We start from the raw sequence: 57,671 nt of genomic DNA, 5'->3' as shown, positions 1-57,671 counted from the left end.
TGGAGGTGGTGATCGAGGCGGGCGCCCCACGGCACGTCCTCGACTGGATGGAGCGCACCCGGGCCGCCGCGCTCCTCGCCGTCGAGCCGGCCGGAAGCCGCGACATCGACGACGATCTCGCGGCGCTTCGGGCGGCGTACGCCGAGGTCGAGGCGATGACCCTGCAGACGAACCGGGGTCCGACGGCCGAGACGCTGCTGACCCGCCAGGCCACGATCGAGTCGCGGATCCGCCGGGCCACCTGGCAACGCCACACCAGCGCCGGACCCGCCGCCACGCCGATCGGCGTCAGCCGCCTGCGTGAACTGCTCGCCGGCCGGATCCTGGTCGAGTACGGAATCCTGCACGACCGGCTCATGGCCATCGTGGTCGAGCCCCGACGCTCCCGGGTGGTCCCGCTGGGAACCGCGGGCACCCCCGCGGTCCACCTACGGGCGTTGCTCTTCGCGCTGCGGCGCCTCACGGAGAGCCGACCGCCCGCGTCGTTGGCGGCCGCCCGGCTGAGCGCCGACCACCACATCGGGACGCTGCGTGAGCTCCTCCTCGATCCGCTCGCCGTGGCCCCCGACGCCGAACTGGTCGTCGTGCCGGTGGGCCAGTTGCACGGCGTCCCCTGGCCGGCGATGCACGACGGTCCGCTGTCGCTCGCGCCGTCGGCGCGTTTCTGGGCCCGGACGAGGACGTCCGCCGTGGATCGACGGCGCGCCCGCCGGGTGGTGCTCGTCGAGGGGCCGCACCTGCCCGGTGCGACGGCGGAGATCCGCCGGTTGCACCGCCTGTATCCGGACGCCACGGTGATCACGCCGCCGCACAGCACCACCGCCGCGGTCGTCGACCTGGCCGACGGGGCGGGACTCGTCCACCTCGCGTGCCACGGCCTGCTCCGATCGGACAATCCGCTGTTCTCGTCGCTGATACTGAGCGACGGGCCGCTGACGGTGCAGGAGTTCCAGGCGCGGGGCGCGGCGCCGAACCGGTTGGTGCTCGCGTCGTGCCAGTCGGGGATCGACGTCAGCTACGCCGGCGACGAGGTGCTCGGCTTCGTCAGCGCGCTGTTGGCGCGCGGCACGGCCGGCATCGTCGCCAGCACCGCGGCCGTTCCCGACGTCGCCGCCGTCGACCTGATGTGCGCCCTGCACGAGGGCCTGATCAGCGGTCGCACCCTGGCCCACGCGCTCCACGCCGCGCGGGCCACGCTGGACCGGTCGGATCCGGCCGCGTTCGTGAACTGGTGCACGTTCACCGCACACGGCGCCGCGTGACGGGTCGGACAGCGGGCGGGTGTATTACCCGGCACCCGGAACTCCTCCTGTTCCTCCGAGAGAGGAGGTGATGACCCGTGGCCGAACGTCGATCAACAACCCAGCGCCACGAAGGACATCGCCGTCGCGACCGCCACCGGATCGTCGGTCTCGCCCCCGCGCGCCGCGAGCAGGGCGGACGCGAACGACGTCCCGTCGCCCAGCTCCCGGTGGATCCGCAACATGAGCCGGCTGGTCGCCGCGTCGTTCACCGGAACCACACTCGCGAGGAGGCTGACGGTGCCCAGCGACACCAACGCACCCACCATGCCGAGCAGTTCGTCGCCGCCCACGTGGGCCGCGAGGGCGGAGTCGCAGCTGGACAGGATCAGCCGGAACGGGGCCCGGCGCAGCCGGGCGAGGTCGTACACGGTGAGCGGGCCGTCGTCGAGGTGCAGGGCCGAGAACAGGGGATTCTCCCGGCGGAACGTGCCGTGCGCGGCGACATGCGCGGTCCACGCGCCGTTCAGGGCGGCGAGGGTGCGGTCGGCGGTTGCCAGGCCGTCGCCGAGAACGACCGTGCCCGGAACGAGCCGCCCGATCTCGCGGGCCTCGGAAGCCGCGCTGTCCAGTCCCGGGCCGATCACCACGACCGTGCGTCGGGACCGCGGCGGGTGGGCGCGTCTGGCCCGCAGCCAGACCACGGCCGACGGCACCACCCGCACCGGCGTGCGGCGCAACGACGGGATCAACGCCCACGGAACGGCGTGCAGGCGACCCGGCGGGATCAGCACGAGTGGACCCTCGTCCGTGTCGGCCGCCGCCGGACCGAGCAGGGCCCGCTCCAGCCGCTCCCCCGCTTCGGCCAGACCGTCCAGGCCCGCTGCGTACGGCCGCTCGTAGGCCAGCCGGCGCAGCATGGACCGGGCCAGTTCGACCTCCCGGACCGCCGCCGCGAGCGGTCCCACCTCGTGCAGGCGCACCCGCCGGCCGGTCAGGGTGACGGCGTACAGCACGTCGTCCACCGCGACCAGTTCGATCATCCGATGGCCGTCGAGCTCGTCCAGGAGGTCGGCCACCGACGTCAACCCGGCGGCGCCACGGCGCGGGCCGCCGGCGGTCCGCCGGGTGCGGGTCCGGACGGAGCCCTCCAGCCGGTGCCGCTCGGCCTGGAGCGCGGCGGTGCCGGCGCCGGCCGCCCGGGCCAGTTGCAGTTCCCGCATCACGTGCCGCAGCGCGGCCAGGTCGGCGGCCAGATGGGGATCGTCGGGCGGCCGGGCCGGCGGGGCGGCGAGCGCCACCGCCCGCCACTGTTCGCTCCAGATCAGCAGCGTCCGGGCATCGCCGCGACGCAGCGCGTGCTGCTGGGCGATCGTCGCGAGGTGCGCGCCCCGGGCGGCGGCGTGCGCCCGCAACTCCGTCGCGCCCAGCGTGTAGAGGTGTTCGGCGGTCGCGGCGAGGCCCTGGCGGCACGCGGCCAGCGTTCGACGACCGTCGCCGGTCGCCTCGGCCCGCAGCGCGTGGGCGAGCCAACCGACCGGACGTCCGGAGATCGGGCCCTGCTTCCGGAACTCCGCCGCCCGCGCCAGGTGCCGGTCCCGGACCGCCGGCCCGGCCAGCTCGGCGGCCAGCAGGTGGGCGGCCGGAGCCTCCTCGGCGCCGAGCGCGTCGAGGCGGGCGGCGATCCGGGCCGTCCGGCGGGCCAACGACGGCCCGCGTTCGTCGCCCCGGTACCGGGCCTGGAGCAGGAGGAACGAGGTGCGGGCCTGCCACCACGGGCGGCGCTGCGCGCGGAAGAGATCACGGGCGACGGTGGCCCGGGCCACGGCCAGCGTCACCTCGCCGACCTCCGTCGCGGCCCGCGCGGCGGCGAACAGCAGTTCCGCGCGGCGCAGTGCCGGTGCGGTGGCATGGCGCTGGACGGCGTCCTCGGCCACCGCCAGCGCCTCGTGGGCGAGCCCGGCGGCGAGCAGCATCGTCGACCGGGTCGCCGACAGGTCGGGGGCGGGTACCGACAGTGCCGCGAACCGGGCGGCCGCCTCGTCGAGCAGGCCGAGAGCGCGGGGCAGATCGTCGACGTGGAAGGCGATGTGCGCCCGGTTCTGGGTCGCGATCGCCGCCTCGTACTCCTGGCCGGCCGCGGCGAGCCGGCGGCCCGCCTCGGTGATGTCCCGGTCGGCCCGCCGGGCCTGGCCCAGCGCGAGGTACACCTGGGCCCGGTGGCTGCGGGCCCGGGCCTCCCAGACGAGGTCGCCGCCGCGACGCATCGACGCGATCGCCCGGTGCAGGTCGGCCAGCGCCTCCCGGTAACGGCCGACCTCGCGCAACATGCCACCCCGTCGCATCAGGACCCGCCCGGTGAGCAGCCCGGAGCTGGCCGTGGCGGCCTCGTCGAGCAGGTCGAGAGCGGCCGACGTGCGACCCGCCAGCCCGAGCGTCACGCCCAGCGACGCCTGCACCTCGGCCACCCGTGCCACTCGCCCGGTACGGCGGGCCAGCGCCAGCGCGTCGCGCAGTTCCGGTATGGCGGCGGCGATCTGGCCCCGGTCGCGCAGGACGATCGCACGCACCTGACGGGCGATCGACGCCGCCTCCGCACCCGGGGCACCGGTCAGGACGGCGTCGGCCGCGGCGATCGCCTCGGACGGGCGCGCCAACGCAAGCCGCAGAAGCCGATCGGAGTCCGCCTCCATCACCCCGGATTCTATGGACGCCATGTCGACCCGGAACACAAGGAGATCTGATGGTCACCAAGCACGAAGTACAGCGAGGCCTGATCGAGGACGGATTCCGTGCCGCCGGTACCCCTGTCGGTGCCGGTTGGTCGTGGACCGCCGGACCGGTCGGGACGGACGGGCGACCGCAGCCGGCCGAGTTCCTGTACCGGGAGCGCCACATCGTCGTCCGGGAGGAGTTCGTCGACGCCGTCACGGAGCTGCTGACGGCGGAGGTGCGGACCCGGGGGAAGGCGAAAGCGCGCGTCGTCGCCCGGCCGGTGACGCACGGCGTCCGGCTGCTCCGGCTCCCCGGCAGCCTCCCGGTCGTCGACGCCCTGCAGCTCGTCGCCGCGAAATTCGGGCGCGGCGTCGCGACCTACGACTACGTGATCGCGTTGTCCCAGGTGATCACCGGTTGGTGCGCCGCGAGGGAACCGTGGCCACGGCTGCGCGGAACGGCACCGGTGCCCGGACCCGTCGACGATGCGGACGCCGGCGAGAACGTGCGGGTGGTGATCCTCGACAACGGCATCGACCAGGCGACCGTCAACGCGAACGACTGGCTGGCGGGCGTCGTCGGCGACCCCGACGAGGAGGTGGTCACGGACGACTCCGGCAACGTGCGGATCCATTACGCCGGTGGGCACGGCACGGTCACGGCCGGACTGGTGCGCATGATGGCCCCGCGCGCCGACGTGCGGGTGGTCCGGGCGTTCCCGGTCGCCGGTGCCGCGTTCGAGACCGATCTCGTCCAGCAGATGGAGGGGATACTGCAGAGCTCACACCCGGACGTCATCTGCCTTCCCGCCGGCACGCGGGCCGCCGACGCCACCGGCCTGCTCGCGTTCGCCACCTTCCTGCAGAACCGCCTCAGCCTGCACGCGGGGGTCGTCGTGGTCGCGGCGGCCGGCAACGACGGAGCCAACGAGTCCTTCTGGCCCGCCACCGGACCGGGAACGGTGACGGTCGGCGCCCTGACCCGGGACGGTTCGGCCCGCGCGGAGTTCACGAATTTCGGCGGCTGGGTCGACGTCTACACGGTGGGCGACGAAGTGGTCAACGCGTTCCCGACGGGGAGGTACACGTACTCCGAGCCGCCGCGCGAAGGGCAGGAGGCGGACTTCGAGGGCGTCGCGGAGTGGAGCGGCACCTCGTTCTCGGCGGCGATCGTCGCCGGAATGATCGCCGCCAGGATGTGGCGGGACGGGCTCAGCGGCACCGACGCCGCGGCGGCCCTTGTCGACGAGGCCCAGGACGCGCCGGTGGCCGGGGTCGGTGCGTGTCTGCTGCCGCCGTCGTAGCACAGGGTGGTGCGGCCGGTGTCGCCGGCCGCACCACGCGGATCACGCCGTGACAGCCGGTCAGCGCCCGTGGTCCAGGCCGAGGACGAAGAACGTGTGCCAGTAGTTCGCCTTGTCGGGCAGCCGCGCGCTCTTGCCGTCGAAGATGGTCAGGTCGGCGGGGCCGGCCAGGCCGCATGCGCGGGCGGTTCGGACCAGGACGCCGGCCAGCGCCGGACCGTCGACCGCGCCCATCGGGCCGCCGAGCAGTCGCCACTCGGGTCCGCCCTGGCCGTAGGGGTCGTCGGGGACGGCATCGGGTGGCAGCCAGCCGAGCGCCCGCGCGTCGACCGCGTCGTCGAGGAACCCGCCGATCACCAGCCGGTCGCGGCCGGGAAGCACGTCGAACCCGAACGTGGAGTTGCCGATGACAGGCCCGAGGGTGAGGCTCAGCGCCTCCTGCTCGGCCGACACGGTGGTGAGCCAGCCACCGAGCGCGCGTTCGAACCCGTCCCAGTTCCCGTGCGGTGTCACGCCCGGGATCTCGTGACCGTCGAACGAGTGGCCGTGCGCCGCCTCCGCCTCGGTGTACGCCGGCTCGGTCCAGGCCAGCTCGCACAGGACGCCGTCGCCCGGCCAGCGGCGGAGGAGCCAGGCCTCGGCCGGGCCGGTCGGGTGCAGCACCAGGACCGGGCCGTCCGGGCCGGCCATCAGCTCGACCGTGTCGCCCGGCTCCGGACGCCGCCACCGCACGTACGGGCTCCCCCACGACGGGCGCGCGGAGTGCGGTGGCCCGAGCACGCCGTAGGTCCCGCGGACCGTCGCCGGGCCGAGCACCGCCGACACCGCGGCGGCCGCCCGCCGGAAGTGCCCGACCTGCGCGGTCACGTCCGCGCCACCGCCGCCCAGGCCGGCCGTGAGGTACGGGTACTCCCCGTGGGTCAGCCGGGTCCCGGTGGGCGGGGCGTCGGACCAGTCGGGTCGCGCGTCCCGGAACTGCCGGGCGAGGGCACCGATCCGCTCGTCGGAGAATTCCGCCGTCTCGTCAGCCATCCGGGTGAGTATTCCGGGTCGGCTTGTTGTCACTACGGCCGGGATGAAGATCGCCGAGTGCACACTCACAGTGACCGAGGGTGATCAACGCCGAAGGAGTGATCATGAGCCTGACACCGGCGAGCGGGTTTCTCGTCCAGACCCAGGCGGGCGACGCCAAGCACGGCAACTTCGAGGTCGTGGTGCCCGACCTCATCCGCGGCGGGCTCTCGCACTACTGGCGGAACAACGGCGGCGACGGGCAGTGGGTGCTCCCGAAGGCACCGGTCGGCACCGCGCGGTACACCTCGACCTCCATCGCCGAGAGTGACCACAAGTTCGTCCCGGGCAACGAGCAGGGCAACCTCGAAGTGCTCGCCCGGCAGGAGGAGCCGGCGGGTGACCGGCTCGACTTCGCGTGGCGCGACAACGGCGGCGGCTGGGCCTGGAACGGGCCGTTCGAGGTGAAGCTGCCGCACGGGGTGGCGGCGCCGGCGCTCGTCGCCGAACGGGCCGACAATCCTCCCGGCCCGCTGCGGGCGGTGGTGCCCATGGAGAGCGGCGGCTTCGCCGAGTTCGAGCGCGTCAGCGGGAACTGGATCGAGGTGGCCCGGGTCGACGGGGACGTGCTGCAGGGCGTGAGCTTCCTGCTGTCGTTCGTCGGGTCGGAGGCCTGGCCGAGCGAACGCGACGAGTACGGCGACCGCGTCGTGGCCGCGGTGGCGGCCAACGGGACGCTGCAACTGTATGCGCGGCAGGGCTATCCGTCGCCGAACCCGCGCACGTGGAAGGGGCCGTACCGGTTCGGCGAGGAGATCCTGCCGACGCAGTTCGGCGGCCCTTTCCGCGGGCGTCCGAGCATCATCATGAGCAGCTTCAACCAGAACGTCTCGGCGGACCCGCCGGTCATCAGCGTCGACCAGGTGCGGTACGGCAACTACGAACTCGTCGTCCCGATGCAGCCCACCGGCATCGCGCACATGTACAAGGACAACGACGTCCTGCAGGGCCCGGGCAACGACCCGTGGGCGAACTGGAGCTCGTACACCACGTTCGGCCGTGGCCAGTACGACGAGGTGTCGCTCATCCAGAGCAACTACGGCGACGAGCACGGTCACCTGGAGGTCGCGGCCCGGCGGCGGGACATGGCCGGATTCGACTTCTACTGGCGCGACGACGACCTGACGACCTGGCACGGCCCGAACTACATCCGGTGAACCGCTTGACCCGGCCGTACCGGATGACCCACACTCCTAATCATGTTAGGCAGTCCGAACCGCGATAGGAAAACCGAACGCCGTTCGGCGACGCGGCGGGAGATCATCGACGCCGGCTGGCGCCTCGCGCGCGACAAGGGTCTCGCCCAGGTGACCCTGCGCGAGGTGGCCGAGCTGGTCGGCATGCGGGCGCCGTCGCTCTACACCCATTTCGCGTCCAAGAACGCCATCTACGACGCGATGTTCGGCGACGCCTGGACCCAGTACCGCGACTACGCAACGGCCGCGGAGTCCGGCGAACCACCGACCAGCCGGGCCGCCCTGCGGTACTACGCCCGGGTCTACTTCGACTTCGCCGTCGCGTTCCCGGCCCGCAATCAGCTGATGAGCCTGCGGACGATTCCGGACTTCACCCCGACCGCGAAGGCGTACGCCCCGTCGATCGCGGTGATGACGGACCTCACCGCCCGCATGGCCCGCCACGGGGTGACCGGGCAGGAGGACATCGACCTGTTCGTCGCGATCGTCGCCGGCATGGTCGACACCCAGCTCGCCAACGACCCCGGCGGTGACCGGTGGTCCCGCCTGCTCGACCGCGCCATCGACATGTTCTCCGACAACCTCGGCATCACCGATGAAGGGAGTCGACCGTGACCACCACCCGAACGACCGCGCCCAGCCGGTCCACACGGCGGGTCGCGCCGATCGACCACGACCCCGCCATGCGGCTCGCCGCCACGGAATACGAACGGGGCGGCGAGCTCCTGGCCGGGCTCGCGCCGGAGCAGTGGGCGGCACCGACCGTCAACACCGGATGGGACGTCCGCGCGACCGTGGGTCACATGGTCGGCATGATGGACATGGTCAGCGGCGTTCCCCGGCTCATCCGCCAGCAGGTCGCCGCCATGCGGGCGGCCCGCCGCGCCGGCGCGCCGACGTCGATCGACGAGCTGACCGCGCTGCAGGTGCGCCTCAACGCCGGGCTGACGGCGGCGGACCTGGTCGCCCGGTACCGTGCGCTGGCCCCGAAAGCGGTGCGCGGGCGCCGGCGGGTACCGGGCCTCGTCCGCCGCCGGACCCTCCCCGAACGCCAACTGGTCGACGGGCAGCTGGAGTGGTGGACGATCGGATACCTCGTCGACATCATCCTGACCCGCGACCCGTTCATGCACCGCCTGGACATCCACGCGGCAACCGGCCTTCCGCCCCGGATCACCGCGGAGCACGAGGGACGCATCGTCGACCAGGTCGTGCGGGAATGGGCCGACCGGCACGGCCGGCCGTACACGCTCGACCTCACCGGCCCCGCGGGCGGCCACTGGTCCAGCGGCGACGCCGAGCCGATCAGCCTCGACGCTCTGGACTTCTGCCGCATCGTGTCCGGCCGACCCGCCGCGACGACGGCGGTCGAGCCCACCGGGCTCCTCACCACCGCGGTGCCGTTCTGACCGGCGCCGGGCGGGCGCTCGTGGCACCCGCCCGGCGTCGTGGTGCTACGGGCTGGTGCAGGTGAGCGTCGGGGTCGAGTTGGTTCCGCTCCACGTCCCGTTGAAGCCGAACGAGGTCGACGCGCCGGCACCCAGCGTGCCGTTGTGCGGTGCGTTGCGGACGGCGTGCGCGGCGCCGCTGGGCGTGTCCACCCCGTTCCAGAGCTGGCTGATGGTCTGGCCGTTGGCGAACGTCCACCGCACGATCCAGCTGCCGATGGCCGAGGTGCCGGCCCGCACGGTGACCGTCGCGCCGAAACCGTTGTTCCACTGGCTGTCGATCCGGTAGGTCGCCGAGCAGGCACCGGGCGGGGTGTTGGGCGACGAACTGCTGCTCGAGGGCGGGGTCGACGGTGACGACGAACTCGGCGGCGGGCTGTTCGGCGGCGGGCTCGACGGCGGGGTCACCGGCGGCGCGACGCCGTTGGCCAGGCTGAACGCCAACTGGGGCTGGAAGCTGCCGGCCTGGAACGCGCACCCGTCGGCCTCACCCGGGAGCTTGACCCACAGGTACCCGTCGATGTTGGCGTCCCCGGTGTCCAGCGTCGGGTACCGGCCGAGGCGCCGGTCGGTGTTGTCGTCGCCGCACCAGTCGCCGGCGGCGCCGCCGTTGCGGCTGGTGTCGATGATCTGCCGCTTACCGGAGACCCCGGCACCGTTGAGCGCGGAGATGATCTGCCGGCCGTAGTTGACCTCGCTGCTCGTGGAGTTGAAGTTCGACACGTTGGTGTAGAACCCGTCGGCGAACTGGATGCCGGCCGCACGCAGCCGGTTGGCCTGCTCCGACGCGGAGTTCCAGGTGGAATGGCCACCGTCGAGGTACACCTTGGCGTTCGGGTTGGCGGACTTGATGGTCTGCGTGGCCTGGCTCAGCGCGGCGTTGCGGGCGGCCAACGTCTGCTGGTTGAGGCAGGTCTGCAGCGCGATCGAGTCGGTCTCCAGGATGATCACGACGAGCCGGTTGCCGAGGCCGCGGGAGAAGTTGCCCACCCACGTCTGGTACTGGTTGAGATCCGGCGCGCCACCGGCGCTCGCGCCGCCGCAGTCGCGGTTGGTGATCTCGTACACCGAGATCACCGGTACCTGGTTGGCCGCGTTGGCGGCGCCGACGAAGGCGGCCGCCTCCTGCTGCGCCGTCGAGATGTTGAAGTTGGCGAACCAGCGTGCCTGGGGTTGGCTGGCGATGTTGGTGCGGATGACCGCGGCGCGCGAGTCACCGCCGTTGGCGGCGACCCACCGCACGACGTTGGAGTCGGGGTCGCGGTAGAGCGTGCCGGACAGCGAGCCGGCCGACGCCGACCCGCTGCCGAGCCAGACGCCGGCCGCGGCGACCGCGACGACGCCGGCGACGAGCACCGGCGCCATGCGGCGCATTGATCGAGGGACATGAGTGAACAATGTCCTGCCTCCTGGGGGTGAAGAGACGGGCGGGGGTCCAGCGACCGTCGCACGTTCTTCCGCCGGATGCCACGCGAGGCGTTACTGAAAACGGTACATATTCGGCAACATATGGGAGTGCGACTCAACCACAGGACGGTCGGCGAGATCGACTCGCCGATCGGCACGACGTACGCGCTCGTCGACGGCCGGGACCCGGGCGGGCTGCTCGACCTCGCCCAGGCGGCGCCGCGGTACCCACCGCCGCCCGAGATCGTCGACCACATCGCCGCCACCGCGCGCCGACCGGACGGCTCGGGCTACGTGGAGATCGCCGGGCTTCCGCGCCTGCGGGAGGCCGTCGCCGCCGAGGTGCGGGCCGCCTACGGCGGGCGGGTGGACGCCGACCAGGTCGTCGTGACGGCCGGCTGCAACCAGGCGTTCTGTCTGGTGGCGTCGGCGCTCGCGGGTCCCGGCGACGAGGTGGTCCTGGTCCTGCCGTACTACTTCAACCACGACATGTGGCTGCGGATGAACGGCATCGTGCCGGTGTACCTGGAGACTCCCACGGCCGCGGAGGCGGAGCGCGTGATCACCCCGCGGACGCGGGCGATCGTCCTGGTGTCGCCCGGCAACCCGAGCGGGGTGACGGCCGATCCAGCCGCGATCGTGGACCTGTTCCGGGTGGCCGCGCGCCACGACATCGCGTTGATCCTGGACGAGACCTACCGGGTCTTCCGCGACACCGAGGAGCCGGCCCATCCGCTGTTCGCCGACCCGGACTGGCCGCGGACGCTGGTGAGCCTGCACAGCTTCTCGAAGGAGTTCGCCATCCCGGGCCACCGGGTGGGCGCGGTGATCGGCTCGACCGACCTCGGCCGCGAGGTGGCGAAGCTGCTCGACTGCGTGGCGATCTGCGCTCCCCGGATCGGGCAGGAGGCGGCCTGGGCCGGCCTGACGATGGCCACGGACTGGCGGCGCGCCCGCGCGCTGGAGGTCGCCGCGAAACGGCGGTGGTTCACCGAGGCGATGGAGCGCCGGCCCGGGGGCTTCGAGCTGGTGTCGGTCGGCGGGTTCTTCGGCTGGATCCGGCACCCGTTCGCCGGGCGCCCCACCGGGGACGTGGTGCGCGACCTCGTCACCCGGTGCGACGTACTGGTGATCCCCGGCACCGCGTTCATGCCCGACGACCGCCGGATGCTACGGGTCAGCGTCGGCAACGCCGACCGGGCCGCGCTCGTCGACTTCGCCGACCGCCTCGCGCGGTTCGCGCGGTAGCCGATCCGGGAGCGGTGCAGGTCTCAGTGACGGCACAGGGTCCGAGGAAGATCATTGGGGCATGACCCAGGTGCTCGATCGACCCGCTGCGGTGCTCGTCGCGGTCTCCCGGCCCTGGTTCTGGCCGGTGTCGTGGGTGCCCGCCTACGCCGGCACCGTCCTCGCCGGCCGGGCCTGGCTGCCCGATCGGGCCGACCTGCCGCGCGCCGCGGTGGCGCTGCTGGTCCTCGGCCCGCTCATCTGGGGCGCCGTTCTCGCCCAGAACGACCTGTACGACCTGCCCAGCGACCGTGTCAACCCGCGTAAGGGAACCGCCCCGCTGGTCACCGGCGCGGTCTCCGCGTCCCGCCTCCGCGTCTGGTACCGCGTCATCGCCGTCGCGGCGCTGGTCGCGGCCGTGTTCGTCGGGCCGCTGTTCGTGCCCGGCGTCCTCGGCGTGCTGCTGCTCGGCTGGGCGTACAGCGTGCCGCCGCTGCGGCTCAAGACCCGTCCCGGCTGGGACGTCGCAGTCAACTCCCTCGTCGTCGGTGTCGTGTCGCCGGCGGCCGGCTGGTCGATCACCCGCCCGCCGTGGGAGTTCCCGTGGGAGTTCGGGCTGATCGGTTTCCTGTTCACTGCGGCGCTGTACGTTCCCACGACCGTGACCGACCTGGCCGCCGACACGAGCGCCGGCGACACCACGTTCGCCGTGCGTTTCGGCCGCCGGTTCGCGTACCGGCTCGGGCTCGTCCTGTGGGCCGCGGCGCTGCTGATCTCCCTCGCCTGCGCCTGGCTCGACGTCGTCGTTCCGCGCGCGACACTCGTGCCGCAACTGCTCATGGCACCGGTCCTGTTCGCCGTCTACGCCGCGCTGACCCGCCGCCCGTCCATCACCAGACTGGCGATGATCTCGATGCTGTTCGGCATCCCCACCATCGGCTTCGCCGTCGCCTACATCGGCGGGCTGCCCGGCATCCTCCGGTAGCGCAAGGTCGCGGCCTGAGACAGCGGCAACGGCTATCATGCGGGCCTGTGAAGCCCGGGAGTCTGATCATGCATGCCGCGGTCGTGCACACGAGGATCGCTCGGCTGCCATGTTGAAAGTGCTTGTGAGCGGCTGCCTTGGCGGCGCCCCGATCCGTTTCAACGAGACCGGTGTGCCGGTCAGCTCCCCGATCTGGCGACGGTGGGCGTCCGAGGGACGTCTCGTGTCACTGTGTCCAGAACTGGCCGTCGGCTTCCCGGTGCCGCGCCCGCCGGCCGAGATCGTCGCCGGCAGCGCGGCCGACGTCCTCGACGGTCGGGCGCGGGTGCACGAGGTCTCGGGCCGCGACGTCACGGAACTGTTCCGGGCGGCGGCCCGCCGAGCCCTCGACCGGGCGATCCAGTCCGGTGTCGCACTCGCCGTCCTGGTCGACGGCAGCCCGACCTGCGGCAGCACCTACATTCACGACGGGACCTTCACCGGCGTCACCGTCGCCGGGCGCGGCGTCGCGGCCGAGGCATTGCGCCGCCACGGCATCCCCGTGTTCGCTCACCATGAACTGGACCGGGCAGCCGCCACGCTCGCGGACCTGGAACGCCGCACCGACCGCGACTGACCCGGCGGCGCATCGCCGGGTCTGCTGCTCGATGCCGCGATGACCTCCTCAGGCACTACAGCCGCGAGGTTGACGCCCAGGCCGGGAACGATTGGACGCCGCGGCCGGACGCTGGTAGCCTCCACGGCGCCGTGACACTCCTCGAGGAGGTGAGACCCGTGAACGTTGTTTCGATGTGGGTGCTCCCCCTCGTCGTCACGGATCGGCCACTGACGTAGGTGTCGCCGAGGGCGCCCGACAAGGCGACCCGAAAGGCACCCATCTATGAATCCTGTGGAATTCAGCCATGTGCTGATCTCGCGCGTGGCGGCCGACCAGTGGCACGCGCTGGAAGACGACCTCGTGATCGGCCGCGGTGCGATGTCGCACCGGCCCGACGGGCTGATGTTCGTCAGCATCGACGCCTGGCACGACGCGGCCTTCGCCCGGCTGGCCGAGGTCATGCTCGCGGCCCTGCCGAGGCCGCTGCACACGGTGGTCGACGAGGCCGATCTCGACCTGACCGCCCAGTGGCAGCGTGCCGGCTTCACGACCCGCCGGCGCGAGTGGGAGTACGCCGTACCCACCGACCCGCACGCCACCGGCCTCGGCCCGCCGCCGCCGGATGTGACGGTGCTGGGCCTCGGCCGGGCGGAGGAGGCACCGCTACGCGACCTGGACCGCACCATCCGCGCCGAGATCGAGGCCGGTCCCGGCTGGCAGGACATGCCGGCCGAGGTCATCGCGGTCCCCGGGCTCGACCCGTCGAAGTACATCGTGGCGACGCGGTCCGGCCGGTACGCGGGTCTGCTGCGGGTCGCGATGATGACCCGCCGGCCCCGGATCGGGCTGATCGCCGTCCGGGCCGACCACCGACGCGGCGGCATCGCCCGGGCGCTGCTGGCCCACGCGCTGGGCGCGCTGCACCGCGTCGGCAAGGACGCCGCCTCGGCCGAAATCACCGAGTCCAACGTGGCCGCCACGGCGCTGTTCGAGGGCATCGGAGCCCGGCGCACCGGCAGCAACCTCGAACTCGTCATCCGCTGACCGCACGAACCGAACGGAGGGACCGACGATGGCTAGAACATCGACCGGCATCGAAATAGAAGGCACCGTCCTCGAATGCCTGCGCAACGCCATCTTCCGGGTGGAACTCACGAACGGCCACAAGATAATGGCCCACATCAGCGGGAAGATCCGGAAGAACTACATCAAGATCCTTCCCTACGACCGGGTGCTCGTGGAGCTGAGCCCCTACGACCTCACGAAGGGCCGGATCATCTTCCGTTACCGCAACTAGGCCGGTTGGGCGCCGGCGTTCATGGCGTGCAGGAGGGCGTGCTCGGTCAGGTCCTCCCGGGTCAGCGAACCCGACACCGCCCCGCGCCGGAAGATGACCACCCGGTCGCAGACCTCGGCCAGTTCGGCCGGGTCGGTCGAGCACATCAGCACGATCTTCCCGGCCGCGGCGAGCCCGCGGATGATCTGGTGCATGTCGGCCTTCACCCCGACGTCGACGCCGCGGGTCGGGTCGTCGAGCAGGACCACCTCGGGGTCGGCCTGCAGCCACTTCGCGAACACGACCTTCTGCTGGTTCCCGCCGGACAGCGACCCGACCGGGTCGCCGGGTTCGGCCCGGATCCGCAGGTCGGCGATGTGGCGCCGGGCGATCGCCGCGGCCCGCGACCGGCGCAGCAGGAAACCGCCGTCGCGGCGGGCCAGCCAGCCGACGCTGGTGATGTTGGCCGCGACGGTGGCGTCGAGCATCAGGCCGAGGCCGGTCCGGTCGCCGGGAACGAACGCGATCCGGCGCCGGACCGCCTCCGTGGTGGTGCGCGGCCGGCCCCGGCCGTCGGGCAGGTGGACGCTGCCGGCGGTCGGCACCGCCCGGCCCCAGAGCAGATCGAGGACGGCCGAGTGGCCGGCGCCCTGCAACCCGGCCAGCCCCACCACCTCACCGGCGGCGGCGGTGAGGTGGACGCCGGACAGGCGGCCGGCCACGGTGACGTCCTCGATGACGACTCGGCGGCCCGACTCAGGCCCGGCAGCCATCGGGGCCGCGCCGGCGGGTGACGCGGCCGCGGCCTCGCCGAGCATCGCGGTCACCATCTCGGTGACGCTCAGCCGGCCGATCGGCACCTCGCTGCGCACGTTGGAGCCGTCGCGCAGGATCGTCACGCGGTCGGCGAGCGCCGTCACCTCCTCCAGGAAGTGCGACACGTACAGCACCGCCACACCCCGGCCGGTGATGGTGCGGATCACCGCGTGCAGCCGCTCGACGGCCGGTGCCGGCAGCGCCGAGGTCGGCTCGTCGAGGATCACGATGTGCGGGTCGGCCAGCAGTGCCCGGCAGATCTCCAGCAGCTGCCGGCGGGCCAGGTCCAGCTCGCCGACCCGGGTCCGCAACGGGATGTCGCCCAGGCCCAGTTCGTCGAGCAGCGGACCGGCGCGGCGGGTCATCTCGGCCCGGTCGAGCCGGCCGAACCGCACCGGCTCGGTGGTGACGAACAGGTTGCCCAGCACGTCCAGGTCGCCGAAGAGGCTCAGCTCCTGGAACACCACCGCGATCCCGTGGCGGCGGGCGTCGGCCGGACCGCCGAGCCGGATCTCGGCGCCGTCGACCGTGAGCCGGCCGGTGTCCGGCGCGGTGACGCCGGCCATGATTTTCACCAGCGTGGACTTGCCCGCGCCGTTCTCGCCGAGCAGCGCGTGCACCTCCCCCGGTGCCAGCCGCAGGCCGGCACCGGACAGCGCGGTCACGCCGCCGTACCGCTTGGAGATGTCGGTGGCGTGGAGCATCGGTCAGCGGGCGTCTTTGAGCGGCCGGAGATACGAATCGGGGTCCGCGAAGATCTTCTTCGCGTCCTCGGCGATGCCGGCGCGGCGCGACGCGTCGTCCTTCTGCCGGGCCAGGATCTTGTCGATGTTGCTGCTGTCGACGATCAGGCCCGGTGTGTAGAACCAGCCCTTCGGCAGGTCCTTGCCGGCCTTCACGGCCTCGGCCAGCAGCCGCATCGCGACGTAGCCCTTGAGGTAGTGCTCCGGGGAGATGGTGACGAAGTTGGTGCCGTCCTTGACCGCCTCCAGCGTCTTCGCGTCGAGGTCGAAGCCGCCGGACAGCCACTTGCCGCCGGTCTCCTTCTTCAGGCGCGCCAGCGAATAGCTGTCGGCGTCACCCACCCCGAGGAACGCCAGCGCGCCGGCGTTCGCCCGGACCTGCGACGACCACGCGTTGTAGCTCTGGCCGGGATCGCTGAACGTCTGGAACGGACCCTTGACCGTGATGCCCGGCAGCTTCTTGGCGAACGTGTCCTGGATGCCCTTGGCCCGCATGTCCAGCACCGGGACACCGGGGTTGGGCACGCCCAGCACCACCGTGCCGGACGCGTTCGGCGGCAGCCGCTTGATGGCCTCGTCGGCGAGTTGGGTGCCCAGTTCGTAGTTGTCGTTGCCGACGTACAGCTCGACCTTGCTGCCTTCCAACGGCACCGTGTCCAGCGCGACGATCGGGATGCCCTTGTCGACCGCCTGCGCGTAGGGGCGGGTGAACAGGTCCGGCGCCAGGTTCTCGACCACCGAGCCGTCCTTGTGGGTGGTGGTCGCGTTCTGGAACATCTGGACCTCCTGCGGCCCGTCGGTGGTCGGCGGGCCGACCACCAGCAGGTCGATGCCGCCGGTCTCCTCCGCGGCGAACTTGCCGCCGTTGGCCATTTCCAGCGCGAAGTTCAGGCTGATGTTCGCGACGACGAACGACATCTTCTTGTCGCCACCGCCGCTTCCACCATCGGAATCGGAGTCGCAGGCCGTCGCACCGAAAGCGCCGAGGGCGGCAATGAGAACGAGGACGGCGGGCAAGCGGGTCATCGAGAATCCCTTCAACGTGAGCGGCGGGCGGCCCTCGCCTGGCGCAGCCCGCTGTCGAGCGCGACGGCCAGCAGGATGACGGCGCCGGTGGCGAAGGTCGTCCAGTTGATGGGGACGCTGAAGAAGACGAGGCTGGCGGCGACCACGCTCAGGATGAGCGAGCCGATCGCCGCGCCCGGCACCGAACCGGTGCCGCCCCGCAACGGCGTGCCACCGATGATCGCGGCGGCGATCGCCATCAGCTCGTAGCCCTGGCCGACGGTCGGGTCGCCGGCCGCGAAGAACGACAGCGCCAGCACGCCGGACAGGCTGGCGAACAGTCCGGTGACGGCCAGGGCGGTGATCCTGACCCGGTTGACGGGGATGCCGGTGAACGCGGCCGCCTCCGGGTTGGAGCCGACCGCCCGGACCTGTGCGCCGAACCGGGTCTGGGTGAAGACGACGGTCATCACGGCCACGGACAGGATCAGCGCCCACACCGCGCCCGGCAGCCCGAGCACCTTGCCGCCGACCACCTGGAACAGCGGGTGGTCCAGGCTCAGGCCGCCGACCTGGTGGCCGCCGCTCAGCGCGAGCGCGAGCCCCTTGTAGAGCGACAGCGTGCCGAGCGTGGCGATGAACGACGGCACCCGGATGTAGGTGGTGAACAGCCCGTTGGCGACGCCGAGGACGGCACCCGACACCAGCGCGAGCGCGGCGGCGAGCCACGGGTCGAGCCCGCCGCGGATCAGCAGCGCGCCGATCACGATGCTCAGCGCGTACGTGCCGCCGACCGACAGGTCGACCTCGCGCATCGCCAACGCGAACACCATGCCGACCGCGATGATGCCGATGTAGGACGACTGCCGGGCGATCTCCAGCAGGTTGCCGGAGTCCCAGAAGTCGTTGCGGAACCCGCCGACCACGACGACGAGCACGATCAGGACGCCGAGCACGCCGGCCTCGTCCACGATCCGGAAACGGCGTCGCCCCCGCGTGGACGGCGGCGGAGCCGGCTCGCCGGGCAGCTCGGTCTTCGGGCCGGACATCGACATCCACCGCCTCCTTCCGCACTCCGGCAGGTGTGCAGCAGGGTGGTCGCGGAACGTCGGGCTCACAAGGGATGCGTTCCGCCCAATGAAATGCGGGCCTTGTCGGCGGGCAAGGCCCGGGTGGACGCTGCGGCAATGCGCGTCGCCCTCGTCACCGGATCGGCCCGCGGCCTCGGGCAGGAGTTCGCCGTCGCGCTGGCCGGCGCGGGCCATGCCGTGGTCGGGCTGGACATCGCCGACCAGGTGGAGACGCGGGACCTGCTACGGGCGGCGGGCGGCCGGTTCCTGGGCCTGACGGTCGACGTCACCGACGAGGCGGCCGTGGCGGAGGCGGTGCGCACTGCGGTCGACCGGTTCGGTGCCCTGCACATCGTGGTGAACAACGCGGGCGTCTACCCGCCGATCGAGTTCGAGAAGACGACGCTGGCCGACTGGCACCGCGTCATGCGGCTGAACCTGGACGGCCCGTTCCTGGTGACCCGGGCCGCGCTGCCGCACCTGCGGGCCGCCGGGTGGGGGCGGATCGTCAACATCGTCTCGGCGGTGGTGTTCCTCGGGCCGCCGGAACTGGTCGCCTACACCACCTCGAAGGCCGGGCTCGTCGGGTTCACCCGGTCGCTCGCCACCGCGGTCGGCGGCGACGGCATCACCGTCAACGCGATCGCGCCGGGCCTGCTGGACACCGCGACCGCCGCGGCGACCACCGGCGCCGACGGCGGTTTCGAACGGGTCCGGGCGCTGCAGGCGGTCCCCCGCACCGGACGCGCGGACGACCTGGTGTCCACGCTGCTGTACGTGTGCGCCGAGGGCAGCGGGTTCCTCACCGGTCAGACGATCAACGTCGACGGCGGGTCGGCAAGGCATTGATGAGACCCGTAGACGCGCTGCTCGCGATCCTCCGCGACGAGGGTGTGCGGCACGTGTTCGGCAACCCCGGCACGACCGAACTGCCGCTGCTCGACGCGCTCGCCGACGCCCCCGACCTGCGCTACGTGCTCGGCCTGCAGGAGGCGTCGGTGGTCGCGATGGCCGACGGGTACGCCCGCGCCACCGGCCGGACCGCGTTCGTCAACCTGCACGTGGCCGCCGGCCTGGCCAACGGGCTGATCGGCCTGATCAACGCGGCCCGGTCGCGGACCCCGCTGGTGGTGCTCGCCGGCCAGCAGGACCGTCGTCACCTCCTCCAGGACCCGATGCTCTCCGGCGACCTGGTCGGCCTCGCCCGCCCGGTGGCCAAGTCGGCCGTCGAGGTGCAGCACGCCCACGACCTGCCGACGGTGCTGCGTCGGGCGTTCGCGGAGGCGGTGCGGGCGCCGGCCGGCCCGGTGTTCGTCTCGGTGCCGATGGACCTGCTCGCCGAGTCCTCGACGGTCGCGGTGCCGGAAAGATCCGTCGTCGCCGGTCCCGGACCCGCGGTCGACCTCGACCGCGCGCTCACGCTGTTGGGCGACGCGACCGCGCCGGTGATCGTCGCCGGCGACGGGGTGGGCCGCGACGGCGCCGTCGCCGACCTGGTGTGCGTGGCCGAGCGGCTGGGCGCGCCGGTCTACCACCAGCCGATGCACGACGGCGTCGACTTTCCCGGCAACCACCCGCTGCACCTGGGCATGCTGCCGCCGCGCAACGCCGCGATCCGGGCGGCGCTGGAGCCGCACGACGTCGTCCTGATCGTCGGCTGCCACGCGTTCATGCCGCACCACTACACGCCCGGTCCGGCGATCCCCGACGGCGCCGCCGTGGTGCAGGTGGACGTCGACCCGGCCGAGCTCGGACGGAACTTCCCGGTCGCCGCGGGCCTGCAGGGCGCGCTCGGCCCGACGCTGCGGGCGCTGGCCGCGGCGCTGCCGGACCGGTCGGCGCGGCAGGCCGCGGTGACGGTCCGCTCCGCGTCGGCCCGCGCCGAGCGGGACGCCGAGGCCCGCGACCGGTACGGGCCGGCGCCGCTGGACCCGCTCGCCGCGATGCACGCGGTGGCGGCGGGGCTGCCGGCCGACGCGGTCGTGGTCGAGGAGGCCATCACCGCCGGCATCGCGCTGCGGTCGGTGCTGCGGCTGGACCGGCCCCGGTCGTACGTGCACACCGTCGGCGGCGGGCTGGGCTGGGGAATCGGCGCGGCCGTCGGCACCCGGATGGGCGACCCGACCCGACCGGTCGTCGCGGTGCTCGGCGACGGGTGCGCCATGTTCGGCCTGCAGGGACTGTGGAGCGCGGTGCGCTACCGGCAGCCGGTGACGTTCGTCGTGGTGAACAACGGCGAGTACCGGACGCTCAAGGACACCCTCGACGCGATGGCCGGCCGGTCGGCGCAGCTGGGTTCCTACGTGGGCCTCGACCTGCCCGGGATCGACTGGCGGGCCGCCGCGGCGACGTTCGGCCTCGAATACACGCGGGTCGCCGGCGCCGACGCGCTGCGGGCGGTCGTGGCGGAACGGCGATCGGAGCCGCTGCTGGTCGACGTGCCGGTCACGGGTCATCACTGACTCTTGCTCTTGCTCTTGCCCGTCCGGCGCCCAGGCACCACGATCTGGGCATGCCCCCACCGGAGCACCGACCCGAGGCGCCCAAGTCCGTGCTGGCGCGGGGACTTCGCCTGCTCGACGCGTTCGGGGCGACCGACGGGGAGCTGAGCCTGAGCGTCCTCGCCGAGCGCACCGGCCTGCCCAAGCCCACCGCGCACCGGCTCCTCAACGAGCTCGTCGCCTGGGGCGGGCTGGAACGCACCAGCGGCGGCTACCGGCTGGGCATCGGCCTGTTCGTGCTCGGCCAGCGGGTGCCGCGGCACCGCGCGCTGCGCGAGGCCGCGCTGCCGTACATGGAGGACCTGTACGAGGCGACGCACGAGAACATCCACCTCGCCGTTCCCTCGGACACCGACACGCTGTTCCTGGAGAAGGTGAACGGGCGCCGGTCGACCCCGATCGTCTCGCGGGTCGGCGGTCGCCTGCCGGCCCACTGCACCGCGACGGGCAAGGTCTTCCTCGCCTACGGCACCCCCGACCGGATGCGGCAGGTGTGCGAGGCCGGGCTGGCCCGGCTGACCCCGCGGACCGTCATCATGCCCGGCCTGCTGCGCCAGGAGGTGGCCCGGGCCCGCGAGCGGGGCTACGGGCTCAACCGGGAGGAGGCCGAGGTCGGCGTCTCGGCGGTGGCCGCCCCCGTCTTCGACCGCCGCCGCACCGTGATCGCCGCGATCTCCGTCACCGGATGGGCCCGGGACCTGGAACTGGAACGGCTCGCGCCGGCCGTCCGCACGGCGGCGATGGCGCTGTCGCGGGAACTGGCCCGCGACGGCACCTGACGGTCAGCGCAGGGCCAGGACCACCGCGTAGTTGGAGTCGGTTTCCGGCCCCGGCTCGACGGTGTCGATCCGCCATGGTGACCCGGCCAGCACGTCGGTCAACTCCGCGACGGTGAGAAGCCAGTACTCGAACCAGTCCGTCGCCACGTTCGCGTGCCGGACCCGCAGCCGCAACTGGCCGCCGGACCGCCCGCGCTCGCGGTTGCGCGCGTGGTAGGCCGCGTGCACCGGGTCGACGGTGCGGTACGGGTCGGTGCCCGAGCCCAGGATCCGCGCGCCCGGTGCCGCCACCGCGCCGAGCGCCGCCAGCCGACCGGGCGCCAATTCGGGCGACCCGAGCAGGCCCAGGTTGTTCCCGAACAGCAGCAGCGTGTCGAACGGCCCCGCCGGCAACCGGTCGATGTCCCCGAGGGAGACGTCCAGGCCGCGGTCGCGGCACACCGCCACCGCCCCGGCCGACGGGTCGACGCCGTGCACCTCGAGACCCCGGTCGCGCAGTGCGATCATGTGCCGCCCGGCGCCGCAGCCGACGTCCAGCACCCGCCCCCGTGCGTGCGGCAGGACCGCCGCCTCCTGCGGCGACCAGGAGTCGACCCCGCTGATGTAGCGGGAGGCATCGGTGGCGCCGACGAACCCGTCGTCCCGCTCGACGACCTCGATGGCCCGGCCCGGCACGCCGCCGGCGGCCCAGCACCGGCGCAGCAGGTTTCCGAACGCGTCCCCGAGCACCGGTCCCGTCACCGTCGAAGACTCTCACTCCGTCCGCAGGGCGTCCACGACCTTGACCCGGCCGCCCGTGCGGAGGACGGCGTTGCGGTAGATGCGCCCCGCCAACCACACCAGCCCGACGATGAGCAGCAGCGTGAGACCGATCGACACGGCCACCTGCCATACCGGTGCGACGCCGAGCGCCGACCGCATCGGCATGAGGATCGGCGCGAAGAACGGAACGAGCGACAGCACCGCCACGAACCCGTTGTCGGGGTCGGACGGAAGGACGAAGACACCGGCCAGGTACGGCAGGGCGATGAGCAGCACGGCCGGCGCGGTGACGCCGCCGACGTCCTCCTGCCGGGACACGAGCGCGCCGAGGGCGGCGAACACGAGTGCGTAGACGACGTAGCCGAGCAGGAACCACACCACCGCCCAGAGTGCCGTGCCGCCGGCGAGGCCGGACGGGAACGTGACCGAGTCGGTCGCGTAGCCGGTCGCCAGACCCGCCGCCAGCACGGCCGCGAGTTGGGCCAGGCCGACCAGCCCGATGCCCAGCACCTTGCCGGCCATGAGTTGCCACGGTCGGATCGTCGCGAGGAGGATCTCGACGATCCGGCTCGTCTTCTCCTCCACGACGCCCTGCGTCACCAGCTGTCCGTAGATCATGATCGCCATGTACACGAGGAAGCTGACGGCGAACGCGAGCAGCAGCCGGGCGCCCTCGTGCTCGCGCGGTGGGTCGAGGGTCCGCACGGCGAACGTGACCGAGTCGACGGCGTTGTTCACCGCCACCGGGTCACCGCCCACGCGGGCGATCTGCTCGTCGAGGGCGATCCGGCGGGCGAGCACGGTGAGGGCGACGCGCAGGTCCTCGGGCAGGTCCTCCTTGACGACCACCCGCAGTGCGGCCGGCGTGCCCGTGACCAGGGCGTCGAGCTCGCCGTCGTGAACCCGCCGCTCCCCGGCCGTCTCGTCGACGGCGCTCGTCGTGACGGTCTCCCCGACCGACGACGCCACCGACCGGAACGGTTCGGCCAGGTGCGCCACCGACGGCGTGAAGCCGACCGTGCTGTCCGTTCCGCCGGCACCGATCAGGTTGGCGGCGACGACGGCGCCCACCACGGCGAGGACCATGATGACGCCGCTGATGCGGTACACCTTCGAGCCTGTGCGCGCGCTGATCTCGCGGCCGGCGACGAGCCGCACGACGCCGGTCATGCGTCACTCCCGTCCGTGCTGACGACGTGCCGGAACAGGTCCGCCACCGAGGTCCGCCGTTGGCCGGACCCGCGCACCGGCTCGATCGCGACCATCCGCCCACCGCGGACGATGCCCACCCGGTCGCAGAGCCGTTCGACCAGGTCGAGCTGGTGGCTGGAGAACATCACCGGGATGCCCTCGGCGGCCTTCTCCCGCAGCACCTCGCTCATCACGTCGACCGCGACCGGGTCCAGGCCCGAGAACGGCTCGTCGAGCACGAGGACCCGCGGATCGTGCACCAGCGACGCGGCGAGCTGGACGCGTTGCTGGTTGCCCAGGCTCAGCTTCTGCACCTCGTCGTCGCGGCGACCGGCGACGTCGAGGCGCTCGAGCCACCGGTCGGTGGAGGCCTTCGCGGCGGCGGCGGACATGCCGTGCAGGCGGGCGAGGTAGGTCAGCTGGCTGCCGACCGTCATCTTCGGGTACAGCCCGCGCTCCTCCGGCAGGTAGCCGATCCGGCGCCGGGTCGACAGCGTCAGCGGCCGGCCGGCCCACCGGACCTCGCCCGCGTCCGGCGCCAGCACGCCCAGGATCACCCGCATCGCGGTGGTCTTGCCGGCGCCGTTGCTCCCGACGAACCCGTAGAGCTCCCCCGCGCGGACGTCGAAGGTCATGTCCCGCAGGGCGACCACCTCGCCGTACCGTTTCGAGATTCCGTCGACGTCAAGCCCGTCGGTCATGTCGCTCCCCTCGCCCAGATGTCGCAAGCTTTGTCTCAATATGGTGAGACAAAGCTTGCTACAAGTCAACGCGATACCGTCCTTGGATGCGTCCGGTGCCGTCCGCTGATCGCACGCTGGTCGTCCAGCGTTTCCAACTCGCCGCGACCGCCTCCGTCTTCATGGGCGCGAAACTCAACGAGTCCGCCGACCGTTTCTTCGACACGATCGCGCGCGTCGGCGCCGAGGACCCGGCGGTGTTCGACGACGTGATCGCGCTGGTCGAGGGTCTCGCGCGGCAGGCGTACCACCCGATGATGCTCGCCGCCGAGGCGCTCGCCGGTTGCCTGCTCCGCTCCGACGACTTCGCGCCCGTCGTGCGCGGCTGGGCGCACCGCCCGCATCCCCGCGCGAGAACCGCCGCCGTCGCCGCGTACTCGAAGGCGTCCGACTTCGACCGCGCGAAGGTCGACGTCGACACGCTCGCCGAGCTGATCGTCCGTCTCGACGCCGCACCGGGCGACGCCGACAAGGTCACGCGGTCCTATCTCGGCCGGATCGCCTGCAAGCTGCGCGACACCGACGACGGCGCGCGCCTGATCGAGCTGATGGCCGGCCGGGGCCCCGAGTTCCGGATCCAGGCCGCGCACGCGATCGCCTCCGACCTGTCCACCGAACCGCCGGAGCGGCACCTCGAGGTGCTCCGCGCCATGACGCCGATCCCGCTGTCGAACGCGGAACCGCCACGGCGCTACTTCTGGCTCTTCCTGTCGCTGATCTACGACGCCGACCCGTCGGTGGCACGGGACGCCCAGTACGCACTCCAACTGATCCGCACCTCGTGGCCGGAGTTGTGGAACAGGTTCGTGAACTTCCGCGGCCGGGTCATGGCCGACGCGCCGGCCGTCGACGGGATCGCGGCGCCGCCCGGGCCGTACGCCACCGACGCCGCGGCCGCCGTCGACGCGGCCCTCGCCGACCTGCGCGCGCGTACCGGCCGCGAGTGGACGCGTGACGAGCTGGCCCGTCTCACCCACCACGACCTCGCCCGTTCCGAGGACCCGGCACCCGACTCGCGCGGCGTCCTGTTCGCGCTGCGGGCGCCCCGCGAGAGCAACCAGCAGTGGGGGGTGCTCACCTGGGATCCGGACCTCCTCGACCAGGACCAGCAAGCAGAGGCCGCCGGGGAGGAACCGATCCGCGCCGTCGGGTCACCGAGGCTCTTCCTCTCCTACCGCTGGAGCCACGCGGTCGACACGAGCGGCGGCCTCGACTTCTTCGCCGGTGCGCTGTTCGGCCGCGGATACGACCTGGTCTTCGACCGCGATCCCCGCCACCTCGACAAGCACCTGACGGCCTACGACGTGCTCCTGCTCCTCTACGGCTGCACGCACTTCGTTCCGCTGCTGACCGACGAACTCGTCGACTATCTCGCCGGACCGCCACGCACCGGGAAGACCCCGATCGACCTGGAGATGGAACTCGCCCGCACGCTCGAGGCCGAGGGCAGGCTGCGGTGGCTTCCGACCCGCCTGGACAGTCCCTGGCCGTCGGACGAGCTCTTCCCGACGCGGCTGTTCCAGGTGGTCGCCACGTTCCCGGACGGCCGCCGGGAGGAATCGGAGCCGATGGAGCGGATCCGGGTGCGCGCGGCGCTCGCCCGGGCCCGGGCGATCCGTGACGTCGTGAGCGTCGAGGTCCACGACGTCACACCGTCCGCGTGAGCGGAGGTACCGCATTGACGCGGTGCCGGGATCCCACCCGGCTTGCCGCCCCGACCGCTCGTGGATCTTGGAAAACGATGGTCGCCATGGCAACCACAGATTTCCAAGATTCGGAGTTGGCGGGTGTGCTCGCGGCCGACCGTTCCCATGATCTTGTGTTCATCGATACCTGGTAATCTCCGTTGCCAACGGGGGAGGTACTCATGCGCAAATTCTGGGCGCGAGCCATGTCCGTCGCCGTCATCGTCGCGGCGGTGGTTGTCGGCGGTAAGGCCACCGCCGACCCGGTTCCGATTCCGGATCCGTACGTCTTCACGTCGGCCGATGTCGGGTTCATCGACGGCAGTGACCCGGCCGGCCGGGCCGGGCGGATCGCCGACATGGACGCCTACGTCGGCGCCAAGAAGCCGATCATCCGCATCGACCTGTTCTGGGACCAGGTGCAGCCGTGCGCCACCTGCCCGCTCAACTGGACCGCGCTCGACGCCATGGTCGACGCGGCCTACGCGCAGGGCGTGCGCGTCCTGCTGATTCTGGACTACTCGGTGCCGTGGGCGAACGGTGGCCGCGCCAACAACTACTTCCCGACCGACGACGGCGCCTGGGCCGCCATCGTGGCGCAGGCGGTGGCCCACTTCGGGCCCAGAGTGCAGGCGTACGAGGTGTGGAACGAGCCGAACATCAGCGCGTTCGGCAACTACGGCGACAACAGCGTCGACGTGCGCGCAGGCCGCTACTGGGAGCTGACGAGGATCGCCTACCAGCAGGTGAAAGCGGGCTGTGCCGGCTGCGTGGTGCTGGCCGGCGGCTCGGCGGGCGGCGACGCCTACACGGTGAACAACCGGATCTACAACGACAACGAGGCCCGGGACTGGCTGGAGTGGGCCTACCAGCACAACTTTGGCGGCTACTTCGACGCCGTGGCCTACCACCCGTACCCCGACTGGGGCGGCGGCCACCTCCCGTCGTACGCGAAGATCCCGTGCGACCGGGACTGGTACCGGTTCTGGTCCGGGTTCGGGCCCGACGATCCCGCCTGCGGCGGCCTCGCGGCGCTGCGCGACGTGATGGTCCGCCACGGCGACGCGGCGAAGAAGATCTGGGCCACCGAGTTCGGGTTCCCCAGCGCCGGCTCGCGGCAACCCCAGTCACCGGAGCACGTCCGCGACGCCCTCGAGGAGGGCGTACGGATGTGGCGGTCCCGGCCGTACACCGGGCCGCTGTTCGTCTACTCCTTCCAGGACACCCAGAAGGAGTTTGCGTTGTGCGCCAACCCGAACGAGGGCGAGTGCCACTTCGGGCTGCGCGACAACGACGGCAATCCCAAGGAGCCGATGTACAGCGACGTCCGCGCGGCGTTGTCCGGGGACACCTGGCTGGCGGCGCTCTCCCCCGGCCGGTCGCTGTTCCGCGGCGCGGCGATGACGTCCAACGACGGCCGGTTCACGCTGTGGATGCAGGCCGACGGCAACCTGGTGCTCTACGACGTCCGCACCGGCACCCCGAGGGCCAGCTGGGTCCAGGGGAACCAGCGCGCGTACCGGCTCTCCAACCAGCACGACGGCAACCTCGTCCTGTACGACCAGGCCGACAACGCGCTGTGGGCGTCCGGCACCAGCGGCAAGGGTGACTCGACCCTCTGGCTGCAGGACGACGGCAACCTCGTGCTGTACGCGCACAACCCGGCCCCGCCGAAGCCGACCTGGGCGAGCAACACCGTCGTTCAGTGAGCAACCGGGTGGTCGGGGGGCGAGACCTCCGCGAGCAGGGCGAGACACCTGGCCATGTCCGGATCGTCGTCGCCGAGCACCTTGCGCAACCGCGGAAGCGTCTGCCCGGCCAGTTCGTGAGCCGCGGTCGTGTTGCCCAGCAGCAACTGGTCCTCGGCGAGATGCAGGGCCGAACGCAACGTGTCGGGGTGGTCCTCGCCGAGCACCTCGCGCCGCTCGGCGAGGGTGCGTTCCTCCAACTGCCGGGCGTCGTCGGTCCGACCCAGCAGGCGCAGGTCTTCCGCGAGGTTGTGGGCCGCCCGCAGGGTGTCCGGGTGCGACTCGCCCAGAATCTCGCGATACCGCCGGAACGTCTTGTCGTGCAACTCCATCGCGGCGGCGAGGTCGCCGAGAACTCTCAGGTCGGCCGCGAGATTCGTGGCCGACAACAGGGTGTCGATGTGGTGCTCGCCGAGCACGTGACGCCGTCGGGACAACGTCTCCTCGTTCAGGGTGCGTGCCGCGTCCGCGCTGCCGAGCAGGCGGAGATTGACCGCGACACCGTTGGCAGCGTGCAGGGTGTCCGGGTGGTCGGACCCGAACAGCCGATCCGACGTCACCATCACGTTCTCGTAGTACCCGAGCGCTTCGGCATACCGGCCGAGATGTGACAGCCCGTGCCCGACGCGCACGGCAGCCGTCAGGGTGTGCGGGTGCTCCGGCCCGAGGCGGGTTCGCCAATCGTCGACGAGCTGCCGGGCCAGGTCGAGACCGGCCTGGGTGTCTCCCCGCACCAGCAGGTACCGGCAGGCCTCCAACAGGACGGCCCGGGTGTCGTCGTCCGCGTCGCTCGCGACGGCCACCAGCAGGTGGGGAAGCAGCCTGGCCCAGGGGTGCCACGTCGCCGGATCGTCCGGACGGCCGGGGCGGGCCACGGCGAGCACCCGGTGGATGATCCGGCGGAACTCCGCCTGGCGCGGCTCCGCCAGTTGCCCTCGGACGACCGCCTGGACCAACGGGTGCAGCTGAAGCCCCTCCTGGTCGACCCGGGCCAGTCCGAACCGGCCGACGTTGCCCACCACGATCCGCAGCGCCCGCCGTTCCCGGACGATGGCCGACAGGGGTTCACCGAGTTTGTTCGCGGCTGCCGAGAAGAGCGTCAACGGGATCGGCGCGGCGCCGAGGAACGCGCAGAGCCGCAGCAGTTGCGAGCCGGCCGGCTCCTGCGCCTCCAGCCTGGCCATCGACAGGGCGACGGCCGCCGCGAGCGACGCCGGGTAGGACACCGGCCGGCCGTCGTCGAGAATCCTGGCCGCCTCGGTCTCCAGAAGGTCGAGATACTCGGCGACCGGCATCCCGGTCTCGGCCAGAATCGCCGCCGCCTGGGCGACCGCGAGCGGAAGGTCGGCCAGCGCGGCGGCCAGCCGGTCGGCGTCGGGCTTCGTCATTCCGGAGACCTGACGCCGGAGCAGCGCGACCGACTCCCGACGCGCGAACAGCTCGACCTCCATGACGTGTCCGACCTCGGGCCAGCCGGGCGTCCGCGACGAGATCAGCACGTGGCCGGGTCCGTCGGGCAGCCAGGTGCGCAACTCGTCGGCGTCCTCCGCGTTGTCGAAGACCAGCAACCACCGGCCGGTTGTCCGCAGGTGGCGACCCAACGCCCGGACGGCGAGGCGGGTCTCCGCCTCCGCTCCGGTCACTCCGGCCTCCGCGGCCGACGCCGCCAGCTGTTCCCCGATCAGCTCCGGCTGGTCGGCGCGGATCCACCACGCCAGGTCGTAGTCGTTCGCGAACCGGTGCGAGTACTCGACGAGCAGTTGGGTCTTGCCGACGCCCCCGATCCCGTGCAGCACCTGAATGCGGGCGGTACCGCCGGCGAGCAGTTGTTCCCGCAGGCGGATGAGCATCCCGTCGCGGCCCACGAAACTGGGGTTCCGCGGCGGCACGTTCCACGTGCCGGGCAGGACACCCGGCAGGCGCGGGCCGGACACGGTCACCGCCGAAGCCGCGGAAGCCGAAGCCGAAGCCGAAGCCGCCGAAGCGGACACCGCCGGACCGCCCGGAAAGTGCGGTGGCCGGTCACCGGGTCCGACGGGGCCGCCGACGGCGCCGAGCAGCGTCTCCCGCGCCCGGTCCTCCGGCATTCCGAACAGTGCCGGCGCGATCAACGGTCGGAGCAGGCTGGGTACGTTGGCGTCCTCGATACGAACCGGCACGAGCCGGCGCGACCGCTGCTCGTCGTGCAGCAACGCCGCGGACCACTCCGCGGTCGTGTACCGGTGCGCCTCGAAGTACGCGGACGAGAACAACGCGAGCACACAGTCGGCGTTCTCGAGCGCGTCGCGCATGCGGACGACGAAGTTGTCGCCGGCCGCCCAGTCCCAGGTGTCCAAGCTGACCGAGTGGCCGGCCGACATGATCTGCCAACCGGCCCATTCGGCCCACGCCCGGTCCCGCCCCGCATGGCTGACGAAGACGTGCACCTCACGACCTCGAACAGATCAGGCCGCCCACTTGCACCTGTTCGATCCCGGCGGTGGTGATGCTCCGAACGGCGTCGTGCGGGTTCAGCACCATCGGCTCCTCGTGAATGTTCAGCGAGGTGTTGATCAACGTGCCGGAGCCGGTGCGGGACCGGTACGACGCGAGCAGCGAGTGGAGATCCGACTGCGCGGGCCGGACGATCTGCGGGCGGGCGGTGCCGTCGCGGTGGACCGCGCCGGGCGACCGCTCGCGCATGGTCCGCGAACAGGCGACCGCGACGGTCATGTACTCGGCGGACCACGAGACCGTGCGCAGGCCCTGGTACAGGTCATCGGCCTCGTCGGCGAGGGTCATCGGCGCGAACGGCATCAGCTCCGATCGCCGCAGCATGCGGTTCAGTACCGGCGGAACGCTCGCGTCGCACGGCGCGAAGATGCTGCGGTTGCCCAGGGCACGCGGTCCGTACTCGCCGCGACCCACGAACCGGGCGACGATGTGACCCGCCGCGAGTGCGCCCGCGAGATGTTCCTCCGGATCCACGTCCGAACGAACCGAGAAGCCCGCCGACCGGAAGGCGTCGGCGGCCTCGCGATCGGAGTACCCGGGGCCGAGGAACGCATCGCCCATCGCGGGTGGTCGCCGGCCGTGCAACTCGGCGAACAGGTGTGACGCGGCGCCGACCGCCAGCCCGGCGTCGGACATCGCGGGATGGACGAACAGCCGGTCGACACCGGCGAGATCGGCGATCCGGCGGTTGACACTCACGTTGGCGAACAACCCACCCGCCACCACGACCGTGCCGACCTGATCGACGGCCAGGTGGTATCTGATCAGTTCACAGATGATGTCCTCGGTGAACTGCTGAACGGTGGCGGCGGCGTCCTCGACCGGGATGTTGGCGACCAGTTTCTGCACCCGCTCGTGGTACTCGATCATCAACCGGTGCGGGTACGGCCCGAGCGGAAGACCCGTGCCGAGACCGCCGCGCCACCGTCCCGTGGCCGGGTCGTAGCGGAACAGGTCGGCCAACCGGGTGTACACGGCCTCGTTGACCTTGCCGCTTGCCGCCAGTGCGGTCACCTTGCCCTCGTGCCGGAGTCCCTCGAAGCCGCAGGCCACCGTGAACGCGGAGTACAGGTGACCCAGCGACCGGGCCGCGTCGATCGTGTCCAGCGGCCGCATCCCGTGCCCGCGGCCACGCGCGATCAGGCCGGACAGTCCGTCACCCATTCCGTCGAGGACCACGACCAGCGCGTCGTCGTCGGGCGCGCGCAGGAAGGCACCCGCCGCATGGGCGGTGTGGTGTGGAACGTGGCGCACGACCGCGGCACCGGGCCGGGCGCGGTAACCCGCGTCGACTCCCGTCGACCGCAGCGTCGCCAGGCACTTCGCGATGCGCCGTGCCTGGGTGAAACGCGGCAGTTGGAGGAGATCGAAGAAGTCGCCGCCGCCGAGCGCGACGCTGTCGAGCCGGGCCGACTCGCCGTCCCGGACGGCGTCGAGAAAGGCGTTGGTCGCGAGCCGGACAAGGTCGTCGGGAGCCGCGAGGGCGAGTGCGACATGCGTGATCGGTTCGGCGGACTGCTCGACGCAGTACGCGATGCTCCGCACCGGACCGGGCACTCCGGGACGCCGCGAGTCATGGTTCTTGATCCGCGAAAAGCGCTCTTCTTCCACCGCGGCGACGATGTCGCCGGTCTCCTCGGAGATCACCGCTGCACACGAGTTGTGTCCGTCGTACAGACCCAAGATCGCCATGAAGCGTGCCCCTCTCCACACGGAGGGGTTCATCGTAGTGGTTGCCGTACGTGCGGCAACCACTACGGAGGCGGACACGCCCTCGTCGCCGTCAGTGGCCGACGGTCTCGTACGCCTCCGGGTTGACGACCGCCGCCGGGCGATCGCCGCGGGCGTAGGCCCGCACTGCCGCCGCGGCCTGTTCGGCCGCGCGGCGGGCGGTCTGCACGGTGGCGCCGGCCAGATGCGGGGTCAGAACCACATTGGACGCGGTGAGCAGCCGGTCGGTCGGCGCCGGCGGCTCGGTCGCGAACACGTCGAACGCCGCGGCGCCCAGCTGTCCCGACTCCAGCGCGTCGACGACGGCGTCGTAGTCGACCAGGCCGCCGCGGGCGGTGTTGACGAGCACGCCGCCGCGCGGCATGCGGGCCAGCCGGGCCGCGTCGACCAGGGTGCGGGTCTCCGGGGTGAGCCGGGCGTGCAGGCTGACGACGGACGAGCGGGCGAACAGCTCGTCGACGTCGGTGACGAAGCCGGGACCCTGCTCCGCGTACGGGTCGTACACCAGCACCTCGGCGTCGAACGCGCGCAGGATGCGGGCCACCCGGGCGCCGATCTCGCCGTACCCGACGAGCCCGACCGTGCTGCCGCTCAGCTCGTGGCCGGCGGCGTCGAGCGCGTAAAGATCGCTGCGCCACTCGCCGGCGCGCACGGTCGGGTGCACGTCGGGGATGCGTCGCAGCGCCGCCAGCAGCAGCGCGATCGTGTGCTCGGCGGCCGCGACCGCGTTGCGGCCGGGCGTCGCGCACACCACCACGCCGCGCTTGGTGGCCGCGGCGACGTTGACGTTGACCGGGCCGCCGCGCGTGCACACGACTAGCCGCAGCGCGTCGGCGGCGGCGAGCACCCGGTCGGTGAACGGGGCCATCTGGGTCACCGCCACCTCGACCCCGTCGAGCGCCGCGATCAGCTCGTCCTCGTCGCCGGACGCCTCGTCGACCTCGGCCACCGGCCCGTACGGTTCGTACGGCCACGCCGACATCAGCGTGGTGACGTCGGCGTCGTCGTCCAGCGCCCGGATCACCAGTTCGGGCGTGACGAAGTGGTCGCCGGCAACGAGGACCCTCACCGATGTTCTCCCCACCATGGTCGTGCGTGTTCGATCGCGTCGAGGTAGCGCTTGTACCGGGCCTCGTACCCCGGCGCGGCCGGGCCGGGCGACACCACCGTGCCGGCCGGTGCCGGCCAGGGCGGCAGGTCGAGCGCCCGGCGGGCCGCGAGCGCGGCGCCCCGCGCACCGGTCTCGTCGCCCGGCAACGCCCGCAGCGGCCGGCCCAGCACGTCGGCGAAGATCTGCAGCCATTCGGGGCTGCCCGTCCCGCCGCCGCAGACCACCAGGTCGCCGGTGAGCCCGGCGGCGGTCAGGCAGTGCCGGGCCGCGTACGCGATGGCCTCGCAGGTGGCCCGCACGACGTCGGCCCGGGTCACGGCCAGGTGCAGCCCGTCGACGCGGGCGCGGGCGCGCGGCTCCACGAACGGCGCGCGCTCGCCGGCCTCGGCGAGGAAGGGCAGCACGGTGACGCCGTTGGCGCCGGTCGGGCTGGCCGCCAGCAGCGCCGGCAGGTCCCCGACGCCGGCGCCGACGAGGCCGAGCGTCCAGTCCAGGGCGGCGGCGCCCACCATGGCCGGCATCGCCCGCAGCCACCGGTCCGGCTCCCAGGTGCACAGCGTGAGCCCGGCCGGCTCGCCGGACGTGTCGACGGTGTCGGTGAGCACCTGGCAGGCCAGCGTGGTGCCGAGGATGAGCAGCCCGTCGCCGACCTCGGTGACGCCGCCGCCCCACGCGCAGGCCGGCAGGTCGTAGGGTCCGGCGACCACCGGGAGACCCGCCGGCAGGCCGGTGCGGGCGGCCGCGTCGGCGGTCAGCGTGGCCATGGGCGGGCGGTGCACGGGCGCGAGCAGGTGCCGGTAGGGCGTCAGGCCGCACAGGGCGAGCAGGTCGTCGGCGTACTCACCGGTGCGCGGGTCGAGGAACGGCACCGAGGCGTCGGACGGGTCGGTGGCGCGCAACCCGGTCAGCCGTTGCAGCACGAGATCCTTGCAGTAGCCGGCGGTGGCGGCGGCGGCGAGCGTCGCCGGTTCGGTGTCGCGCAGCGCGGCGAGGATCGGCGCGGCGGCGCCGGGGAACAGGAACGTCCCGGTGCGGCGGAAGAGCGTGTCGAGGACGCCGTCGGCCGCCCACGTGGCGAGGATCGCGGCGCCCCGCGCGTCGAGCCACGACACGGCCGGGCGGACCGGGGCGCCGGCGGCGTCGGCGAGCCACAACCCGTCCCCCTGGCCCGTGATGCCGACGCCTTGAACTGCGCTGTCGGCGGCGAGGCGACTCAGGACGGCCTCGACCGACGCGAAGACCGCGCCGGCGTCCTGCTCGTACCGCCCGTCGCCGGCCCGGTCGACCCGCGTCGGCTCGGCCGCCCGCCGCAACGGCGTCCCGTCGTCGGCGAAGAGCACCGCCTTGGTGACGGTGGTACCGACGTCGACCCCGATGATCACGTGACCACCTCGTGCCGGACCCCGAGCTCGCGCATCTCCGCCAGCGCCTGGTCGCTCGCCTTGTTGTCGGTGAGCACGAGGTCGAAGTCGCGCAGCGGGGCGAGCCGGTGCAGGGCGACGCGGCCGAGCTTGGTGTGGTCGGCCAGCAGCACCGAGCGCTGCGCGGCGTGCATCATCGCGCGCTTCACCAACACGATCTCCTGCTCCTGGTGGTAGGCGTAGCCGTGCGCGAGCGCCGACGTCGACGCGAACAGCAGGTCGACCCGCAGCGCCTCGACGGCCTCGATGCACGGCACCCCGAGGAACGAGTCGTGGGTCGGGTGGTACTCGCCGCCGAGCGCGAGCAGGCGGATCCCTGGCCGGCCGGCCAGCAGCTTGATCGTCTCCAGGAAATTGGTGACGACGGTGAGCGGCGCGATGCCCTCGACCAGCAGCTTGGCCAGTTCCAGCGTGGACGTCGAGTCGTCGAGCATCACCGCCATCCCGGGCTCGACGAGGGTGCGCGCGTGCGCGGCCAGCGCCTGCTTCTCGGTCAGCGTCGCCCGCAGCCGGAACGACACGTTGCTCTCGAACACGCTCGACGGCTGGGCGCTCACCCCGCCGCGGTGCTTGCGCACGACGCCCTGCCGCTCCAGTTCGTCGAGGTCGCGGTGGATCGTCATCAGGCTGACGCCGAACTGCTCGGCCAGGTCGGTGGCGGACACCGAGCCCTGGCTGACGACGTACTCGGCGATGTCGGCCTGGCGCTGGGCGGGCTTGCTGCGCTCTGCGGGGGCGGTCGCGGTCATGCGTCACATCCTGGATCGACACCGACGTTGTAGGCCAGCAGGGCGGCGTCTCCCGTCAGATCTCCCTCGAGGCGCAGGACCGTGCGGGACGCGGGGGCCAGCGCCGGCAGCCGGCGGCGGTAGTCGCTCAGCGGCACGCCGAGCGCCGCGCAGACGACCAGCCGGATCAGCGTGCTGTGCGCGACCACCAGGACCCGGCCGTCGGGATACGTCGCCGCCAGGTCGTCGAGAGCGGCCCGCGCCCGGGCGGCGGCGGCACCGGGCGGCTCACCGCCCGGAAAATGATGGGTGACGGGGTCCGCGACGAACCGCTCGGCGACATCCGTGCCCAGCTCCGCGAGGGTGCGGCCCTCGGCGGTACCGAAGTCCACCTCGCGCAGGCGGGCGTCCACCACCGCGGTCAGGCCGGTCGCGCGGGCCGCCGGGGCGGCGGTGTCGACCGCGCGGCGCAGGTCGGAGCTGACGAGTGCGTCGAGGCGGGCTGTGGCCGCCCAGCGGGCGAGCTGCCCGGCCTGGGCCCGGCCGACGTCGTCGAGGTCGATGTCGGAGCGCCCGGCGTACCGGTTGGGCCGGTGCCAGACCGTCTGCCCGTGGCGGGCCAGGTGCACGATCACGCCGCCGCCCGGGTCGCCGTCGCGTCGACGTACCCGCGCCGGACCAGTTCCTCGACGAACCGCCCGTACGGCGCGGCGAACCGGGCGGTGACCGCCGCCCGGGGCTCCACGGTCTCCGCCCGGCGGACCATGCGCCGGGCCGTGATGGTCAGGGATCCGGTGCCGGCGGCGGCGAGCACGGCCATGCCGAAGGCCGGCTCGGGATGCGCCGGGCGGTGCAACGGCCGGCCCAGGATGTCGGCCCGCAACTGGGTCCAGTAGCGGCTGTTGCTGCCGCCGCCGGTGACGGTCACCGGGCCGTCGACCCGGGCGCCCAGTTGCGCCAGGTACTCGTAGCTGAGCCGTTCCACGAACGCGACGCCCTGCAGCACCGCGGCGTACCCGTCGGCGTCGTCGCGGGGGGTGCCGAGCAGGAAGCCCTCGGCGTCGGGGCGCACGAACGGGAACCGCTCGCCGCGCGAGGCGAGCGGGTAGCTCACCGCGCTCGACGGCTCGTACGCGGCGGCGGCCGCGTCGTGCCGGGCGAGGTCGCCGCGCAGGTAGCGGGACGGGATCGAGCCGGCGCCGACGTTGGACGCGCCCCCGGGCAGCCAGGCCCCGTCCGGATGCCGGTGCGAGTAGACCGCGCCGCCGCTGAGCCGGGTGCTCGTGACGCCCTTGAGCACCAGCGTCGTGCCGAGCACGGAGTTCCACCGGCCGGCCTCCAGCGCGCCGGCGGCGATCTGGGCGGCGCAGCCGTCGGTCATCCCGGCGACCACCGGCGTCCCCTGTCCGAGACCGGTGTGCGCGGCCGCCTCCGCGCAGACCTCGCCCAGCCGGGTGCCCGGGCGCACGACGTCGGGGAGCATCGCCAGCGGCATGCCGAGCCGGTCGAGCACCTCGGTCGGCCACCGGTGCGTCTCCACGTCGTAGCCGGTCTTGAGGGCGTGGCTGAAGTCGGTGTTGACCGGTCCGCCGACCAGCCGGCCGGCCAGGTAGTCGGCCGAGTGCGCCAGCCGCAGGTCGCCGCGGGCGGCGGCGCGGCGGGTGGCGGCGTCGGCGGTGGCCAGCAGCCACAGCGCCTTGGGCAGGGCCCAGGACCGCTGCATCGGGTAGCCGAGCGCCGCCCACAGGTCGCCGCCGGCCTCCGCGGCCCGGCGCTCCTCGCCGGCCGCCCGCGCGTCGTCGTACATCAGCGCGGGGCCGCGGGCCGCGCCCGCGCGGTCGGCGAGGAGAACCGTGCCCGAGGTGCTGCACAGCGCGACCGCGCCGACGGTCCTTGTCCCACCGGCCGCGTCGAGGGCGGCGTGGGCCGCTTCGCCGAACGCCCGCCACCACGCGGCGGGATCCTGCTCGTGGGTGCGGCCTCCCGGGTGGGCACGGCCGCGCCGGCTGGTCAGCGGCCGGGACCCGTGCCCGAGCAGGCGACCCGACGTGTCGACGACGGCCACCCGCAGGCTCTGCGTGCCCACGTCCACACCGACCCACAACGGGTCGTCGACGGCTGTTGGCACGGAACCCCCTGGATGTTTGGACTGGTCAGCGGACCATATCACCCGGCGGTTGTAATTTAACAGATCCGAGTGTTAGAACTCTGCCATGGCGTTCGACGTGCGTGTGCTGTCGGTGGGTCGTACCGAGATCCCCGGCCCGGAACTGTTCTGGATGTCGGAGTGGGACCGCTGGTTCCCGTTGTCGTTCAACGTCGTCCTGATCCGGGGCGAGGGCGTCACCGCGTTGGTCAACACCGGCGCGCCGGCCGACCTCGGCCCGCTCAACGAGATCTGGGCGTCGATCCTCGGCCCGCGGGCGCGGTACGAGCGCGAGCCTGGGGAGACCGTCGAGGCGGGGTTGGCGTCGCTCGGCGTGCGGCCCGACGACGTGACGCACGTCGTCGTCACGCCGTTCCAGCTGTACTCCACCGCCGGCATCCCGCTGTTCGGCAACGCGGAGATCTGCGTGTCGCGCACGGGCTGGACGCACTTCCACACCACCCACGACCACCCGCACGACAACCGGTGGACGTCGTTCTCGCCGGAGGTCCTCGTGCACCTGGTCACCGACGCGTGGGACCGGGTCCGGCTGCTGGCCGACGACGACGAGGTGGTGCCCGGCCTGCGCACCTGGTGGGCGGGGACGCACCACCGGGCGTCGCTGGCCGTCGAGGTCGACTCGACCGCCGGCACCGTGGTCGCCTCGGACGCCTTCTTCTACTACGAGAACGTCGAGGACAACCGGGTCCTCGGCATCAACGAGAGCATGTACGAGGCGCTCGCCTGCTACGAGCGCACCCGCCGGGTCGCCGACCACATCGTGCCGCTCTACGACCCGAAGGTGTTCGACCGCTACCCCGGCGGCGTCATCGTCTGAGGAGGTTCCCCGTGCGTGCACTCGTCTTCCGCGGCCCGTCCGACCTGGTGGTGGCCGACCGTCCCGACCCCGTGCCCGACGCCGGCGAGGTGCTGCTGCGCATCGTCGCCACCGGCATCTGCGGCTCCGACCTGCACGGCTACACCGGCGAGAACGGACGCCGGCACCCCGGCCAGGTGATGGGCCACGAGACGGTCGCCCGGACCGCCGACACCGGGCGGCTCGTCACGGTCAACCCGGTGATGGGCTGCGGCGACTGCCCGGCCTGCGCGGCCGGCACCGAACAGCTGTGCGCGCGGCGGCGCGTCATCGGCGTCGACCCGTCGGTGTCGTCGGCGTTCGCCGAGTTGATGGTCGCGCCGGCGGCGAACGTCGTGCCGCTGCCCGACGACCTGCCGGAGGAGTACGGCGCCCTGGTCGAACCGCTGGCGGTGGGCCACCACGCCGCGCTGCGCGGGCAGGTCGGCGCCGGCGACCGGGTCCTCGTCGTCGGGGGCGGACCGATCGGGCAGGCCGCCGCGCTGGCGGCCCGCCGCGCCGGCGCCACGGCGATCGCGGTGAGCGAACCGTCGGCGAGCCGGCGGGCGCTGGTGGACCGGCTGGGGTTCGCCGCGGTCGAGCCCGGAGCTCTCGCCGATCTGGATCCGGTGACCGTGGTGCTCGACGCCGTCGGGTCCACCGCCAGCCTGCGCGACGGCCTGGCCGCCTCGACGCTCGGCGCCCGCATCGTGCTCGTCGGCATGAACGCGCCGCAGGTCAGCCTCTCGGCCTACGAGATCAGCACCCAGGAGCGCAGCATCGTCGGCAGCTTCTGCTACACGTCCCGGGAGTTCGCCGACACGGCGGCCTGGGTCGCGTCGCGTCCCCCGGGTCTCGAATCTCTGGTCGACGACCAGGTGCCGTTCGACGAGGCCCCGCGCGCGTTCGCCCGGCTCGCCTCCGGCGAACTCGACGCCAGCAAGGTCCTCGTGCGGTGCCAACCGTGAGCATGCCGCGGATCCGGCAGGTGCGCGCGTACGTGGTTCGCGGGGGCGGGGCGGACTACCACGACCAGGGTGCCGGCCACTGGATCGACGACCACATCGCGACGCCGATGGCCCGCTACCCGCAGTACCGCGGCAGCCGGCAGGCGTTCGGCATCAACGTGCTCGGCACGCTGGTGGTGCAGGTGGAGGCCGACGACGGCACGGTCGGCTTCGGCGTGACCACCGGCGGCGAGCCGGGTGCCTGGATCGTGGAGCGGCACCTCGCCCGCTTCGTCGAGGGCCAGCCGGTCACCGACATCGAGCGGATGTGGGACCAGATGTTCCTCGCGTCCGTCCACTATGGACGCAAGGGTCTGGTGCTGAACGCGATCAGCGGCGTCGACCTGGCGCTGTGGGATCTGCTCGGACGGGTCCGCGAGGAGCCGGTCTACCAGCTGCTCGGCGGCGCCGTCCGCGACGAGCTGGTGTTCTACGCCACCGGGCCGCGGCCCGACCTGGCCCGGCAGCTGGGGTTCATCGGCGGCAAGCTGCCGCTGCGGCACGGGCCGGCCGAGGGTTCCGACGGCCTGCGCGCGAACCTCGCCGCGCTAGGCGCGATGCGGGAGAAGGTCGGCGACGACTTCTGGCTCATGTGGGACTGCTGGATGGCGCTCGACGTCGACTACGCCACCCGGCTCGCCCATGCCGCCGACGACGTCGGCCTGCGGTGGCTGGAGGAGCCGCTGCTGCCCGACGACTACTGGGCCCACGCCGAACTGCGCCGCCGGCTGCCGGCCCGCATGCTGCTCACCGCCGGCGAGCACGAGGCGACCCGGTGGGGCTTCCGGCTGCTGCTGGAGCACGGCGTCGACATCATCCAGCCCGACGTCGGCTGGTGCGGCGGCATCACCGAACTGCTGCGCATCTCGGCCCTGGCCGACGCGCACGGCAAGGCCGTGGTGCCGCACGGGTCGAGCGTGTACTCCTACCACTTCGTGCTCAGCCGACCGAACAGCCCGTTCGCCGAGTTCCTCATGATGCATCCGGACGCCACCGAGGTCGTCCCGATGATGAGTCCGCTGCTGGCCGACGAACCGGTCCCGCGCGACGGCCGGCTCACCGTGCCCGACCGGCCCGGCTTCGGCGTCGAGCTGAATCCCGACGTGTCGCTCGTCCGTCCGTTCTCCCGGGAGGATCCCCGTGCACCTGCTACGACTGGGTGAGCCCGGCGCCGAGCGTCCCGCGGTGCGGGTCGACGACGGCGCCGTCTTCGACCTGTCCCCGCTCACCGCCGACATCGACGGCGCGTTCCTGGCGGCCGACGGCATCGCCCGCGCCCGCGCCGCGCTGGCCGACGGCGCGCTGCCCGCGCTCGACCCGACCGGTCTCCGGGTGGGTGCGCCGGTGGCCCGGCCGGGTGCGGTGATCTGCATCGGCCAGAACTACGCCGCGCACGCCGCGGAGTCGGGGGCGGCCCCGCCCACGCGGCCGATCGTGTTCTTCAAGCACCCGAACACGGTGGTCGGGCCGCACGACGACGTGCTGATCCCGCCCGGTGCCGAGCGCGTCGACTGGGAGGTCGAACTGGCCGTGGTGATCGGCCGGACGGCCCGCTACCTGCCGTCGCCCGCGTCCGCTCGTGGTTGTGTCGCCGGATACGCCGTCGCCAACGACGTCTCCGAGCGGGCGTTCCAGACCGAACACTCCGGCGGGCAGTGGTCGAAGGGCAAGAGCGCGGAGACGTTCGCACCGCTCGGCCCGTGGCTGGTGCCTCTTGACGAGGTCGACCCGCAGGCGCTGAGGCTGCGGTCGTGGGTGAACGACGAGCCGCGGCAGGACTCGACCACCGCCGACATGATCTTCCCGGTGGACCGGCTCGTCTGGGACCTGTCCCAGTACCTGGTGCTCGACCCCGGCGACGTGGTGCTGACCGGTACGCCGGAGGGCGTCGCGATGTCGGGTCGGTTCCCCTACCTGCGGCCGGGTGACGTCGTGCGGCTGGAGATCGACGGGCTCGGCGCCCAGCGGCAGGTGCTCCGGTGACGGGGGTGCTGGCCGGCCGGTCGGCGCTGGTGACCGGCGCGTCCCGGGGCATCGGCCGGGGCATCGCGCTGGGACTGGCCGCCGCGGGCGCCGACGTCGCGGTCAACTGGTACCGGCCGCCGTCGCCGGAGTTCGGTCGCGACAACGGGGCCGACGTGGCGTCGGTCGTCGCGGAGATCGAGGCGATGGGACGGCGGGCGGTCGCCGTCGAGGCCGACGTGTCGAACGGCGCGGCCGTGCGCGCGATGGTCGACGAGGTCGTGCTGAGTCTGGGCGGCCTGGACGTCCTGGTGAACAGCGCCGGAATCTGCCCGTTCCACGACTTCCTCACGATGCCCGAGGAGCTGTGGGACCGGGTGCACGCCGTCAACCTGCGCGGCGCGTTCCTGTGCTCGCAGGCGGCCGCCCGGGTGATGGTCGACCAGGGCCGGGGCGGGCGGATCATCAGCGTGAGCTCGATCAGCGCCCTGGTCGGCGGCGGACAGCAGGCGCACTACACGCCCACCAAGGCCGGCGTGCACTCGCTGATGCAGTCGATCGCGATCCCGCTCGGGCCGCACGGCATCACCTGCAACTCGGTGCTGCCCGGCGCGATCGGCACCGACATCAACCGCGACGACTGGTCCGATCCGCAGAAGCTGGCGTACCTGAACGGCCGCATCCCGATCGGCCGCCTCGGCGAACCCGACGACGTCGCCGGCCCCGTGGTCTTCCTCGCCTCCCCCGCCGCCCGCTACGTGACGGGCGCCGCCCTCCTGGTCGACGGCGGCCTCTACGTCAACCTCCAGTAGCCCCAGCCCACCCCTCCGCGCCGATCTTGGACTTCTTGAGGGCCTACAGGCCCCACTGCAGTCCAAGATCCACGGGGCGTGCGGGGGGTTCGCACAGGGCTGGTGGGGTTTTCACAGGCTGGCAGCTGCGGCGTGCGCCGCGAGTGAAATGGCTGCTCACAGCCCGGAAACACGCCGGTCACGTGATCCTTGACATGCGGATCAACGCGACCGTACGCTCCATCTAACAAAATTTCTCGTGGTTTTAACACTGAGGTTCACAGGGCTTCTCACACAGCCACCCCGGTCCCCCGCCGCATGCGGGCGCCGAGAGCGCCGCGCGGCAGCCGACCCACCCAGGATGTGCGGCCGCGGCGGGACCTTCACGACGAACGATGGGATGAGTACGTCATGACACCGAGAGTTGGTAGCGCCGGAGCGGGCGGCGTGACGCGGGCACAGTTCCTGCGGCTGTTCGGCGGCGTCGCCGCGGGCGTCGCCGTTGGCGGTGCGCTCGCCGCGTGCGGCGACGACGACGGCGGCGACAGCGGGTCGGCATCGCTGAGCCTGATCGGCGTCGCCGACCAGAAGGGGCCACTGGACGTCCTGACCAAGGCGTACAGCGACGCCAACAGCGGCGTGTCGTTCAAGACGACGTACGCGCCGACCGACCAGGTGACGACGTCCGTGCGCACCCAGCTCGGCGGCGGCAACGCACCCGACCTGCACGTGCTCTATCCGGGCAGCGGCAACGCGATGTCCACGGTCGACGTCGCCAAGGCCGGCCTGCTGGCCGACCTGAGCAGCCAGGCGTGGACGTCGTCGATCCCGTCGAACCTCCGGCCGGCGTTCGAGAACGACGGCAAGGTGTACCTGTTCTCCTCAGGCGTCGCCGTGATCGGCACGATCTACAACAAGAAGGTGTTCGAGGCGGCCGGCGTGCAGGTGCCGAAGACCTGGGGCGAGCTGCTCGACGCGTGCGCGAAGTTCAAGTCGGCCGGCAAGGTGCCGATCGCGCTGGGCGCGCAGACCCCGTGGGTCACCCAGCTCATCACGTACGCGCTGGTCGCCTCGCACGTCTACGCGAAGACCCCGGACTTCGACGACCAGATGATCGCCGGCAAGGCCACGTTCGCCGACTCCGGCTGGCAGGACTCCATGCGGCTCTACATGGAGCTGCGCGACCGCGGCTTCTTCAACGACAACCCGAACGGCACCACGCTCGAACAGCAGACCGCGATGGTCGCCAAGGGCGACGCGGCGATGGCCGTGCAGGTGGGTCCGCTGGTGCCGGCGTTCCGCGACGCCGCCGCCAACAAGGACGACATCGACATGTTCCCGTTCCCCACGGCCGACAGCGCCGACCAGGTGTGGGCGTGGGGCGGCGCGAACGTCGGGCTCGGGGTGAGCACGCGCAGCAAGAACAAGGCCGCCGCGCTGAAGTTCATCGAGTTCCTGGGCCAGCCCGACAACCAGAACCGCTGGTGCGAGCTGGTCTCCGCGATCCCGCTCAAGCGGGAGGCCGGCACCAAGGTCGACAAGGCGCTGGAGTCGTTCGTGCCGATGCTGGAGGCGAACAAGCTCGCCCCCATCGGTCAGCGGTGGCCGAACCCGGAGGTGCAGCCGACGCACTTCACGGTGATCCAGGACCTGCTGGCGAAGAAGATCACCATCACCGAGGGCCTGAAGAAGATGGACGAGGCGTACAAGAAGCGTGCCTAGTCACACCACAGCGCGGGGGACGATCGTGAGCGGAACGAAGAAGCGGAACCGGCTGGGGCCGCCATGGCTGTTCGTGGTGCCGGCCGTGCTCTGCTACGCCGCGATCGTGCTCTACCCGAGCGCCGCCGGCGTGCTGTACGCGTTCACCGACTGGTCGGGGATCGGCGACTGGTCGTTCGTCGGCGCCGACAACTTCACCGACCTGGTGCACGACGAGCGGGCCCTCGGCTCGTTGCGCAACACGCTGCTGCTCACCGTGGCGATCGTGGTGGTGCAGAACGGTGTCGGGCTGCTCCTGGCGCTGGGCGTGCACGCCCGGATCAAGAGCCGGTTGGTGCTGCGGGCGGTGTTCTTCGCGCCGGTGGTGGTCAGTCCCGTGATGATCGCCTTCCTGTGGAAGTACATCTACAACCCGGCGCCCGAGGAAGGGCTGAACGGGCTGCTCGGCTCGGTGGGCCTCGGTGCGTTGCGGCAGGACTGGCTCGGTGACCCGTCGCTGGCCCTGTGGTCGGTGGCGGCGATGGTGATCTGGCAGAACGCCGGCTACTCGATGGTCATCTTCCTGGCCGGCCTGGAGGGCATCAGCCAGGACGTGAAGGAGGCCGCGACCATCGACGGCGCCGGGCCGGTGAAGCGGTTCCGGTACGTGGTGTGGCCGCTGCTCGCGCCGGCCACCACCATCAACGTGATGCTCTCGACCATCGGCGGGCTCAAGCTCTTCGACCAGGTCTTCGCCGCGACCAGCGGCGGCCCGGGCACGTCGACGGAGACCCTGTCGACCGTGCTGTACAAGGAGGCGTTCGTGTTCGGCCGGTACGGCTACAGCACGGCCGTGGCGCTGGTGCTGGCACTGTTCGTCGCCGCGGTGTCGCTGGTCCAGATCCGTTACCTGCGCGGCAGGGAGGACAACGCGTGAACCGGTACCGCCCGCGCACGCTGCTGCTGGAACTGCTGATGGTGGCGGTGGCGGTCGCGTTCCTGTTCCCCGTCTACGCGCTGGTGACGTTGTCGCTCAAGGATCCGGCGCAGATCGCGGCCTCGCCGCTCGCGCCGCCCGCCCCGCCGACGACGGAGAACTACTCGGCGGCGTGGTCGTCGGCGTCGCTCGGCACGGCGCTGCTGTCGAGCACGCTGATCACCGTGACGAGCCTGGTACTGCTGATCGCGATCGGGTCGTGCGCCGCGTACTGGCTGGCCCGCACGGCGACCCGCCTCAGCTACGGCCTGTACATCCTGTTCCTGCTCGGCATCGTTCTGCCGTTCCAGCTCGGCATGATCCCGCTGTACAGCGTGTTTTCCGACCTCGACCTGATCGGCAGCTACCAGGCGATCATCCTGTTCTACACCGGGATCCAGCTGCCGTTCACGGTGTTCCTCTACACCGGTTTCATCCGGGCGCTCCCGGCGGAGTACACGGCCGCGGCCCTGGTCGACGGGGCGTCGCACTGGCAGGCGTACACCCGCATCGTGTTCCCGTTGCTGCGGCCGATCACCGGCACCGTGCTGATCCTCAACGCGGTGTTCGTGTGGAACGACTTCTTCACGCCGCTGCTGTACCTGGCCGGTTCGGACCACGAGACGGTTCCGGTGCGCATCTTCGCGTTCGTCGGGCAGTACGTGTCGGACTACGGCCTGGTGTTCGCCGGCCTGGTGCTCGGTGCGCTACCGATCCTGGCGGTGTTCCTGCTGCTGCAGCGCTACGTCATCAAGGGCTTCGCGAGCGGACTCAAGGGATGAGCCTGCCGAAGGACCTCGCCGACGTGCTGGCGAACCCGCCGCGGGCGTTCTCGCCGGTCGCGTTGTGGTGGTGGAGCGGCGACCGGCTCGACAACCGCCGGCTGCGCTGGCAGCTCGAACGGTTCGCGGCCGGCGGCGTCCACAACCTCGTGGTCACCAACCTGGCGCCCAGCGGGCCGAACTTCGGCGGCGACGCCGACGACCCGGTGTTCTTCTCCGACGAATGGTGGGAGACGCTCGACCGGGCCTGCGACGACGCGGCCGAGCTGGGCGTGTCGCTGTGGTTCTACGACCAGATCGGGTTCTCCGGTGCCGACCTGCAGGCGCGGCTGGTCGAGCAGGAGCCGGAGTTCGCCGGGCGGTGGCTCGCCCGCGACGGCCGGGTGACCACCCACGGGTTCGACTACCTCTCCCCCGATGCCTGCGCGGCGCTGCTCGACCGGGTGCACGGCGAGTTCGAGCGGCGGCTCGGGCACCGGCTGGGCACGGTGATCGTCGGCTCGTTCCAGGACGAGCTGCCGGCGCTGCCCACCTGGTCGGCCACGTTCGCCGCGGAGTTCGCCCGCCGGCGCGGGTACGAGCTGGCCGGGCGCGAGAGCGAGCTGTGGCAGCCCGGCGGCGACCTGCTGCGCCGGGACTACCACCTGACCCGGGCCGAGCTGGCCGAGACGGCGTTCTTCCGGCCGCTGGCCGAGTGGCACGCCCGACACGGCCTGTTGTCGGGCTGCGACCAGCAGGACCCGGCCCGGGCCGGGCATCCGGTCGAGGGCGTCGCGCTGTACGCCGACTACGCCCGCACCCACCGCTGGTTCTCCGCGCCGGGCTCGGACCACCACGGCGACGCCCGGATCCACTCGTCGCTGGCCCACCTGTACGGGCATCCGCGGACGTGGATCGAGGCGTTCCACTCCAGCGGCTGGGGCGGCACGCTCGAGGAGACGTTCGACTGGCTGCTGCCGTGGCTGCGCGCCGGCGCCACCCTGTACGACCCGCACGCCACCTACTACTCCACCCGGGCCGGCTGGTGGGAGTGGGCCCCGCCGTCCACCGACTGGCGCCAGCCGTACTGGCCGCACTACCGCGTCTTCGCCGACGCCGTCACCCGGCTGTGCGCGGCGCTGTCGTTGGGCCGGCACGTGTGCGACGTGGCCGTGCTGATCCCGACGACCACCGTCCAGACGGGCAGCCCGGTGCCCGAACCCGCCGTGGATCCGGCGGCGGCCGACGGGCCGGCGGCGCGGGCGCAGCGGGTCTACCTGGACCTGGTCGGTGACATGACGTGGTTCCGCAGCGTGCCCGGTGCGCTGGACCGGCTGCGCCGCGAGGCCGACGTGATCGACGACGACTCGCTGGCGCTGGCCGACGTGTCGGGCGGCCGGGTGCGGGTGGCCGACGAGTCGTACCGGGTGGTGGTGCTGCCGGCGTGCACGGTGCTCGACGCGCGGGTCGCCGACCGCCTCGACGGGTTCGTGTCCGCCGGGGGGCTGCTGGTCGCGGTCGAGGCGCTGCCGGAAAGATCGTCAGGGGACGGGGATGCGCTCGCCCGGCTGCTGGCGCACTTCGCGGCCGGCCGGGCCCACCTGATCCCCTGCGCCGACGACCTCGGCCCGCTGCTGGCCGCGGTGCCGCCGCCGGTGGAGGCTCCGGTGCCGTCGCTGGTCCGGGACGTCGACGGGACCCGGCTGGTCTTCCTGACCGCCGCGGCCCGGGCCAGCGACGTGTCGGTCGGCGAGCCCGACCGGCGCGGCATCTCGCTGGGCTGGCTCGACGCCCGGTACGAGTTCGATCCGGCCCGCTACCGCGACAGCTACGCCGTGCGGGTGCGCGACGTGCCGCCCACCGCCGTGCTGGTCGACCCGTTCACCGGTGCCGCGCGGGCGCTGGACTGCGTGCGGGCCGGTGACTCGGTGGAGGTGCGCGTGCCGTTCGACCACGGCCCGGCCGCGCTCCTGGCGTTCCCCCCGGCGGCGCTCGCGCCGGCTCCGGAACGGACGCCGGCGCTGGAACACCGGATCGACCTCGGGACCCGCTGGAACTTCGAGCTGGTGTCCACAATGGACAACACCTGGGGTGACTTCGACCGCCCGGCCGGTGGCGCCACCGGCCCGCAGCGGTGGGCCGTACGCTGCCGTACGGGTGACGAGGAGACCGCGGCGCACGCCACGTTCGGGCCAAAAGCCCTGGTGGTTGACCCGTCCGGTGGCGTACGGACGCTGGAGTGGTCGACGTCGCGGGGAATCCGCAAGGACCCGATCCATCGGGAGACGCTCGGGCCGAAGGGCCACGTGCCCGAGGAGTTCCTGGCGCTGGGCGTCGTGCCCGCCGGTACCCCGGTGACCGTGCGGTGCGACCTCGTCGTGGCCGACGGGATCGACGGCTGGCTCGCGGTCGGCGCGGCGGCGGCGAAGACGGTGCGGCTCGCCGGCACGGCGCTCGCCTTCGACGACGAGGGCTACCTCGCGACGGCCCCGGTGCGGCTGGCCCCCGGCCGGCATCCGATCGAGCTCACCCTCGTCCCGGATGAAGATCTTGACCTTCGGGCGTACCTCGCCGTGATCGGCGACCGGGAGCGGTTCGCGCGACCGGAATGGATCTCGGCCGCCGGACCGGCCCGACCCGGCGCCACCGTCGTCCTGCGGACCGTGGTCACGGCCGGCACCGTCCAGGTGGCCGCGCGGGAGGCGGCGGTGATCCGGCTGAACGGGGTCGAGGTGGGCCGGCAGGGCGGGTTCGAGCCGTACGCCGCCCAGGAGACCCCGCGCGTGCGCCGCTACGACCTGACCGCGCACCTGCGGCCGGGCGGGAACGACCTGGCCGTCGAGCTGACCGAAGGGGACGTGCGGGCGGCGGTGCTGGTCGACGGCCCGCCGGGTTCGGGCCTGCGGTCCGGCCGGCACTGGACCGCCGAACGCGACGGCCGGCCCGCCGAGGTGGTGGTGCGCCGACGGCAGTACGGCGATCCGGCGGCGCTGCACCTGTGGCGCCGCCCGCACCCGCTGCCCGGGGCCGAATGGCTCTCCGACGAACCGACCGACGGCACGGCGCAGCCGGTCACGGTGCTGCCGGTCACGGTGGCTTTGCCGGCGGCGGTGGAACCCCGCGAGCAGACGCTGTCGTTCGACATACCGCCCGGCGCCCGCTCGATGACCCTGCGGGTGCACGGCGGGTTCGACGTGGCCGTCGACGGCACGCCGGTCACGGCGGACGGCGGACGGGTACCGCTCGACGGCACCGCGCGCACCTGCGACCTGCGCGTGCGGGTGTGCCCCGGCCACTCGCACGGTGCCGTGCTGGCCGGGCCGGTCACGTTCGAACCGGGGCCGGGTGAGATCGGGCTCGGCGACTGGGAGGACGTCGGCCTGGCGGAGTTCAGCGGCGGCGTCCGGTACCGGCAACGGCTGACGGTGGACCAGCCCCCGGCCGGCCCCGCCGTGCTCGACCTGGGCAGGGTCCGCGGCACCGCGGAGGCGGTCGTCAACGGGCGGCGGCTCGGCGTGCGGGTGTGCGCGCCGTACACGTTCGACGCGACCGGCGCGCTGCGTCCGGGCGGGAACGACGTCGAGATCCTGGTGTACGGGACGCTCGCCCCGTACCTCGACGCGGTCAGCCCGACCCACTTCGTGTCGCCGGGCCAGCGGGTGTCGGGCCTGTTCGGCCCGGTCATCCTGAGGTGGTGATGTACGTCTTCGGGTACGGATCGCTGGTCAGTGCCGTGACCGGACCGGTTCCCGCGACCCTGGCCGGGTGGCGGCCGTCGTGGAACGTCGGGTCCGACACGAGCTCGCATCCGGAGCGGGAGTTCCGCGACGCGGCCGGCCGGCCGTACGACGGCGTCGTCGCGGTGCTGGGGATCGAGCCGTCTCCCGGCGGGGTCTGTCCCGGCGCGGTGTTCGCGGTCGACGCCGACGCGTTGCCGGCCCTGGACCGGCGGGAACGCAACTACGAGCGCCGCGACGTCACCGACCTGGTCGACTGGCCGGGAAAGCCGCGCGGGTGCCTGGTCTTCACCTACGTGCCGAGACCCGAGGCCTTACGCCGCCTTGTCGACGCCGGGGAGACCGGACGGGAGGTCGTGGTGCGCAGCCGGTACCTGGCGCTGTGCCGCTCGGTTCCGGTGCCGCCCTTTCCGCTGCGCGACCTGACCCAGCACGTCCGCCTCTCCTGAGCGCCTGCTTGAGTTCCGCACCGGGACTGGAGCATGATCGTGAGCGACCGACCGGACACCGTGGTTCTGGCCCGGAGCGACGAGTCGGAGCCCAGCGTGCATTTTCTCATCGGACGCGCGCGCGAGCAGGCCGCGATCGGCAGGCGGCTCGACGCCGTCGCCGAGGGCGGTGCCGCGCTGATCATCCGCGGCGCGCCGGGTGTCGGCAAGTCGGCGCTGCTGGAGTGGGCCGCCACGGCCGCCGGCGACAAGTTCCGGGTGCTGCGGACCGCCGGTTCCGTCACCGAGTTCGGCCTGCCGTACTCCGCGTTGCACCAGGTGCTGTGGCCGATCCTCGGCCACCGCAACCGGCTGACCCCGCACTACCGGCTCGCCCTCGACGTCGCGTTCGGTCGTACGTCCGGTGCGTCGCCCGACCTGTCCACCGTGGCGATGGCCGCGCTGGAGCTGCTGACGGAGGTCGCGGCCCAGCGGCCGGTGCTGCTGCTCGCCGACGACGCGCAGTGGATGGACCCGGCCAGCCAGCAGGCGTTGGCCTTCGTCGCGCGCCGGGTCGCCGCCGATCCCATCGTGGTGCTCGCCACGCACCGCGAGACGGAGGCGGAGACGCTGCGGCGGTCGACGGTGCCCTTCATGAGCATCGGCCCGCTCGACGCGGAGGCCGCGGCCGTCCTGCTCGACGGCGTCGCCGGCACGCTCGACGCGCGCGCCAGGTCGAGGGTGCTCGACGCCGCGCGCGGCAACCCGCTCGCGCTGCTGGAACTGCCCCGGGCGGTCGACGCCCATGCCGGCCCGGGCCCGGACGCTCTTCCGCTGACCGCCCGCCTGGAGCAGTCGTTCCTGGCCCGCATCGGCGAGTTCGACGCCGCGACGAAGCAGATCCTGGAGGTCGCGGCGATCAGCGACGCCGACGACGTCGCCGAGATCGTCGCCGCGGCCGCGCTGCTGTCGGGCGAGGGTTTCCCGCCGGCTCTGGACCCGGCGGTCTCGGCCGGGTTGATCACGGTCGACGGCACCGCCGTCCGCTTCCGGCACCCGCTCATCCGGTCGGCGATCCTCCAGCGTCTCGGGCCGGACCGGCAACGGGCGTGCCACGCCGCCCTGGCCCGGGTGCTGGTCAACCGGCCGGAACGCGCGGTGTGGCACCTGGCCGCGGCCGCGCTGCAACCGGACGCGGCGCTGGCGGCCGACCTCGAACGGAACGCGGAGCAGGCGATCAGGCGCGGCGCCCCGGCGAACGCGGTGCGGGCCCTGGAGCGGGCGGCCCAGCTGTCGGTCGACGGTCGGAGCGACGCGGACCGGACCTACCGGGCCGCCGTGCTGGCGTACGCGGTCGGGCAGCCGGAGAACGGCGAGCGGCTCCGGCGGCGGCACCGCGACCTCGGGGAGAGCGACCACGACGGCCTGCGGGACGAGTGGCTGAACGAACTGGCCGACGGGGACCGGGGCGGCGAGCCACGCATCGACGCGCTCGTCGACCTCGCCGGGAGGGCCACCGCGATCGGCGACGACACGCTGGCCACCGACTTTCTCCGCGCGTCGGCCCTGCGGTGCTGGAACCTCGCGCCCGGTCGGCCGGTGGGCCGGCAGGTCATCGCCGCCGCCGACCGGTTGGCCGTCGCGGACGTCCCGACGCGGGCCCAACTGCTCGCCTACGGGTCGCCCTTCGACAGCGACGGGCCCGTGCGCGCGTTGATCGCCCGGGTCCCCGCGGCCGCCCGCGACGCGACCACCACCTACCGGCTGGCGCACGCGGCGGCGTGCGCCGGCGCGTTCGACGTCTCCGAGGTTCTGCTCACCGAGGCGGCCGAGCGGCTCCGGTCCGTGGGTCACCTGCACACGCTCGGCCGGACGCTGTCGCTGCTCGCCTGGTCGGCCATGCGCCGCGGGTACTGGTCCCACGCCGTGGCCGCGGCGGAGGAGAGCACCCGGCTGTGCATGGAGACCCGGCAGCCGTTCTGGGAGGCTTCATCGCTCGTGGCGCACGCGACCGTGGCGGCCTTCCGTGGTGAGTTCGCGTCCGCCGAGGACCTGGTGGGCCGCGCCGATCGCATGAACCCGCGCCGGTTCGCCACGGTCGGCGCCGTGGTGCTGCTGGCCCGGGCGGCGATCGCGTCGGGGCAGGGCCACCACGAGTTGGCGTTCGCCTCGCTCGCGCAGTTGCACGATCCGGCCGACGGCGCCTATCACCCGGTGCACGCCCTGTGGTCGCTGGCGAGCCTGGCCGAGGCCGCCGCGGCCTGCGGCGAGGTCGCCGCCGCGCGCTCGCTCATCGACCGGCTGCCCGCGGAGGTGCGCGGGACGACCTCGCCCACGGGACGCATGAACCTCACCATCGCGCGGGCGGTGCTGGCCCCCGACGACGAGGCGGAGTCCGCCTTCGCCGCGGCGCTGTCGCTCGATCTGGCGATGTGGCCCTACGAACGGCACCGGCTGCTCTTCACGTACGGCATGTCGCTGCGCCGGCGCCGGCGGGTCCGCGAGTCCCGCGACCTTCTGCGCAAGGCGCGGGACGGGTTCGACAACCTCGGCGCCCGGCCCCTCGCCGAACGCGCCCGGACGGAGCTGCGGGCCGCCGGGGAGCGCAGCGCCGCACCGGTGGCCGACGTATGGGACACGTTGTCGCCGCAGGAGATCCAGATCGCCGCCATGGTCGCGCAGGGGCTGACCAACCGCGACATCGCCAAGGGACTGTTCATCTCGCACCGGACCGTCGGCAGTCACCTGTACCGGATGTTCCCCAAGCTCGGCATCACCTCGCGCGCGGAACTGCAGCGCATGGCCGCCGAGCACGACCTGTAGGTCGCCGCAACTGCAGTCATTTGACGCACGAGCGGGCCGCCACCGTCGCCGTAACGTTCCCGGCGCCGACGCCTGCGGGCGAGCTGAGCCGACCTTCAGAGAGGACCCGCAATGCCCTTTGTGACCACCACCGACGGCACCGACATCTTCTTCAAGGACTGGGGCACCGGCCGTCCGGTCGTGCTCAGCCACGGCTGGCCGCTGAACTCCGACAGTTGGGAGGCGCAGGCGCTGTTCCTGGCCGCCAACGGCTACCGGGTCATCGCGCACGACCGGCGAGGCCACGGCCGGTCGACGCAGACCTGGGCCGGCAACGAGATGGACACGTACGCGGACGACCTCGCCGCCCTGATCGAGCACCTCGACCTGCGCGACGTGACGCTGGTCGGGTTCTCCACCGGCGGCGGCGAGATCACCCGTTACATCGGCCGCCACGGCACCGGCCGGGTCGCGCAGGCGGTGCTCGTGTCGGCGGTGCCGCCGCTGATGGTGCGCCGCGACGACAACCCGGGCGGCGTGCCGGTCGAGGTGTTCGACGGCATCCGCGCCGGCTCCCGCGCGGACCGGTCGCAGCTGTACAAGGACCTCGCCGACGGGCCGTTCTTCGGCAACAACCGGCCCGGCGCGAACGTCTCGCCGGGCATCCGGGACGCGTTCTGGCTGCAGTCGATGGCGGCCGGGCACCGCAACGCCTACGAGTCGATCGCGGCGTTCTCGGCCACCGACTTCCGCGCCGACCTCGCCACGTTCGACGTGCCGACGCTCGTGATCCACGGCGACGACGACCAGGTGGTGCCGTTCGAGGTCGGTGGCAAGGCGTCGGCCGCGCTGGTCAAGGGCGCGGAGCTGATCGTCTACCCGGGCGCGCCGCACGGCATCACCGACACCCACAAGCAGCGACTCGGCGACGACCTGCTGACGTTCCTCAACACCTACGGAGGCTGACATGACAAGCGCGCCCGACACGATCGTCCTGGTTCACGGCTTCTGGGTCACGCCCCGGAGCTGGGAGCACTGGATCACCCACTACGAGCGCAAGGGCTTCCGTGTCCTCGCGCCCGGCTATCCCGGCTTCGAGGTGGAGGTCGAGGCGCTCAACGCGAACCCCGACATCGTCAACGCGCTCACCGTCCCCGCCATCATCGAGAACCTCGAAGCGGTTGTCCGGGAACTGGCGGCACCGCCGATCATCATGGGTCACTCCGCCGGCGGCGCGTTCACCCAGATCCTGCTCGACCACGGCTTCGGTGCCTCCGCCGTGGCGCTCAACTCGGCACCGACCGAGGGCGTGCACGTGGTGCCGTTCTCACAGGTGAAGTCCACGCTGCCGGTGCTGCGGTCGCCGGCGAACCGGCACAAGGCGATCGGCCTGACCCTGGAGGAGTGGAAGTACGCCTTCACCAACACGTTCAGCGACGCCGAAGCGGAGGCGCTGTACCACCGGTACCACATCCCGGCCAACGGCGGCATCCTGTGGGGCAGCGTCCTGGCGAACTTCAAGCCCGGTCACCAGGACACCTGGGTCGACTACCGCAACGACGACCGGGCGCCGCTCCTGTTCATCTCCGGCAGCGAGGACCACATCATGCCCCCGGCCGTGCAACGCTCCAACGTCAAGCACTACCGGTCGAACACCGTGACCGAACACGTCGAGTACGACGGCTACGCGCACCTGCTACCGGCCCAGAAGGGCTGGGAGGAGATCGCCGACTTCGCCCTCGACTGGGCGATGCGTCACGCCCGATGAGCACGGGTCAGTCCGGGGGGACGGAGTCGACGTCGAGGGCGAACTCGGCCCGTAACGCGTCCGCCTGTTCCGGGGTCAGCAGGAGGTACGCGGTGCCGTCGGCGGAGTCGGCCGCCTCGATGTCGTAGAACTTCCGCGGGTCGTCGCCGCCCGGCGCCAGCAGGTGGAGCTGGCCCCAGATGGCCGACCAGCTGTAGATCCAGTCCCCCGGACCGTGCGCGTCCAGCCACCACGTGACGGGGCGGCCGTCGACCCGGAACGACAGCTGGTCGTCGTCGGCCTCGCGGTCGAAGACCACGTCGGTGACCACGCCGTTGCTCAGGGCCGCCGCCGCTTCGATCACGTCCAGGTAGGCCCGGCCCACGTCGCCGTCGACGCCCTCCACGAACACGGCGACGCCGAGTTCGGCGAACGTCGTGCCGTCGACCTCCTCGACCTCGTCGTCCAGAAACCCGGCGAGGTCCGGGTCGGTGCGGCGGTCGGGCGGCGCGATCCCGAGCTGGATCAGGCGGTCGAGCAGGTCCCCGTAGGTCAACGTCACGCGGTCATCATGCCGGTGTCGTCCGATCGGCGGTGCCGGCCGTCCGACCGGGCCGATCTGGGCGCGCTCCACGCTCAGGAGACGGGACTCACCCTGTCGAAGGGTGCGAAACCGACCTATCGTCGTCGCCGTCCCACTCCCCCGCACCGACCGAGGACCCATCGCCTTGCTGCGCACCGACGAGATCCGCGCGTTCGCCTCCGACCCCGACCGGTCGTACCCGGCCGGAAGCCGTTACACCGACGACATCCGCCCCGGCGGGCTGCTCGACATCGAGGCGGCGCGGCAGTGGACGGCCCGCATCGACCAGTGCCGGGACGCCAACCTCTACAGCTTCGGGCTACCGCTGACCGCCGCGGCCACGGCGCACACCGCGTTCGGCGGCGGCGACCTGCTCCTGTTCTCCACCTACGGCTACCTCGGCCTGAACGGGCATCCGCGGATCGTCGCGGCGGCCGCCGAGGCGGCCCGGCGATGGGGCACCAGTGCCGGCGGCGCCCGCCTGCTGACCGGCACGCTCGAACTGCACCTGGAGACCGAGCGGGAGCTGGCCGCCCACGTGGGCACGGCGGCCGCCGCGCTGTACGCCAGCGGCTACGACGCGAACCTCGCGGCGATCTCGGCCCTCATCGGGCGGCACGACGTCGCGATCGTCGACGCCAGGGCGTATCGCAGCATCCTCGACGGCTGCCGGCTTTCCGGGGCGCGGACCGTGCGGTTCCGGCACAACGACGTCGAGCACCTCGACGCGTTGCTCGCCCGGCACGCCACCGGCGGAACCCGCGTCCTGGTGGCGGTCGACGGCGTCTACTCCATGGACGGCGACATCGCGCCGCTCGCCGACCTCGTCGCGGTCAAGGACCGGCACGGCGCGTTCCTGTTGCTCGACGAGTCGCACGCGATCGGCGTGCTCGGCGCCGACGGCGGCGGGACGGCCCGGCACACCGGAGTGGACCCCGCCGCGGTCGACATCGTCACCGGGTCCCTCGGCAAGGCGTTCCCGTCGGGCGGCGGGTTCGTGGCCGGATCACGCGGCCTCGTCAACTATCTCCAGCACGGGTCGGCCCCGTACATGTTCTCCTCGGCCCTGACACCGGCCAACACCGCGGCGATCCGGGAGACGGTCAGAACCATCCGGGACGAGCCGGAGCACCTCGAAGGCATGTGGAAGAACACCGACCGGCTGCGCCGCATCGTCGAGAACCTCGGGCTGTCCCACGGTGGCACCGAGACGCCGATCGTGCCGGTCATCCTCGGCGACACGTTGCGCACCTACGCGTGGGCTCGGCACCTGCTCGACGACGGCATCTACGTCTCGGCGGTGCCGCATCCGGCGGTGCCGGCGGGCCAGTCGCGCCTGCGCCTGTGCGCCACCGCGGCCCACACCGACGAGGATCTCGACCGGCTGGACGTCGCACTGCGCCGCGTCGCCGCGCTGCCGGACGTCACCGGAGGCGGGTGAGGAACCGCGTGGTCCAGCCGTAGGTGTCGCGGGCCCGGGCGAGGCGGTGGGTCTTGAGCGCCAAATGGTGGTCGGTGCGGGCCAGGCCGTCGGCGAGCCGGATCCCGTGGACGCGGGTGAGGCGGTCGAGGCGGTAGTAGAACGTCGTGCGGTGGATGTTGAGCGCGGCGATCGTGCGGGCCGCGTCGCCGGCGTTGTCGAGGTAGACCTCGAGGGTGTGGCGGAGCATCGGTGCGTCGACGGGCAGCGGGTCGGGCCAGCTGTCGGCGTCGGTGGTGAGCAGGAGCCGGCGGTGGATGCCGAGGTTCTCCCACCCGATCGCGGCCGGCAACGCGGGATCGGTGGCGGCGCAGTCCGCCGCGACGATGGCCCGGGCCGCGGCGGTCGGCACGCGGGCCGCGTCGGCGGGATCGGCCCGGAACGGTTCGCTGTACCCGATGACGTGGACATCGGACGCGTCCGGGCGGACCGCTTCGGTGACCGCGCCGGTGTGGGCCAGCAGGACGAGGCGGCGGCCGTTGGCGGTGGCGGTGCCGAGGATCGCCGGGTTCGCGGCCACTGGGGGCGGCGGGTCGTCCGGGGCGGGAGACCGCCGGCCGTCCCGGATCGCGGTGGACGCCACGACGGCGAACCGCAGGGTCTCCGACCGGACCCGTGGCGCGCGCTGCCCGAGCTCCGCCACCAGGTCCGGCCGGGGCCAGTCGGTGAACAGCTCGGCCAGCAGCCGGTCGATTCCCGGTGCCCGGTCCGGGCGGAGCAGGGCGGCGATGCGGGTGCCGCACGACCGCAGCGCGTCCACGCCCGCGCCGTCGAGCGGTGCGCCGTCGTCGAGGATCCACAGGTAGGCCGCGACGTGGCGGCCGGTGCGGACGGGCAGGCAGGTGCGGGCCGTCATGCCGAGATCGGGGTTCGCCGGCAGCCGCAGCGGCCCGGTGGCGGTGTCGACGCCGTGGGCGCGCTGGTAGGCCAGCACGGCATCCGGGACGCGGCGGGACAGGATGGCCTGGACCCGGACGGGGTCGACGTCGGTTCCCTGGGTGCTGTACCCGAGCAGGGTGCCGTCGGGCGCGTCCAGGCTCACCGAGCGGCCCAGCGCGGCCGCCAGGTCGTCCAGTTCACGCCCGAGATCGCCGCCCTCCATCCGACAAATGTAGGAGACGACCGGGGCGAAGTCCGGTCAGTGCTCCGAAGACGCGACGGCGGCGCCGCTCCTAGGGTCACCTCGTGAGCTCCTCCCTCGTCCCGCGTCCGTGGCTGCCGGAACCGGCCGCTCAGCGCGTCACCTCGACCCTGCGCGGCCTGAACGGGCGCGATCCGGCCGGCACCGCGCGGTGGCTGGCCGATCTCATCGACGAGAACCAACGCATTCACGACGAGCGGTGCGTCAACCTCAACCCGGCCACGAACCGGATGAACCCGCGGGCGGAGGAGATGCTCGCCGCCCGGCTCGGGTCGCGGGCCTCCCTGGGGTATCCGGGCGAGAAGTACGAGACCGGGCTGGAGGCCGTCGAACAGATCGAGGTCATCGCGGCCGAACTGGCGGCGCGGGTGTTCCACGCCGACTTCGCCGAGGTGCGTGTCGGCTCCGGTGCCCTGGCCAACCTGTACGCGTTCATGGCCTGCTGCGAGCCCGGTGACACGATCATCGCCCCACCGCCGACGATCGGCGGGCACGTCACGCACCAGGCCGCCGGCGCCGCGGGCCTGTACCGGCTCACGACGGTCGCCGCCCCGGTCGACGC

The 57,671-nt window shown here is 72.7% G+C and carries 48 protein-coding genes (2 of these 48 cut by a window edge); 30 read left to right on the top strand and 18 right to left on the bottom strand.

The window, feature by feature from the left end; all coding sequences use genetic code 11:
- Window positions 1-1,262, top strand: the 3' end of a protein-coding gene (locus Vau01_RS24800; protein ID WP_203996819.1) for a CHAT domain-containing protein. Its footprint begins 1,297 nt before the window's first position; only the last 1,262 of its 2,559 coding nucleotides appear in the window; the start codon falls outside the window, past its left edge; it ends in the stop codon at window positions 1,260-1,262.
- Between the two features lie 92 nt (window positions 1,263-1,354).
- On the opposite strand, the gene Vau01_RS64665 is transcribed toward Vau01_RS24800, so the two are convergent.
- Window positions 1,355-3,934 carry a CHAT domain-containing protein gene (locus Vau01_RS64665; RefSeq protein ID WP_203996817.1) on the bottom strand — a complete coding sequence of 860 codons (2,580 nt, stop codon included), beginning with the start codon at window positions 3,932-3,934 and terminating at the stop codon, window positions 1,355-1,357.
- Window positions 3,935-3,984: 50 nt separating this feature from the next.
- On the opposite strand from Vau01_RS64665, the gene Vau01_RS24790 reads away from it, so the two are divergent.
- Window positions 3,985-5,259, top strand: a complete 1,275-nt coding sequence (locus Vau01_RS24790) for a S8/S53 family peptidase (protein WP_203996815.1) — start codon at window positions 3,985-3,987, stop codon at window positions 5,257-5,259.
- A gap of 60 nt (window positions 5,260-5,319) precedes the next feature.
- Here Vau01_RS24790 and Vau01_RS24785 read toward each other — a convergent pair whose 3' ends face one another.
- Window positions 5,320-6,291, bottom strand: coding sequence for a hypothetical protein (locus Vau01_RS24785; protein ID WP_203996814.1), 972 nt, complete (start codon window positions 6,289-6,291; stop codon window positions 5,320-5,322).
- Between the two features lie 104 nt (window positions 6,292-6,395).
- Between Vau01_RS24785 and Vau01_RS24780 the strand changes: the two genes are divergently transcribed.
- Genes Vau01_RS24780 through Vau01_RS24770 form a run of 3 tightly spaced genes read left to right on the top strand, consistent with a single transcriptional unit; the run spans window position 6,396 to window position 8,935 of the window.
- On the top strand, window positions 6,396-7,487 hold the full coding sequence (locus Vau01_RS24780; RefSeq protein WP_203996812.1) for a hypothetical protein: 1,092 nt from the start codon (window positions 6,396-6,398) through the stop codon (window positions 7,485-7,487).
- Between the two features lie 42 nt (window positions 7,488-7,529).
- A complete protein-coding gene (locus Vau01_RS24775; protein WP_203996810.1) occupies window positions 7,530-8,141 on the top strand; it encodes a TetR/AcrR family transcriptional regulator in 612 nt (203 codons plus the stop codon).
- Window positions 8,138-8,935, top strand: a complete 798-nt coding sequence (locus Vau01_RS24770; protein ID WP_203996808.1) for a maleylpyruvate isomerase family mycothiol-dependent enzyme — start codon at window positions 8,138-8,140, stop codon at window positions 8,933-8,935. The genes Vau01_RS24775 and Vau01_RS24770 overlap by 4 nt, the downstream gene beginning before the upstream one ends.
- A 45-nt stretch (window positions 8,936-8,980) precedes the next feature.
- Here Vau01_RS24770 and Vau01_RS24765 read toward each other — a convergent pair whose 3' ends face one another.
- Window positions 8,981-10,348 carry a glycoside hydrolase family 6 protein gene (locus Vau01_RS24765; protein WP_203996806.1) on the bottom strand — a complete coding sequence of 456 codons (1,368 nt, stop codon included), beginning with the start codon at window positions 10,346-10,348 and terminating at the stop codon, window positions 8,981-8,983.
- A 141-nt stretch (window positions 10,349-10,489) separates the two neighbouring features.
- Between Vau01_RS24765 and Vau01_RS24760 the strand changes: the two genes are divergently transcribed.
- The 5 genes from Vau01_RS24760 (at window position 10,490) to infA (ending at window position 14,488) form a co-directional block, all read left to right on the top strand.
- Window positions 10,490-11,629: an aminotransferase gene (locus tag Vau01_RS24760; RefSeq protein ID WP_203996805.1), complete on the top strand. Its 1,140-nt coding sequence runs from the start codon at window positions 10,490-10,492 to the stop codon at window positions 11,627-11,629.
- Window positions 11,630-11,690: 61 nt separating this feature from the next.
- Window positions 11,691-12,593: a UbiA prenyltransferase family protein gene (locus tag Vau01_RS24755; RefSeq protein WP_203996803.1), complete on the top strand. Its 903-nt coding sequence runs from the start codon at window positions 11,691-11,693 to the stop codon at window positions 12,591-12,593.
- 37 nt (window positions 12,594-12,630) lie between these two features.
- Complete coding sequence (locus Vau01_RS24750; RefSeq protein ID WP_308440482.1) at window positions 12,631-13,209, top strand: 2-thiouracil desulfurase family protein; 579 nt, start codon at window positions 12,631-12,633, stop codon at window positions 13,207-13,209.
- Between the two features lie 264 nt (window positions 13,210-13,473).
- Window positions 13,474-14,235, top strand: a complete 762-nt coding sequence (locus Vau01_RS24745) for a GNAT family N-acetyltransferase (RefSeq protein ID WP_203996799.1) — start codon at window positions 13,474-13,476, stop codon at window positions 14,233-14,235.
- A 28-nt stretch (window positions 14,236-14,263) separates the two neighbouring features.
- Entirely contained in the window at window positions 14,264-14,488 is a 225-nt protein-coding gene (gene infA / locus Vau01_RS24740) for a translation initiation factor IF-1 (RefSeq protein ID WP_203996796.1), read from the top strand.
- On the opposite strand, the gene Vau01_RS24735 is transcribed toward infA, so the two are convergent.
- From Vau01_RS24735 to Vau01_RS24725, 3 genes are read right to left on the bottom strand one after another with little or no spacing between them, the layout of a single operon-like run.
- Complete coding sequence (locus Vau01_RS24735) at window positions 14,485-15,987, bottom strand: sugar ABC transporter ATP-binding protein (RefSeq protein WP_203996795.1); 1,503 nt, start codon at window positions 15,985-15,987, stop codon at window positions 14,485-14,487. The genes infA and Vau01_RS24735 overlap by 4 nt on opposite strands.
- Window positions 15,988-15,990: 3 nt before the next feature.
- On the bottom strand, window positions 15,991-17,052 hold the full coding sequence (locus tag Vau01_RS24730; RefSeq protein ID WP_203996793.1) for a sugar ABC transporter substrate-binding protein: 1,062 nt from the start codon (window positions 17,050-17,052) through the stop codon (window positions 15,991-15,993).
- A gap of 11 nt (window positions 17,053-17,063) precedes the next feature.
- On the bottom strand, window positions 17,064-18,086 hold the full coding sequence (locus Vau01_RS24725; protein ID WP_203996791.1) for an ABC transporter permease: 1,023 nt from the start codon (window positions 18,084-18,086) through the stop codon (window positions 17,064-17,066).
- A gap of 132 nt (window positions 18,087-18,218) precedes the next feature.
- Between Vau01_RS24725 and Vau01_RS24720 the strand changes: the two genes are divergently transcribed.
- From Vau01_RS24720 to Vau01_RS24710, 3 genes are read left to right on the top strand one after another with little or no spacing between them, the layout of a single operon-like run.
- Window positions 18,219-18,950: an SDR family NAD(P)-dependent oxidoreductase gene (locus Vau01_RS24720; protein WP_203996790.1), complete on the top strand. Its 732-nt coding sequence runs from the start codon at window positions 18,219-18,221 to the stop codon at window positions 18,948-18,950.
- Window positions 18,950-20,563, top strand: coding sequence for a thiamine pyrophosphate-binding protein (locus Vau01_RS24715; RefSeq protein ID WP_203996789.1), 1,614 nt, complete (start codon window positions 18,950-18,952; stop codon window positions 20,561-20,563). The genes Vau01_RS24720 and Vau01_RS24715 overlap by 1 nt, the downstream gene beginning before the upstream one ends.
- A gap of 50 nt (window positions 20,564-20,613) precedes the next feature.
- The gene (locus Vau01_RS24710) at window positions 20,614-21,381 is read left to right on the top strand and encodes an IclR family transcriptional regulator (RefSeq protein WP_203996787.1); all 768 of its coding nucleotides are present in this window, start codon (window positions 20,614-20,616) and stop codon (window positions 21,379-21,381) included.
- 3 nt (window positions 21,382-21,384) lie between these two features.
- On the opposite strand, the gene Vau01_RS24705 is transcribed toward Vau01_RS24710, so the two are convergent.
- Genes Vau01_RS24705 through Vau01_RS24695 form a run of 3 tightly spaced genes read right to left on the bottom strand, consistent with a single transcriptional unit; the run spans window position 21,385 to window position 24,035 of the window.
- Window positions 21,385-22,122, bottom strand: a complete 738-nt coding sequence (locus tag Vau01_RS24705) for a class I SAM-dependent methyltransferase (protein WP_203996785.1) — start codon at window positions 22,120-22,122, stop codon at window positions 21,385-21,387.
- Between the two features lie 12 nt (window positions 22,123-22,134).
- Window positions 22,135-23,313: an ABC transporter permease gene (locus tag Vau01_RS24700; protein WP_203996783.1), complete on the bottom strand. Its 1,179-nt coding sequence runs from the start codon at window positions 23,311-23,313 to the stop codon at window positions 22,135-22,137.
- Window positions 23,310-24,035, bottom strand: coding sequence for an ABC transporter ATP-binding protein (locus Vau01_RS24695; protein ID WP_373320308.1), 726 nt, complete (start codon window positions 24,033-24,035; stop codon window positions 23,310-23,312). The genes Vau01_RS24700 and Vau01_RS24695 overlap by 4 nt, the downstream gene beginning before the upstream one ends.
- Window positions 24,036-24,121: 86 nt before the next feature.
- Here Vau01_RS24695 and Vau01_RS24690 point away from each other — a divergent pair, with 86 nt between their 5' ends.
- Together Vau01_RS24690 and Vau01_RS24685 are read left to right on the top strand one after the other, a co-directional pair.
- A complete protein-coding gene (locus Vau01_RS24690; RefSeq protein ID WP_203996781.1) occupies window positions 24,122-25,738 on the top strand; it encodes a hypothetical protein in 1,617 nt (538 codons plus the stop codon).
- A 203-nt stretch (window positions 25,739-25,941) separates the two neighbouring features.
- Window positions 25,942-27,468 carry a hypothetical protein gene (locus Vau01_RS24685; RefSeq protein ID WP_203996779.1) on the top strand — a complete coding sequence of 509 codons (1,527 nt, stop codon included), beginning with the start codon at window positions 25,942-25,944 and terminating at the stop codon, window positions 27,466-27,468.
- Here Vau01_RS24685 and fxsT read toward each other — a convergent pair.
- The 7 genes from fxsT to Vau01_RS24650 form a co-directional block, all read right to left on the bottom strand.
- A complete protein-coding gene (fxsT, locus tag Vau01_RS24680) occupies window positions 27,462-29,933 on the bottom strand; it encodes an FxSxx-COOH system tetratricopeptide repeat protein (protein ID WP_203996777.1) in 2,472 nt (823 codons plus the stop codon). The two genes, Vau01_RS24685 and fxsT, sit on opposite strands and share 7 nt — an antisense overlap.
- 1 nt (window position 29,934) lies before the next feature.
- Window positions 29,935-31,692 carry a carbamoyltransferase C-terminal domain-containing protein gene (locus tag Vau01_RS24675; RefSeq protein WP_203996775.1) on the bottom strand — a complete coding sequence of 586 codons (1,758 nt, stop codon included), beginning with the start codon at window positions 31,690-31,692 and terminating at the stop codon, window positions 29,935-29,937.
- Window positions 31,693-31,783: 91 nt separating this feature from the next.
- The gene (locus tag Vau01_RS24670; RefSeq protein WP_203996773.1) at window positions 31,784-32,800 is read right to left on the bottom strand and encodes a 2-hydroxyacid dehydrogenase; all 1,017 of its coding nucleotides are present in this window, start codon (window positions 32,798-32,800) and stop codon (window positions 31,784-31,786) included.
- Window positions 32,797-34,224: an FGGY-family carbohydrate kinase gene (locus Vau01_RS24665; protein ID WP_239151820.1), complete on the bottom strand. Its 1,428-nt coding sequence runs from the start codon at window positions 34,222-34,224 to the stop codon at window positions 32,797-32,799. Before Vau01_RS24665 ends, Vau01_RS24670 begins: the two co-directional genes overlap by 4 nt.
- On the bottom strand, window positions 34,221-35,012 hold the full coding sequence (locus Vau01_RS24660) for a DeoR/GlpR family DNA-binding transcription regulator (RefSeq protein WP_203996771.1): 792 nt from the start codon (window positions 35,010-35,012) through the stop codon (window positions 34,221-34,223). Before Vau01_RS24660 ends, Vau01_RS24665 begins: the two co-directional genes overlap by 4 nt.
- The gene (locus Vau01_RS24655) at window positions 35,009-35,626 is read right to left on the bottom strand and encodes a histidine phosphatase family protein (protein WP_203996768.1); all 618 of its coding nucleotides are present in this window, start codon (window positions 35,624-35,626) and stop codon (window positions 35,009-35,011) included. The genes Vau01_RS24660 and Vau01_RS24655 overlap by 4 nt, the downstream gene beginning before the upstream one ends.
- Complete coding sequence (locus Vau01_RS24650; protein ID WP_203996767.1) at window positions 35,623-37,119, bottom strand: FGGY-family carbohydrate kinase; 1,497 nt, start codon at window positions 37,117-37,119, stop codon at window positions 35,623-35,625. Before Vau01_RS24650 ends, Vau01_RS24655 begins: the two co-directional genes overlap by 4 nt.
- 85 nt (window positions 37,120-37,204) lie before the next feature.
- On the opposite strand from Vau01_RS24650, the gene Vau01_RS24645 reads away from it, so the two are divergent.
- The 13 genes from Vau01_RS24645 to Vau01_RS24585 all read left to right on the top strand — a co-directional run bounded on the left by Vau01_RS24645 (window position 37,205) and on the right by Vau01_RS24585 (window position 53,926).
- A complete protein-coding gene (locus Vau01_RS24645) occupies window positions 37,205-37,975 on the top strand; it encodes an MBL fold metallo-hydrolase (RefSeq protein WP_203996766.1) in 771 nt (256 codons plus the stop codon).
- A gap of 11 nt (window positions 37,976-37,986) precedes the next feature.
- Window positions 37,987-38,961 (top strand): zinc-dependent alcohol dehydrogenase, encoded by a 975-nt coding sequence (locus Vau01_RS24640; RefSeq protein ID WP_203996765.1) that lies wholly within the window; start codon window positions 37,987-37,989, stop codon window positions 38,959-38,961.
- A gap of 2 nt (window positions 38,962-38,963) precedes the next feature.
- Window positions 38,964-40,163, top strand: a complete 1,200-nt coding sequence (rhmD, locus tag Vau01_RS24635; RefSeq protein ID WP_239151824.1) for an L-rhamnonate dehydratase — start codon at window positions 38,964-38,966, stop codon at window positions 40,161-40,163.
- Window positions 40,141-40,983 (top strand): fumarylacetoacetate hydrolase family protein, encoded by an 843-nt coding sequence (locus Vau01_RS24630; protein WP_203996763.1) that lies wholly within the window; start codon window positions 40,141-40,143, stop codon window positions 40,981-40,983. The genes rhmD and Vau01_RS24630 overlap by 23 nt, the downstream gene beginning before the upstream one ends.
- Window positions 40,980-41,774 (top strand): SDR family NAD(P)-dependent oxidoreductase, encoded by a 795-nt coding sequence (locus Vau01_RS24625; RefSeq protein ID WP_239151818.1) that lies wholly within the window; start codon window positions 40,980-40,982, stop codon window positions 41,772-41,774. Before Vau01_RS24630 ends, Vau01_RS24625 begins: the two co-directional genes overlap by 4 nt.
- 390 nt (window positions 41,775-42,164) lie before the next feature.
- Entirely contained in the window at window positions 42,165-43,475 is a 1,311-nt protein-coding gene (locus Vau01_RS24620) for an ABC transporter substrate-binding protein (RefSeq protein ID WP_239151817.1), read from the top strand.
- A gap of 25 nt (window positions 43,476-43,500) precedes the next feature.
- Window positions 43,501-44,391, top strand: coding sequence for a carbohydrate ABC transporter permease (locus Vau01_RS24615; RefSeq protein ID WP_239151816.1), 891 nt, complete (start codon window positions 43,501-43,503; stop codon window positions 44,389-44,391).
- Window positions 44,388-45,212, top strand: coding sequence for a carbohydrate ABC transporter permease (locus Vau01_RS24610; RefSeq protein ID WP_203996760.1), 825 nt, complete (start codon window positions 44,388-44,390; stop codon window positions 45,210-45,212). The genes Vau01_RS24615 and Vau01_RS24610 overlap by 4 nt, the downstream gene beginning before the upstream one ends.
- Window positions 45,209-48,889, top strand: coding sequence for a hypothetical protein (locus tag Vau01_RS24605; protein ID WP_203996758.1), 3,681 nt, complete (start codon window positions 45,209-45,211; stop codon window positions 48,887-48,889). Before Vau01_RS24610 ends, Vau01_RS24605 begins: the two co-directional genes overlap by 4 nt.
- Window positions 48,886-49,377, top strand: a complete 492-nt coding sequence (locus Vau01_RS24600; RefSeq protein WP_203996756.1) for a gamma-glutamylcyclotransferase family protein — start codon at window positions 48,886-48,888, stop codon at window positions 49,375-49,377. The genes Vau01_RS24605 and Vau01_RS24600 overlap by 4 nt, the downstream gene beginning before the upstream one ends.
- 39 nt (window positions 49,378-49,416) lie before the next feature.
- Window positions 49,417-52,179 (top strand): helix-turn-helix transcriptional regulator, encoded by a 2,763-nt coding sequence (locus Vau01_RS24595; RefSeq protein WP_203996754.1) that lies wholly within the window; start codon window positions 49,417-49,419, stop codon window positions 52,177-52,179.
- A 111-nt stretch (window positions 52,180-52,290) separates the two neighbouring features.
- Window positions 52,291-53,124, top strand: a complete 834-nt coding sequence (locus Vau01_RS24590) for an alpha/beta fold hydrolase (protein ID WP_203996752.1) — start codon at window positions 52,291-52,293, stop codon at window positions 53,122-53,124.
- Window position 53,125: 1 nt separating this feature from the next.
- Window positions 53,126-53,926 carry an alpha/beta hydrolase gene (locus tag Vau01_RS24585; RefSeq protein ID WP_203996750.1) on the top strand — a complete coding sequence of 267 codons (801 nt, stop codon included), beginning with the start codon at window positions 53,126-53,128 and terminating at the stop codon, window positions 53,924-53,926.
- 7 nt (window positions 53,927-53,933) lie between these two features.
- Here Vau01_RS24585 and Vau01_RS24580 read toward each other — a convergent pair whose 3' ends face one another.
- Window positions 53,934-54,467 (bottom strand): hypothetical protein, encoded by a 534-nt coding sequence (locus Vau01_RS24580; RefSeq protein WP_203996748.1) that lies wholly within the window; start codon window positions 54,465-54,467, stop codon window positions 53,934-53,936.
- Window positions 54,468-54,570: 103 nt separating this feature from the next.
- Between Vau01_RS24580 and Vau01_RS24575 the strand changes: the two genes are divergently transcribed.
- On the top strand, window positions 54,571-55,929 hold the full coding sequence (locus Vau01_RS24575) for an aminotransferase class I/II-fold pyridoxal phosphate-dependent enzyme (RefSeq protein ID WP_203996746.1): 1,359 nt from the start codon (window positions 54,571-54,573) through the stop codon (window positions 55,927-55,929).
- Here Vau01_RS24575 and Vau01_RS24570 read toward each other — a convergent pair.
- The gene (locus Vau01_RS24570; RefSeq protein WP_203996745.1) at window positions 55,913-57,070 is read right to left on the bottom strand and encodes a helix-turn-helix domain-containing protein; all 1,158 of its coding nucleotides are present in this window, start codon (window positions 57,068-57,070) and stop codon (window positions 55,913-55,915) included. The two genes, Vau01_RS24575 and Vau01_RS24570, sit on opposite strands and share 17 nt — an antisense overlap.
- A gap of 83 nt (window positions 57,071-57,153) precedes the next feature.
- Here Vau01_RS24570 and glyA point away from each other — a divergent pair, with 83 nt between their 5' ends.
- Window positions 57,154-57,671, top strand: partial view of a serine hydroxymethyltransferase gene (gene glyA, locus Vau01_RS24565; RefSeq protein ID WP_203996744.1) — the start only. Its footprint extends 817 nt past the window's final position; only the first 518 of its 1,335 coding nucleotides appear in the window; it begins with the start codon at window positions 57,154-57,156; its stop codon lies off the right edge, out of view.

This window comes from Virgisporangium aurantiacum, from assembly GCF_016863635.1.
Classification (GTDB): Bacteria; Actinomycetota; Actinomycetes; order Mycobacteriales; family Micromonosporaceae; genus Virgisporangium; species Virgisporangium aurantiacum.
The sequence above is the reverse complement of the archived record's forward strand: the minus strand, read 5'-3'. Positions and strand labels throughout refer to the sequence as shown.

What these genes read in the sequence shown, in the direction of transcription:
- Vau01_RS24620 (WP_239151817.1), top strand. Translation starts at nt 42,165, where the DNA reads ATGACACCGAGAGTTGGTAGCGCCGGAGCGGGCGGCGTGACGCGGGCA.
- infA (WP_203996796.1), top strand. Translation starts at nt 14,264, where the DNA reads ATGGCTAGAACATCGACCGGCATCGAAATAGAAGGCACCGTCCTCGAA.
- Vau01_RS24710 (WP_203996787.1), top strand. Translation starts at nt 20,614, where the DNA reads ATGCCCCCACCGGAGCACCGACCCGAGGCGCCCAAGTCCGTGCTGGCG.
- Vau01_RS24700 (WP_203996783.1), bottom strand. Translation starts at nt 23,313, where the DNA reads ATGACCGGCGTCGTGCGGCTCGTCGCCGGCCGCGAGATCAGCGCGCGC.
- Vau01_RS24765 (WP_203996806.1), bottom strand. Translation starts at nt 10,348, where the DNA reads ATGCGCCGCATGGCGCCGGTGCTCGTCGCCGGCGTCGTCGCGGTCGCC.
- Vau01_RS24585 (WP_203996750.1), top strand. Translation starts at nt 53,126, where the DNA reads ATGACAAGCGCGCCCGACACGATCGTCCTGGTTCACGGCTTCTGGGTC.
- Vau01_RS24690 (WP_203996781.1), top strand. Translation starts at nt 24,122, where the DNA reads ATGCGTCCGGTGCCGTCCGCTGATCGCACGCTGGTCGTCCAGCGTTTC.
- Vau01_RS24755 (WP_203996803.1), top strand. Translation starts at nt 11,691, where the DNA reads ATGACCCAGGTGCTCGATCGACCCGCTGCGGTGCTCGTCGCGGTCTCC.
- Vau01_RS24725 (WP_203996791.1), bottom strand. Translation starts at nt 18,086, where the DNA reads ATGTCGATGTCCGGCCCGAAGACCGAGCTGCCCGGCGAGCCGGCTCCG.
- rhmD (WP_239151824.1), top strand. Translation starts at nt 38,964, where the DNA reads ATGCCGCGGATCCGGCAGGTGCGCGCGTACGTGGTTCGCGGGGGCGGG.
- Vau01_RS24735 (WP_203996795.1), bottom strand. Translation starts at nt 15,987, where the DNA reads ATGCTCCACGCCACCGACATCTCCAAGCGGTACGGCGGCGTGACCGCG.
- Vau01_RS24590 (WP_203996752.1), top strand. Translation starts at nt 52,291, where the DNA reads ATGCCCTTTGTGACCACCACCGACGGCACCGACATCTTCTTCAAGGAC.
- Vau01_RS24605 (WP_203996758.1), top strand. Translation starts at nt 45,209, where the DNA reads ATGAGCCTGCCGAAGGACCTCGCCGACGTGCTGGCGAACCCGCCGCGG.
- Vau01_RS24695 (WP_373320308.1), bottom strand. Translation starts at nt 24,035, where the DNA reads ATGACCGACGGGCTTGACGTCGACGGAATCTCGAAACGGTACGGCGAG.
- Vau01_RS24570 (WP_203996745.1), bottom strand. Translation starts at nt 57,070, where the DNA reads ATGGAGGGCGGCGATCTCGGGCGTGAACTGGACGACCTGGCGGCCGCG.
- Vau01_RS24780 (WP_203996812.1), top strand. Translation starts at nt 6,396, where the DNA reads ATGAGCCTGACACCGGCGAGCGGGTTTCTCGTCCAGACCCAGGCGGGC.
- Vau01_RS24715 (WP_203996789.1), top strand. Translation starts at nt 18,950, where the DNA reads ATGAGACCCGTAGACGCGCTGCTCGCGATCCTCCGCGACGAGGGTGTG.
- Vau01_RS64665 (WP_203996817.1), bottom strand. Translation starts at nt 3,934, where the DNA reads ATGGAGGCGGACTCCGATCGGCTTCTGCGGCTTGCGTTGGCGCGCCCG.
- Vau01_RS24685 (WP_203996779.1), top strand. Translation starts at nt 25,942, where the DNA reads ATGCGCAAATTCTGGGCGCGAGCCATGTCCGTCGCCGTCATCGTCGCG.
- Vau01_RS24720 (WP_203996790.1), top strand. Translation starts at nt 18,219, where the DNA reads ATGCGCGTCGCCCTCGTCACCGGATCGGCCCGCGGCCTCGGGCAGGAG.
- Vau01_RS24660 (WP_203996771.1), bottom strand. Translation starts at nt 35,012, where the DNA reads ATGACCGCGACCGCCCCCGCAGAGCGCAGCAAGCCCGCCCAGCGCCAG.
- Vau01_RS24790 (WP_203996815.1), top strand. Translation starts at nt 3,985, where the DNA reads ATGGTCACCAAGCACGAAGTACAGCGAGGCCTGATCGAGGACGGATTC.
- Vau01_RS24750 (WP_308440482.1), top strand. Translation starts at nt 12,631, where the DNA reads ATGCGGGCCTGTGAAGCCCGGGAGTCTGATCATGCATGCCGCGGTCGT.
- Vau01_RS24785 (WP_203996814.1), bottom strand. Translation starts at nt 6,291, where the DNA reads ATGGCTGACGAGACGGCGGAATTCTCCGACGAGCGGATCGGTGCCCTC.
- Vau01_RS24645 (WP_203996766.1), top strand. Translation starts at nt 37,205, where the DNA reads ATGGCGTTCGACGTGCGTGTGCTGTCGGTGGGTCGTACCGAGATCCCC.
- Vau01_RS24675 (WP_203996775.1), bottom strand. Translation starts at nt 31,692, where the DNA reads ATGGCGATCTTGGGTCTGTACGACGGACACAACTCGTGTGCAGCGGTG.
- Vau01_RS24775 (WP_203996810.1), top strand. Translation starts at nt 7,530, where the DNA reads ATGTTAGGCAGTCCGAACCGCGATAGGAAAACCGAACGCCGTTCGGCG.
- Vau01_RS24730 (WP_203996793.1), bottom strand. Translation starts at nt 17,052, where the DNA reads ATGACCCGCTTGCCCGCCGTCCTCGTTCTCATTGCCGCCCTCGGCGCT.
- Vau01_RS24745 (WP_203996799.1), top strand. Translation starts at nt 13,474, where the DNA reads ATGAATCCTGTGGAATTCAGCCATGTGCTGATCTCGCGCGTGGCGGCC.